This window comes from Roseococcus sp. SDR, assembly GCF_019083995.1.
Classification (GTDB): Bacteria; Pseudomonadota; Alphaproteobacteria; order Acetobacterales; family Acetobacteraceae; genus Roseococcus.
In genome coordinates this window covers 109,689-155,512 of record NZ_JAHRCU010000012.1, presented here as the reverse complement: position 1 = coordinate 155,512, position 45,824 = coordinate 109,689, and the positions used below count along the sequence as shown (strand labels likewise).

The window sequence follows — 45,824 nt, the reverse complement described above, 5'->3', positions numbered from 1 at the left end:
GGCGGCGCGGGCGGGGGCGCCTCGGCGACCGGCGGCGCCACGGGTTCCGGCGGCGCGCCGGGGGGCACCGGCGCCTCGGCCTCGCTCACCGCCTCGGAGGCCTCCTGATCCCAGACGATCTCGACGCCGCGCTCGGGCTCCGGCTCGGTCCGGGGTTCGCGGTTGAACAGGCCGATCAGCCCGGCCAGCGCCGCGCCATGCAGCAGCAGCGAAAGAAGCGCGGCCGCGGAGATGTTCCCGCCGCGCTCAGGCGGCGCCCAGCGTCCGCCCGGAATCACAGGACGAGCACCCCGCTGTGCTTCGCCTTGGTGTCCGGCTCCACATGGATGGTGATGATGGCGCTGCCCAGCTCGGCCTTGAGTGCCGCCTCCACCCGGTCGCAGATGGCATGCGCCTCGACCACGCGCATGTCGCCCGGCACCACGAGGTGGAACTCGATGAAGGTGGAGCGACCCGCCTGGCGGGAGCGGATGTCATGCGCCTCGATCGCGCCCTCGGCCTCAGCGGCCACGGTGGCGCGGATGCGGGCCAGCATCTGGGGCGAGACCGCCTCATCCATCAGCCCGCCGACGCTTTCGCGCACCAGCCGCGCGCCGCTGAACAGGATGTTCACGGCCGTCAACGCCGCCAGCAGCGGGTCGAGCCAGAGCAGGCCGGAAGCCAAGGCCAGCGCCACGCCCAGCAGCACGCCGATGGAGGTGACGACGTCGGCCAGAAGATGCCGCGCATCGGCCAGCAGCGCAGGCGAGCGCAGGCGCTTGCCCTGCTTGAACAGCACCGCGCACCACGCGCCGTTCACCGCGGTGGCGGTCAGCGCCACGCCGAAGGCGATCAGGCTCAGCTCCGGCTCGCGCGGCGCCTGCCAGACCTGCCAGCATTCGTGCAGGATGATGAAGGCCGCGACGAGGATCAGCGCGCCTTCCAGCACGGCCGAGAAATACTCCGCCTTGTCATGGCCGTAGGGGTGGTTCGCATCCGCTGGCTGGGCGGCGTAATGCACCGCCACCAGCGCGGCGGCGGCGGCGGCCACGTTCACCACGCTCTCCAGCGCATCGGCGAACAGCGCCACGCTGCCGGTCAGCCACCAGGCAACCAGCTTCATCGCCAGCACGGCAAGGGCCACGGCAACACTGCCGGCCGCGAGGGAAACGGCGCGGGTCAAGCTCTACCTCTTCGCAGCGGCGGAAGCCACTCGTCTAGCCCATTCGCACGGGGGCGCGAAGCATCCTGGCTCGCATGGAAGCCCACCGGAATCCTGGTCCCTCAGCGGGCGCGGAGCGGGGTGGGGCGGCGGGTGACCTCCTCCAGCAATTGCCGGAGGTCCCGGCTCATCAGCGCGATACGCGCCTCGGTCAGGTCCAGCATGGCGTCGCGGCGCTCCAACTGCTCGATGGACAGGCGCGCCTCGGGCTGGAACAGGGGATCCTCCTCGCCCGCGCCTTCCAGCAGGCCCGCCGCGCGCCACTCCGCCACGATCTCCTCCGCGATATTCGCCTCGCCCGGGGCGTCCCGCCGGGTGAGGTAGCGCCAGACGGTGGGCGGGAAGAGGTCGGATTGTGCGGGCTGGCGATGGATCTCGGCCAGCAGGTTGGCGCGCGTGCGCAAGAGGCCGTCGCCGCCGCCGAAGAGCAGCATGCTGGCCACCGCCGCCTCGGTCGAGCCGCCGATGATGCCCACCGTGTCGCCCGCCGCGGTGGAGCCCGCAAGCGAGAGCCCACCGGTCAGGGCCGCCGTGCTGGCGCCGATGAGGATGCCGGCGAGGCCCAGGTTGCGCGCGCGTCGCGCCTCGTTGCGCTGGAGCTGGCCGCGCAGCTGATCCGCGCGCTCGCCCTCGCAGTCGATGGTGGCCAGCGTCGCCTGCACGTCGAGCAGCGCCAACAGAACGCGATCCGTCACGCCCTGGCGCGCCAGGATGACGGGCACGCCATTGCCGGGCCGGCGCTCGGCCTCGATCAGCACCTGCATGCGGTCCAGCACACCGATGGCCTCCGCCGTCTCGATCGCCTCGGCGCTGAAGCCGGCGGCCAGCAGCCGCTCGGCCTGGCCCGGTGCAGGCGGAGGCAGATGCGCCACCGCGGTGCGCAGCCGGTTCGCGCAGAAGGTGTCGCCGATATCGGTGACGCGCCGCTCGCCCAGGCCACAACCCGCGAGCAGCAGGGCCGAGGCGAGGAGGAGCGCGGCCCGCACGCTCACACCGTGAAGTACTTGGCGCGCGGGTGGTGCAGCACGATGGCGCTGGTGCTCTGCTCCGGATGCAGCTGCCATTCATCGCTGATGTCCACGCCGATGCGCTTCGCATCCAGCAGTTCCAGCAGCGGCGCCTGGTCCTCCAGCTTCGGGCAGGCCGGGTAGCCGAAGCTGTAGCGGCCGCCGCGATAGCCCTGGCTCAGCATCTTCTCGATGTCGCGGTCATCCTCGCCGGCGAAGCCGAGTTCCGCGCGGATGCGCTTGTGGGTGACTTCCGCCAGCGCCTCCGCCATCTCGACCGAGAGGCCGTGCAGGTAGAGGTAATCCTGGTAGCGGTTGTCCTCGAACCACTCGCGCGCCATGTCGGAGGCCTTCTGGCCCACGGTGACGACCTGCAGGCCGATCACATCGCGTTCCGCGTCATCCACGTCGCGCACGAAGTCCGCGATGCAGTCGCCATCCTCCTTGGGCTGGCGCGGCATGTTGAAGCGCGCGACCTCGGTCGTGCCGTCCTCGGCGAAGAGGATCAGGTCGTTCCCCTGGCCCGCGCATTTCCAGTAGCCGTAGATGGATTGCGGCTTGAGGATTTTTTGTTCCTCGGTCAGCGCGAGCATGCGCTTGAGCACGGGGCGCAGCTCCTGCTTTGCCCAGCCGAGGAAGTCTTCCAGCGAACGACCCGCTTTCCGGAAGCCCCACTGGAACTGGTAGAGGCTGCGCTCGTTGATGAAAGGCACCAGCGCCTTGGGGTCGGTCTCGATCACCTTGGAACCCCAGAAGGGCGGCACGGGCGCGGGCAGGTTCGCCGTCTCGCGCCGGCGCCGCTGCTGCGCATAGGCCACGTCCACCGGCGCGAAGCCGCGCGGATCAGCCTGGCCCAGCACGCGCTTCTCATTGCGCGACTTGCCGGCGCGCTTGGCCTGGATGGCGCCGAGATAGCCCTCGAAATCATTGCCCATCACCTTGTCCATCAGGTGCAGGCCATCGAAGGCGTCGCGCGCATAGACCACCTTGCCGCAGGCATAGGCCTGGACGCAGTCCTCCTCGACATAGTTGCGCGTGAGCGCGGCGCCGCCCAGCAGCACCGGGATATCGATGCCCATGCGGGACATCTCCTCCAGATTCTCGCGCATCACGACGGTGGATTTCACCAGGAGGCCGGACATGCCGATGGCATTGGCCTTGTGCTCGCGGGCCGCGGCGACGATGTCGTTCAGCGGCACCTTGATGCCGAGGTTGACGACCTTGTAGCCATTGTTGGTGAGGATGATGTCCACCAGGTTCTTGCCGATGTCGTGCACGTCGCCGCGCACGGTGCCGAGCACGATGGTGCCCTTCTCCTGGCCTTCCACGCGCTCCATGAAGGGCTCGAGATAGGCGACGGCGGCCTTCATCGTCTCCGCGCTCTGCAGCACGAAGGGGAGCTGCATCTTGCCGGCGCCGAAGAGGTCACCCACCACCTTCATGCCGTCCAGCAGCACGTCGTTGATGATGTCGAGCGGCTTCATGCCCTCGGCCATGGCGGCGGCGAGCTCGTCATCCAGGCCCTTGCGATCGCCATCCACGATGCGGTCCTTCAGGCGGCCCTGCACCGTCGCGGCCTTGACCTTCGCGACGTTATCGGCGGCCTTCCGGCCGGAGAACATCTCCAGCACCTTCTGCAGCGGGTCATAGCCTTCCTCGCGGCGGTCGTAGATGAGGTCCTCCATGACCTTCACCTCCTCGGCCGGGATCTTGTGCAGCGGCTTGATCTTGGAGACGTGGACGATGGCGCCCGTCATGCCCGCGCGCACGGCGTGATCCAGGAAGACGCTGTTCAGCACATGGCGCGCGGCCGGATTGAGGCCGAAGGAGATGTTGGAGAGGCCGAGGATGATCTGGATGTCCGGGAATTTCTCGCGGATCATCCGGATGCCGTCGAGCGTCCAGACGCCGAGCTTGCGGTCATCCTCATTGCCGGTGGCGATGGTGAAGGTCAGCGGATCGATCATCAGATCCGACTGCGGCAGGCCGTATGTGTTGCAGGCGAAATCCACCAGGCGCTCGGCGATGCGCAGCTTGTCCTCCGCCGTCTTCGCCATGCCGACTTCATCAATGGTGAGCGCGATGACGGCGGCGCCGAACTTCTTGGCGAGCTTCATGCGGTCATGCGCCGCGCCCTCGCCTTCCTCGAAATTGATCGAGTTGATGATGGCCTTGCCGCCATGCAGCTTCAGCGAGGCCTCGATGACGTTCGTCTCGGTGCTGTCGATGACGAGCGGGCTGTTCACGCTGGCGGTGAAGCGCGTGATCACCTCGCTCATCTCGCGCATTTCGTCGCGGCCGACGAAGGCGGTGCAGACATCGAGGCTGTTGGAGCCTTCCGCCACCTGCTCGCGCCCGATGGCGAGGCAGCTGTCCCAGTCATTGGCTTCCTGCGCGGTGCGCCAGGCCTTGGAGCCGTTCGCGTTGCAGCGCTCGCCGATGGAGAAATAGGAATTCTCCTGCCGCAGCGCGACGGCCGAGTAGAGCGAAGCCACGCTCGGCACCCAGTGATAGCGGCGAGGCACCGGCGCGGGCCGGTGCTTGTCGCCGCCCAGGCGGCGCAGCATGGCGTCCTGTGCGGCGATATGCGGCGTGGAGGTGCCGCAGCAGCCACCGATCAGGTTGAAGCCATCCTCGACCACGAAGCGCTCCATCCAGACCGCCATTTCCTCCGCACCCAGCGGGTAATGCGTCTTGCCATCCACCAGCTCCGGCAGGCCGGCATTGGGCTGCACGCTGAGCAGGCCAGGCCAGTTTTGCGACAGCCAGCGCAGATGTTCCGCCATCTCCTGCGGGCCGGAGGCGCAGTTCAGGCCGAGGAGCGGGATATCCAGCGAATGGACGACGGCGGCGGCGGCGGCGATGTCGGGGCCGACCAGCAGCGTGCCCGTGGTTTCCACCGTCACCTGCACGAAGATGGGGATGTCGCTCTTGGTCTTCGCCTTGGCGATCTTCGCGGCGTTGACCGCGGCCTTGATGTAGAGCGTGTCCTGGTTGGTCTCGGTCAGGATGGCGTCGCAGCCGCCGGCGATGAGGCCGAGGCACTGCTCGGTCAGCGCCTCCTCCAGCGCGTCATAGGTGACATGGCCGAGGCTCGGCAGCTTGGTGCCCGGGCCGATATCGCCCACCACCCAGCGGTGGCGGCCATCGGCGAAGCTCTCCGCCGCCTCGCGCGCCAATTCCACGCCGAGCTTGTTGATCTCGAAGGCGCGGGAGCCGAGCTCGAATTCCTCCAGCGTGATCGGGCTGCCGCCGAAGGTGTTGGTCAGCACCATGTCGGCGCCGGCCTCGTAATAGCCGCGATGGATCTCGCGGATCAGTTCGGGGCGGGAGAGGCTCAGCACCTCCGTGCAGTTCTCCTTGTCCCAGAAGTCCTTGACGATATCGAGCGTCAGCGCCTGGACGCGGCTGCCCATGCCGCCATCACAGAGCAGGACGCGGTCGCGCAGGGCATCGAGGAGGTGCGGGCGAGAGGCCATGGGTATTACTCTTCAGGTCAGGCGTGAGAGAGGGCGTCGGCGGGCAGCTTTTCAGCGCGCCAGACGCGAACGGGGAGGCGACCCGGGATGTCGGCCCGCGCCGCGAGGGCGCAACCGGCCTGGCCGAGCCAGCCGGCGAGTTCGGAATCATCGAAGCCGGGCCAGCGATGCGCGAAGCGGGTCAGCACATCGGCCGAGCCGTGCGGGGCGAGGTCCGCCAGCAGCAGGATGCCGCCCGGGCGCAGCACGCGCGCCGCCTCGGCCAGCGCGGCGGCCGGGTCCTCGGCGTAGTGCAGCACCATCTGGAGCGTGACGGCATCGAAGCTGCGGTCGGCCAGCGGCAGGCGGTACATGTCGGCCTGGCGCACGGTGCAGGATTCCGCCAGGCCGCGCTCGGAGAGGCGGGCGCGGGCGAGGGCCAGCATCTCGCGGCTGGCGTCCACGCCCAGCGCGCGGCGGGTGCGGGGTGCGAGCACCTCCAGCAGGCGGCCCGTGCCGGTGCCGATGTCGAGCAGCGCCTCGATCCGCTCAGGCAGCGCGCTCAGCAGCGCGGCCTCGATCGCGGCGGCGTCGAGGTCGAGCGCGCGCAGCTCGTCCCAATCCATCCCCTCGCGCTGGAAGGCGTCGGAGGCGGCGCGGGCGCGCTCGGCGGCGATGCGCGCGGCCTGGCGGCGATCGGCCTGGAGCACCGGCTCCTCCTCCGGCAGGCGGGCGAGGATGACGCGGACCAGCTCGGCCTGGGCGGGCACCTGGAAATAGACGTTGGAGCCCTCGGGCAGGCGCTCCAGCAGCCCGGCCTCGGTCAGCAGCTTCAGGTGGCGGGAGAGGCGCGGCTGGGACTGGCCCAGCACGGCGCAAAGCTCCGTCACGCAGAAGGCGCCGCGGGCGCAGAGCGCCAGCAGCCGGAGCCGTGTGGGCTCGGCCGTCGCGCGCAGCTGGGAGAGGAGGGCGTCCATGGGCTTGCAAATGGCATAAAGATATCCTTATGTCTACCCTATGGCTTGGTCTTTGGACGCCCGCATCCCTGTTTCCATCCTTCCGGAGCCCGGCGCACTGGCGGCGGCGCTCGCGGCCGGCAAGCCGGCGGCCGTGGTGACGCTCGCCCCGCCCGGCCCCATGCCCGAGGGCGCGGCCTGCGCCGTCACCTTCGAGGCGGGGGTCACCGCACACGCGGTGGCCTGCGCCTGCTGCCAGGGCCGCAGCCCCGCCGCCCAGGCGCTGGACCGGCTGTTCCAGGCCCGGGTGCGCGGCCAGGCCCGCTGGTTCGACCGCGTCCTCGTGCTCGACGAGGAGGGCGCGGGTGAGGCCGTGCGCGCGGCGCTCACCGAGGATTCGCTGGCCGCCGCGCGTTTTCGCCTGGCCTGAGGGGCGGGACAGCACCGGGAATGGGGTTATAGTGCGGCCCAACGCCAAAGCGAGAAGGGCCGCCATTCCATGAGCTTCGCCTCCACCCAGGACCTGGCCGAGAAGCACGTCTCCTTCGACGAGCTCGGCCCCGGCCTCTATGCCTATACCGCCGAGGGCGACCCCAATTCCGGCGTCATCGTGGGCCCCGATGGCGTGGTGGTGGTGGATGCGCAGGCCACGCCCATCATGGCGGCCGATGTGCAGGCGCGGATCGCGACCGTCACACCCCTGCCGGTGAAGCAGGTGGTGCTCTCGCATTACCATGCGGTGCGCGTCCTGGGCGCCTCCGGCTATCCGGCGCATGCCATCATCTGCTCCGACGCGACGCGGGACCTCATCGTGGAGCGCGGCGCGCAGGACATGGACAGCGAGATCGGCCGCTTCCCGCGCCTCTTCCGCGGGCGGGAGAGCATCCCGGGCCTGACCTGGCCCACGCATTCCTTCCACAAGAAAATGTCGCTCTGGCTCGGCGAGCGCGAGGCGCGGATCATCCATATCGGCCGCAGCCACACGGCGGGCGATACGGTGGTCTGGATGCCGAAGGAGCGCGTCCTCTTCGCCGGTGACACGGTGGAATTCGGCGCGACCCCCTATTGCGGTGATGCGCATTTCGCCGACTGGCCCGCCACCATCGCCGCCATCCGCGAATTGGGGCCGGAGAAGCTGGTCCCCGGCCGGGGTGCGGCGCTGCTGACCAAGGCCGATGTGGCCCAGGCGCTGCACGAGACGGAGAGCTTCACGAGCGACCTCTTCGGCCTGGCGCAGAAGGCCGTGGCCAAGGGCTGGAACCTGACGCAGCTCTACGGTGAGGCGATGGGCGTGATGCGGCCGAAATACGGGCATTGGGTGATCTTCGAACACTGCATGCCCTTCAACGTGAGCCGCGCCTTCGACGAGGCGTCCGGCATCACCCACCCGCGCATCTGGACGGCCGAGCGCGACCTCGAGATGTGGCGCGCCGTCGAGGGTGCGACGCCCATGAAGCCCGCCGAAGCGCACTGACTTGCCGACCACCTATACCCAGCCGCGCTACGCCTTCCGCCCGCATCCGGGGGGTGAGGAGCATGCGCCGCTCGTCATCGTGGGCGCTGGTCTCGTCGGGCTGACCGCGGCGCTGGACCTCGCGCGGCGCGGGCAGCGCGTGGTGGTGCTGGACGAGGATGACACGGTGAGCTTCGGCAGCCGCGCCATCTGCTTCGCCAAGCGCACGCTGGAGATCTTCGCCCGCCTCGGGCTCGGCGATCGTTTCCTCGCCAAGGGCATCACCTGGAACCAGGGCCGCGTCTTCTTCCAGTCGCGCGAGGCCTACAGCTTCAACCTGCTGCCGGAGGATGGCCATGAATTCCCGGCCTTCGTGAACCTGCAGCAGTATTACGCCGAGCAATGGCTGGTGGAGGCCTGCGAGGCGACCGGCCTGGTGGATCTGCGCTGGAAATCCCGCGTGACGGGCGTGGAGAATCACGCGGATGGCGCAAGGCTTTCCGTCGAGACGCCCGCCGGCTCATACAGCCTTCACGCCGACTGGCTGCTGGCCGCCGATGGCGCGCGCAGCCTGATCCGCGAGACGCTGGGCCTCGCCTTCACCGGGCAGGTGTTTCGTGACCGCTTCCTCATCGCCGATGTGGTGATGACCGCGCCCTTCCCGACGGAGCGCTGGTTCTGGTTCGACCCGCCCTTCCACCCGGGCCAGTCGGTGCTGCTGCACAAGCAGCCGGACGATGTCTGGCGGATTGATTTCCAGCTCGGCTGGGATGCAGATCCCGAGCGCGAAAAGGATCCCGAGCGGGTTCGCCAGCGGGTGAAGGCGATGCTGGGCCCGGATGTGCCCTTCGACCTCGAATGGGTCAGCGTCTACACCTTCCGCTGCCGCCGGATGGAGCGCTTCCGCCATGGTCGCGTCTTCTTCCTGGGCGATGCCGCGCATCAGGTGAGCCCCTTCGGCGCGCGCGGCGGCAATGGCGGCGTGCAGGATGCCGACAATCTCTGCTGGAAACTCGCCGCCGTGCTGCGCGGCGAGGCGGGCGAGGCGCTGCTGGACAGCTACGACGCCGAGCGCATTCCGGCGGCGGATGAGAACATCCTGAACTCCACCCGCAGCACCGATTTCATCACGCCGAAGAACGCCGCCGCGCGCGCCTGGCGCGATGCCGTGCTGGAACTGGCCGAGGATTGGCCGCTGGCGCGGCCTTTGGTGAATTCCGGCCGGCTCTCCCGCCCTTCGACCTTGTGGAACAGCCCGCTGAACGGCCCGGATGAGATGCCCGGCCTCGCGCCCCCCGGCACGCCGGCGCCCGATGCGCCCGTGATGCGCGGCGAAAGGCGGGACTGGCTGCTGCGGCACATCGGCGCGGATGGCGGCTTCACCCTGCTCGCGCGGGAGGTGACGCCCGTGCCGCTGCCCGGCATCACCACGCTCGTGCTCACCGACACGCCGCGCCCAGGCACGCTGCTCGATCATTCGGGCCTGGCCGCCGCGCGCTATGGCCTCTCACCCGGCGAATGCGTGCTGCTTCGGCCCGACCAGCATGTGGCGGCGCGCTTCACCACGGCGGCGCCGGCGCCCATCCTCGCCGCGCGCGACAAGGCACTCGGACATGGACCCTTGGGACGATGACACAGCTCCGTACTGCGCCGCGCCTGGCGGAACCGGATGAATTCTATGCGGCCCTGATGGAGGCACATCGCGCACTCGATGACGCGGCGTCGCGCAAGCTCGACGCCAAGCTCATCCTGCTGCTGGCAAACCATATCGGTGACATGACGGTGCTGCGCCAGGCGCTGGCGATTGCCCAGGGCGGCAAGCCGGAGGAATAATGCGGCCATGAGCAATCCCACCGAAACCATCGCCCAGTGGCAGGATGAGTTCACCGCCATCCGCCGCGACATTCACGCCCATCCCGAGCTGGGGCTGGAGGAGCATCGCACCGCCGATCTCGTGGCCGCCAAACTCACGGAAATGGGCATCGAGGTGCATCGCGGCGTGGGCGTCACCGGCGTGGTGGGCGTGATCCGGAACGGCAATGGGCAGGGGCGGATCGGCCTGCGCGCGGATATGGACGCGCTGGCGATGAGCGAGGCGAATGGTTTCGCCCATGCCAGCACCATCCCCGGCAAGATGCATGCCTGCGGGCATGACGGGCACACCACCATGCTGCTCGCCGCCGCGAAATACCTGCAGACGACGAAGCGCTTCGACGGCACGGTGCATCTGATCTTCCAGCCGGGCGAGGAAGGCGCGGGCGGCGCTCTCGCCATGCTGGAGGATGGGCTCTTCGAGCGCTTCCCCTGCGACGCGGTCTTCGGCCTGCATAACCGCCCGGGCATGCCGGTGGGCCATTACGGCATCCGCCCCGGCCCGATGATGGCGGGCGTCGCCTTCTACGACATCCATGTCACCGGCAAGGGCGGCCATGGCGCGCGGCCGGAGACGACGAACGATCCTGTGGTGATGGGCGCCGCCATCGTCCAGGCGCTGCAATCCGTGGTCGCGCGCAATGTGCCCGCCGCTGAGCGCGCGGTGCTCAGCATCACGCGCTTCGATGCCGGCAACGCCTATAACGTGATCCCCAACGAGGTGCGCCTCGGCGGCACGGTGCGCGCCTTCAGCAACGAGATCATGAAGCTGGTCGAGGACCGGATGCGCGCCATCAGCGAGGGCGTGGCCGCGGGGCTCGGCGGCTCCGCCGTGCTGGATTTCCGCGTGATCACGACGCCCTTGGTGAATGACGCGATGGAAGCCGTCGCCCTCGGCGATGCCGCCGCGTCCCTGGTGGGCGAGGGGCATGTGAAGCGCGAATTCCCCGCCGTCATGGGCGGCGAGGATTTCGCCTACATGCTGGAAAAATGCCCCGGCGCCTATATCGTCACCGGCAATGGCGACAGCGCCGAGGTGCACAATCCGCGCTTCGATTTCAACGATGCCGCCATCCCGCATGGCGCGGGCGTCCTGGCGGCGGTCGTCGAAGCGAAGCTGAAGCGGGTCGAATAGACCCGCCCCGGCGGAAGGCCCAAGGGACGGCCCGGATCAGCTCTTCACCAGGCTCTTCACCTCTTCCAGCGCCTCGGCGAAGCGGCGGTTCAGCACGCCCACGGCCTCGCCATTCGACTTCTGGATGAGCTCGGCGATTTCCTGCATGTTCGCCACCGCGCGCTCATAGGCGGCCTTCATCATCTCGGCCTGATGCGCGGCCTTGGCATTGGGCGAGCCCTCGACGGCGCTCAGGTTCTGCAGGGCCTGCGTCATCTCGGCCATCACCTGCTGGATGATCTCCATGTTGCGGCGGCCCACGGCCTGGGCGCCTTCCATGGCGAGCTTGTTGGCGGTGGTCAGCGCCTCGAGGTTGCGCTTCTGCGCGTCGGCAAAGGCCTGGAAATCGGGCAGGCCGGGCATCTTCATCGAGGTGAAGGCGCGCATCATCTCTTCGGGATTGAAGCTGTTCGTCATGGCGTGAGTCTCCGCGTCCCTGCCACCCAACGGACCCCAGCGATCCATTGTTCCGGCCGGGAACCGCCTTTCCGAGTCGTAACCGCCGGACGCCTGAGCGGTCAAATGACTTCGTCGGGCGATTCGTCGGGCGCGGCCTCAAGCTCAGGCTCGGCCTCGACCCCCGCCTCGCGGGGCGCCATGCCGAACCAGCGCGCCACGCGGTCGGCCTGGTCCAGCGCGCGGTCGAGGGCGGCCATGGTGGCCGAGAGGTCCTCGCTCTCATCCTTTTCCCAGGCGCGCAGCGCCGCGAGCCAGACGCCGACCAGCCCCTGCACCCGCAGCAGGCCTTTCGGGCCCGCCGCGTCGAGCCCGGCGGCTTCCAGCATCCAGGCCATGGAGGCGGCGTTGCGCGGCGCGAACCACAGCGCCAGCAGCGGCGCGCGCGGCAGGTCCCGCAGCAGGCGCACCACGCCGGCGCGGTCGGGCTGGAGCGCATCGAGGCGGCGCATCAGCACGTCAAAGAGGCGGTCGCGCGGGGTGCTGCCCAGGTCATCCACCGTGCCCTCCAGCACCGCCGCATCCACGGCGCGCTGATGCGCGGTGAGGATGTGCAGCGGCGTCGCGAAATGGCGGCGCAGCTCGGCAAGCGGCAGCCCGGCCTCGGCCGCGACGGCGCGCAGCGTCAGCCCATGCCAGCCGCTGCCGGCCAGGACGCGCCAGAAGGCGCTGAGGATCGCGGCGTGGTCGGGGACGGGATTGCTCATGCCCGCAAGATTGGCCCGCGGGCGGCCGCGCGCAAGTCGCCCGTCAGTCGGGCGTGATGTTCCCCGCGGCGATCACCGCCCGCCAGCGCTCCAGCTCGCTGCGGATCAGCGCGGTATAGCCGGCCGGCCCCTCCGCGCCCGGCCGCACGCCGATGGGCGTGAAGCGCTCCACCACCGCGGGGTCGGCCAGGGCATGGGCGATCTCGGCATCCCAGCGGGCGATGATCTCGGGCGGCAGGCCGGCAGGCGCCGAGAAGCCGAACCAGTTGCTCGCCACCACCTGGGGGAAGCCCTGTTCGGCGAAGCTGGGCACATCGGGCAGCGAGGCGGGGCGCGTCTGCTCGCTGGTGGCGAGTGCCCTGAGCCGCCCGCCGCGCAGATGCGGCAGGGCGATGGGCAGGCTTTCCATGATGGCGGGGATCTGGCCGCTGATCGTATCCGTCAGCGCGGGGGCCGAGCCGCGATAGGGCACATGCGTGAGGTCCACCCCCGCCGCGCGCGCCAGCAATTGCCCGATCAGGTGGTTCAGGGTGCCATTTCCGCCGGAGCCGTAGGAGACCGGCCGCTGCCGCGCCACCGCCAGGAATTCCGCGAGATTGCGCGCGGGGAAATCGAGGTTCACCGCCAGCACCGAGGGGAAGGTGCCGATCAGCCGGATGTTGGAAAAATCGCGCAGCGCGTCATAGGGCGGGTTGCGATAGAGCACCGGCCCGATGCCGTGCGAGGCGGCGGAGGAGATCATCACCAGGAAGCGGTCGCCCGGCGCCTTGGCGACGAGATCCGCGCCCAAGGCGCCCCCCGCGCCCGGCCGGTTCTCCACCACCACCGGCTGGCCGAGCCGCGCGCTCACCACCGGGGCGAGGATGCGCGAGAGCGTGTCCGCGGCACCCCCCGGCGGGAAATTCACGATCCAGCGGATGGGGCGGTCGGGCCAGGGCGCCTGGGCCAGCGCCGGCGTGGCCAGGACACCCGCGCCGATCAGCGCGGCGCGGCGGGAGAGTGCTTGCATGGGGGCCTCCTGTGCCCCCGGAGCGTCACCGGGATCAGGCCGCCATGCAAGCGAAGGCGCTATCCGCGCGCGACGAAACGCTCCAGCCAATGGATCGTGTAGTCGCCCGACTGGAACTCGGCATCGGCCATGATCCGCCGGTGCAGCGGCAGCGTCGTCTTGATGCCATCCACCACCATCTCATCCAGTGCGCGCTGCATGCGCGCGATGGCCTGCGGGCGCGAGGGCGCATGCACGATGAGCTTCGCCACCAGGCTGTCGTAATGCGGCGGCACCGCGTAGCCGGAGTAGAGCGCGCTATCCACGCGCACGCCGAGGCCGCCCGGCGCGTGATAGGTGTTCACCCGGCCGGGCGAGGGCGCGAAGCTCTCGGGATCCTCGGCCGTCACGCGGCATTCGATGGCGTGGCCGTTGAACTGCACATCCTCCTGGCCGTAGCCGAGCTTCTCGCCGGCCGCGATGCGGATCTGCTCCCGGACGAGGTCCACGCCGCAGACCATCTCCGTCACCGGATGCTCCACCTGGAGGCGGGTGTTCATCTCGATGAAGGCGAATTGGCCGTCCTGATACAGGAACTCGAGCGTGCCGGCATTGCGGTAGCCGAGCTGGCGCAGCCCCGCCGTCACCTGCGCGCCCAGCGCATTGCGCTCGGCGGCGGTCAGCGCGGGCGAACCCGCCTCCTCCACCAGCTTCTGGTGGCGGCGCTGGAGCGAGCAGTCGCGCTCGCCGAAATGCACGACATTGCCGTGGGTGTCGGCCAGGATCTGCAGCTCGATATGGCGCGGCCGGTCGAGATATTTCTCCATATAGACCGCGTCATTGCCGAAGGCGGCCTTGGCCTCGGTGCGGGCGACCTGCCAGGCCTCCTCCAGCTCCTCCGCCGAGCGCGCCACCTTCATGCCGCGCCCGCCACCGCCCGCCGCCGCCTTGATCAGCACGGGATACTTGATCCGCTCGGCGATCTCGCGCGCTTCCTCGAAGCTCTCCAGCGCGCCGGGCGAGCCGGGCACGAGCGGCACGTTGAGCTTCCGCATCGCGTCCTTGGCCGCGATCTTGTCGCCCATCATGTGGATGTGATCGGCGGTCGGGCCGATGAAGGTGAGGCCATGCGCCTCCACCATCTCGGCGAAGCGCGCATTCTCGGAGAGGAAGCCATAGCCGGGGTGGATCGCATCCGCGCCGGTGATGGCCGCGGCCGAAAGGATGGCCGCGACGTTCAGGTAGCTGTCCCGCGCCAGGGGCGGGCCGATGCAGACGCTCTCATCGGCCAGGCGCACATGCATGGCCGAGGCATCGGCGGTGCTGTGCACGGCGACGGTGCGGATGCCCATCTCCTGGCAGGCGCGGTGCACGCGCAGCGCGATTTCGCCGCGATTGGCGATCAGAATTTTTTTTAACATTTTATGCCCTCAAACGGCGGGCGCGCGCTCCGCGCGCTTGCCTTCGCCGCGCCATGGTCGTGCCAGGCCGTGAAGTCGGTTGGGCGGCGCCGGCCGCTTTGCGGCCGGATGATTCTTCAAACGCCCTCAGGCGCCGGGCGCCGGCTCCGCCGGCTTGGCTTCGCCGCGCGATGGGCGCGCTGGGCCAAGCATCCGGTTGGGCGGCGCCGGCCGCTGTGCGGCCGGATCCTCGCGGGGCGGCGGCGCGTGCCATGCCGGTGCTACTCAACGAGCACCAGCGGCTCGCCGTATTCCACGGGCATGCCGGATTCCACCAGGATGCGCGTGACCGTGCCGGAGCGGCTGGCCTTGATCTGGTTGAAGGTCTTCATCGCCTCGATCAGCAGCACCGTCTGCCCGGCGCTCACCTTGGCGCCGACCGTGATGAAGGGCGCGGCCCCCGGCTCGGGCGAGAGATAGGCCACACCCACCATGGGCGAGGTGATCAGGCCCGGATGCTTCGGGTCGATCGCGTCCGAATCCCCCGCGGGCGCGGCAGCGGGTGCCGCGGCCGGAGCCGCTGAGGCGGGCGCACCCATCGCCATCGGCATCTGCATGGGCATCGGCATGGACGGCGCCGCGAAATACTGCGGCGCCGCCACGGGCGCCTGCGGAATGATCCGCGCCACGCGGATGCGCGATTCCTTCTCCGAGAGCTCGATCTCGGTCAGGTCCGTCTCACGGAGGATTTCCGCGAGCTTGCGGATCGCGTCCGCGTCGAACTGAATGCCGCTGGTCATGCGTCGTCATCCTCGTTTCCGCCGACAAGGTTCGCCATGGCCTGCAGCGCCAGGGCATAGCCCGCAACGCCCAGGCCGGCGATCACGCCGGTGGCGGCCTTGGAGACCAGGCTGTGCTGCCGGAACTCCTCGCGCCGATGAATATTGGTGATATGGACCTCGATCACCGGGAGGCCTGCGGCGAGCAGCGCGTCCAGGATGGCGACCGAGGTGGTGGTGTAGCCGGCCGGGTTGATCACGATGCCCGCGGCGCGGCCGCGGCATTCCTGGATCCAGGAGACCAGCTCCCCTTCCGTGTTGGACTGCCGGAAATCGATCGCGAGCCCAAGCTCCTCCGCCGCCTCGGCGCAGAGATTCTCCACATCATCGAGCGTCGCCGTGCCGTATTTCTCCGGCTCGCGCGTGCCCAGCATGTTGAGGTTGGGGCCGTTGAGGACGGCGATCAGGTTCATGGCGTTTCGGTCAAACAGGAAAGGGATTGGCCGGGCTAGCATGGGGCATGCGCCAGCGGCAAGCGCGCCCCCGGCTTGCGCAGCGGCCCCGGCCGACCCAGATTGCCCCGAACCAAGGGGAGCCCCCCACCCAGGGGCTGAGAGTCCGCGATGGCGCGGTGACCCTACGAACCTGATCCGGGTCATGCCGGCGAAGGGATGGAAGAACCACTTCCCCCCGTCGCTGCCGTGGCCCCGTTTGCGGGAGTGCGCGTGCGATGTCCGAGCTGGCTGAACGCCTGAAGCTCACCGTGAATGGCGAGGCGCGGCGCGTGCCGGCCGGCCTGACCGTGGCCGGGCTGCTGGCCGAGATCGGCCTGGCCGAGCGCAAGGTGGCCGTGGAGCGCAACCTCGAGATCGTGCCGCGTTCCCAATACGCGACGACGGCGCTGGCCGAGGGCGACGCCATCGAGATCGTTCATTTCATCGGGGGTGGCTGAGACGTGACCGAAGACAGCTGGGAAGTCGCCGGGCGCCGCTTCACCTCGCGCCTCATCGTCGGCACGGGGCGCTACAAATCGCTGGAGGAAACGCGCGACAGCATCGCGGCGAGCGGCGCCGAGATCGTCACGGTGGCCGTGCGCCGGGTGAACCTGAGCGACCCCTCGGCGCCCATGCTGCAGGATTTCGTGCCGCCGGACCGTTACACTTACTTACCCAACACCGCCGGCTGCTTCACCGCGCAGGATGCGGTGCGCACGCTGCGCTTGGCGCGCGAGGCGGGTGGCTGGAACCTGGTGAAGCTGGAGGTGCTGGGCCCGCCGCCCTTCCTCTACCCCGACATGGCCGCGACCTTCGAGGCCGCCGCCGCGCTGATCGCCGATGGCTTCGAGGTGATGGTCTATTGCGCGGATGACCCGGTGGCCGCGAAGCGCCTGGAAGAGATGGGCTGTGTCGCCATCATGCCGCTGGGCGCGCCCATCGGCTCGGGCATGGGGGTCGTGAACCCCTACATGATCCGCGCCATCAAGGCGGCGGCCAAGGTGCCGGTTCTGGTGGATGCCGGCATCGGCACGGCGAGCGAGGCCGCCTTCGCCATGGAACTGGGCTGCGACGCGGTGCTGCTGAACAGCGCCATCGCGCATGCGCAGAACCCCGTGAAGATGGCGGAGGCCATGAAGCACGCCGTCATCGCCGGGCGCGCCGCCCACCTCGCGGGCCGCATGCCGCGCGACTACAAGGCCGATGCCTCCAGCCCCATGACGGGGCTGATCCGCTGAGATAGCCTTCCCCCAACCAGATCAGGGGGAAACATCATGGATCTCGGCATCAAGGGCCGCACCGCCATCGTCTGCGCGGCCTCCAAGGGCCTGGGGCGCGGCTGCGCCTTCGCGCTCGCCCGCGAGGGCGTCTCGCTCGTCATTTCCGCGCGCGGGGGCGAGGCGCTGGAGGCCACCGCGACTGCCATCCGCGCCGAGACCGGCGTCCCGGTCACCACCGTGCAGGGCGATGTGACCACCGAGGCCGGGCGCGCCGCGCTGCTGGCCGCCTGCCCGGAGCCGGACATCCTGATCACCAATGCCGGCGGGCCGCCGCAGGGCGAGTTTTCCCAGTTCGAGCTGGACGATTGGCGCCGGGCGGTGGAGGCGAACATGCTCACCCCCATCGCGCTGATCCGTGCCGTGCTGCCGGCCATGCAGGCGCGCCGCTTCGGGCGAATCCTGAACATCACCAGCTATTCCGTGAAGATGCCGATCGGCCGGCTGGAGCTGTCCAACGGCGCCCGCGCGGGCCTGACCGGAGCGCTGGCCTCGCTGGCGCGGCGCGTGGCACCCCACAACGTGACGATCAACCACCTGCTGCCCGGGCCCTTCGACACGGACCGCGTGCGGGGGAACTGGGAGGTGGTGGCCAAGGGCGGCGGCGCCGATGTGGCGGAGCTGGAGCGCCGCGCCGTGGCCGGCATCCCGGCCGGGCGGCTCGGCACGGCCGAGGAATTCGGCGCCTTCGCGGCCTTCTTCTGCTCGGTGCATGCGGGTTTCACCACCGGCCAGAGCATCCTGCTCGACGGCGGCTCGTATCCGGGAACCTTGTAACGGCCCTCAGACGCCGGGCGCCGCCGGCCGAAGGCCGGCTGATTTATTGATGCCCTCAAACGCCGGGCGCGCGCTCCGCGCGCTTGGCTTCGGATCGCTGAAGCGATCCGGCTCGGCTATTCGCCTCGCATACTCGGTTGGCGTGCCCTCAGGCGCCGGGCGCCGCCTCCGGCGGCTTGGCTTCGCCGCGCGACGGGTGCGCCGGGCCATGAAGTCAGTTGGGCGGCGCCGGCCGCGTTGCGGCCGGATTCTTGGAGGTCAGCTCTCGACCGGAGTGGGGTGACGCTCACCGAATCGGCCCCCGCCCCGATGCGCCTTGCGCAATCCTGACACGCGCCGGAAACACTCCTGCCGCCCCCGGGGCGATTCCGGCATTTTCCCGTGACCCCCCGGGGGGCTTTCGGCGGGGTTTCCGGCGCCCCCGGGGGGAGACGCGAAAAAACTTCGCCCATCCGGGATTTCCCGCTTGCATGCTGGTGCGGGGGGTTCTACATCGCGCCTCACAAGACGCAGTACGCACGTGCCTCTGGCCCCAGGCCCACGGAGCTGAGCCCCGAATAAGGCTTGCCACCGCGGCGCAAGGTTTACGCAACGACGTCAAGCGTTCTGGCAACCCCGTGGCTCACCCCACGGTCTTCTTCTGGTCGCTGGTTCGTTCGACCGTTTCGTCAATCTGGGGCCACCCCTGACGGGGTCGGTTCCACTTGTTTGTGGAGTATCGTGCGATGACCCCCAAGGTCGCTCGCTACCTGGCGGACACCCAGCCGGCCACGCCCTGCCTCGTGCTGGATGTGGACCGCGTCGCGCACAACTTCGCCCGCCTCCAGCAGGCGATGCCCCTGGCGCGCATCTATTACGCCGTGAAGGCCAATCCGGCCGCCCCGATCCTCGATCGGCTGGTGGAGCTCGGCTCCTTCTTCGACGCCGCCTCCTTCCAGGAGGTCGAGATGTGCCTGGCCTCGGGCGCCGCGCCGGATTCCATCTCCTACGGCAACACCATCAAGCGCGAGCGCGACATCGCCGCCGCCTATGCGGCCGGTGTGCGCATGTTCGCCTTCGACAGCGAGATGGAGCTGGAGAAGCTCGCGCGTTCCGCGCCGGGCAGCCGCGTCTATTGCCGCATCCTGGTGGGCAATGACGGCGCCGAATGGCCGCTCAGCCGCAAGTTCGGCTGCGAGGTCGAGATGGCGCGCAAGCTCATGATCCGCGCGGGTGAGCTCGGGCTCGATGCCTTCGGCCTCTCCTTCCATGTCGGCAGCCAGCAGACCAAGACCGTCGCCTATGAGGCGGCGATCGCCAAGGTCGCCATGCTCTTCACCGACCTCGCCGAGGCCGGCGTGAAGATCCGCATGGTGAATCTCGGTGGCGGCTATCCGGTGCGCTACAAGGCGGAAGTGCCCGAGATCGACGATTTCGGCTCCGCCATCATGGGCGCCATGGCCGAGCATTTCGGCAATGCCATCCCCGAGATCGTGATCGAGCCGGGCCGCTTCCTGGTGGCCGATGCGGGCGTGGTCTCGTCCGAGGTCGTGCTGGTCAGCCGCAAGGCCGAGAATGATCCGGTGCGCTGGGTCTATCTCGACATCGGCCGCTTCGGCGGCCTGGCGGAGACCGAGGGCGAGGCGATCAAATACGCCTTCCGCACGCCGCATGACGGCGCGGCCGAGGGTCCCGTGACCATCGCGGGCCCGACCTGCGACAGCACGGACACGCTCTATGAGAAGAGCAACTACCGTCTGCCGCTGGCGCTGACCGCCGGGGACCGCGTGGAGCTGCTGGCCACCGGCGCCTATGTGACGACCTATGCGAGCCAGAAGTTCAACGGCTTCGAGCCGCTGGCCGAACACTACATCTGAAGGCAGGTCAGGCTTTCGGCGGCTGGGGCTCCAGCCGCCTTTTTCCGTTGCCTTTCTGGGCAAAAATTCCTACAGTCTGCCGGCTGTTTGGCAGTCGCATCCGTCACATTCCGCATGCCCCGCGGGCCGGAGCATTTGTCCGAAAGGCCCCGTCTCACGGCGGTAAGATCGTAAGATAGTAAGGAATCGGGGTCTGGGGCCAATGGCCCCAGCCGCCGGAGGCCCTTTTACTTACCCCGCCGCTCGCGCCACCGGCGCCCAGCGCGCCGTCTCTTCCACCACGAAGGCCAGCATCTGCGCCCCGCTCAATTGGCCCAGCGAGGCGAGCCCCAGCGCGTCCATGCGTTCGCGCACCACGGCTTCCTGCATCGCGGCCTGGCACACTTCGTTGATGCGCGCCGCGATGGCGGGCGGGATGCCGGCCGGGCCCGCCAGCAGGAACCAGTTGTTCGCGACCACCGAGGGGAAGCCCGATTCCCGCACCGTCGGCACATTCGGGAAGATGCTGATGCGCTCGGCGCTGGTGAAGGCCAGCGCGCGCAAGGCGCCCTGCCGCACCGAGCCGGCATGGGCGCCGATTGTGTCCCACAGCGAGGTGACATCGCCGGAGAGCACCGCCGCCTGTGCCTCGGGCGCGCCACGGAAGGGCACGTGCAGCAGCTTCACGCCCACCGCCTGCTCGAAGAGCATGCCGGCGAGATGCCCGATGGAGCCCGCGCCGGAATTGCCGAAGCTGATCCCCTCCGGCCGGGCGCGGGCCGCGGCGGCGTAGTCCTGGATCGTCTGGTAGGGGCTTTGCGCGCGCACCGCGCAGACGATGGGCGCGCCGCCGAACATGGTGATGTAGGTGAAGCTCTCCGGCCGATAGGTGATATTGGCCATGAGCGTGGGCGCGACGGTGAGCGGCCCGGTGTTGGTGATGAGCAGCGTGTGGCCGTCGGGGGCCGATTGCGCCGCCTGGGCCGTGCCGACCGAGCCGCCGGCGCCGGGCCTGGCCTCCACCACGAAGGGCTGGCCGAAGGCGCGCTCCAGCCGCTCGCTCATCAGGCGCATCACCACATCGGTGGTGCCGCCGGGCGAATAGGGGTTGATGACGCGCACCGGGCGGCTGGGCCAGGCCGGTTGCGCGCTGACCGTCACCGGCGCGGCGAGAGCCGTGCCCAGGATCAGGCGGCGGGACAGGCGCATGGGCTCACTCCTGCTGAAAGGCGCGGCAGAAACCGGGGAAATCCGGCGCCGCGCCCCCAACGGAGCGAAATTCATGCCAGGGCGTTCAGCCCTTCCCGGCCACCACGACCATGGCGGGCTTCAGCAAGCGGCCATTCAGCGTCCAGGCGCTGGTCCAGGCTTGCAGCACGGTGCCGGGCTCCACGCCTTCCGGCGCGGGGGCTTCGCTCATCGCCTGGTGCAGCTCGGGGTCGAAGGGCTGGCCCTCGGCCGGCTTGCGATGCACGCCATGGGTTTCCAGGCGCTGCAGCAGGAAGCGCTCCACGCCCTCGAAGCCGCCGCGCATCTTGCCGATGATCTCGGCCTCGCCCTCTTCGGCCTTGGGGAGGAGGTCCAGGCCACGCCGCAGGTTTTCCGCCACTTCCGTCATGTCGGTGGCGAATTTCTGCACGGCGTAGTTGCGCGCCTTCTCCACCTCATCCTTGCCGCGGTTGCGGACGTTCTGGACCTCGGCCTCGGCGCGCAGCCAGCGGTCCTTCATCTCGGCCAGCTCGGCCTCGAGGGCGGCGATGCGCTCCTCGGGGGTGGGGGCGGGCGGGGGCGCGTCAGGGGTCTCCGGCGCGGCTTCGGCCGGGGTTGGGTTGGGTTGTTCGCTCATGGCAAAGAGGTAGGCGCGTGGCGGCGCGGGATCAACCCAGCAGCCGGCCAATGACCCGCGCGGTGTAGTCCACCACCGGGATCACGCGGCCATAGTTGATGCGCGAGGGGCCGATCACGCCGATGGCACCCACGATCTTCTCCTGCCCATTGCGGAAGGGGGCCACCACCACCGAAAGCCCGGCCGTGGAGAAGATGCCGCTTTCGGCGCCGATGAAGATCTGCACGCCCTCGCCGCGCTGGGCGAGTTCCAGCAGCTTGAGCGTGGTTTCCTGTGCCTCCAGCCGCTCGAACAGCGCCTGGATTTCCTGCACGCGGGCCAGGTTCTCCATGTTCTCCAGCAGCCGCGCCTGACCGCGCAGGATCAGGGAACCACTTCCTCCGCCCGCCCAGGTCGCCATCCCGGCCTCCACCACCTGGGTGGTCAGCGCGTCCAGCGCGGTACGGTTGGCCGCGATCTCGGCCATCACATTGGCGCGCGTCTCATCCAGCGTGCGCTCGGAGAGGCGGGCGTTCAGGTAGTTGCCGGCCTGCACCAGCGCCGAGGGCGGCAGGCCGGGCGGCACCTCGATGACGCGGTTCTCGACGCGGCCATCGCCCTGCACCAGCACCACCAGCGCGCGGCCGGGGCCCAAGGGCACGAATTCGATATGGCGCAGCGGCGCCTCGCCCTTGGGCGCCACGACGAGGCCGGCCGCACCCGCGAGGCCCGAGAGCATCTGCCCGGCTTCCGCCAGCGTGTCCTGGAGCGAGCGTCCATGCGCGGCGCAGCGGGCGGCGATCTCGGCGCGCTCCTCCTCGGCCAGGTCGCCGAATTCGAGCAAGCCATCCACGAAAAGGCGCAGGCCCTGCTGCGTCGGCAGGCGGCCGGCGCTGGTGTGCGGCGCGTAGAGCAGACCGGCCTCTTCCAGATCCGCCATCACATTGCGGATGGAGGCGGGCGAGAGGTTCAGCGGCAGGCGGCGCGAGAGGGTGCGGCTGCCCACGGGCTCGCCGGTCGCGACATAGACCTCCACCAGCTCGCGCAGCACTGCCGTCGAGCGGGGGTCCAGGGCGCTGGTGGCGATACTCGGCACCGCGACGAGGGGTGTCTTCAAGGGGGTGTGCATCGCTGGGACTAAGCTTGGTTATCCGGGGCCCTTTGGTCAACCTTCCCAGCTCCGCCCCTGGTCATGCGGGCCCGCTTGTGCTGAGTGCCGCGGCAGAACGCCAAAAGGAATGCCCACCATGCGCCCATCCGGCCGCGCCCCCGACGCCCTGCGCCCGATCTCCATCGAAACCGGCATCGCCAAGCATGCGGAGGGCTCCTGCCTCATCCGCATGGGCAACACCGAGGTCCTGTGCGCCGCCAGCCTGGAGGCGCGCGTGCCGCCCTTCCTGCGCAACCAGGGCCTGGGCTGGGTGACGGCCGAATACGGCATGCTGCCGCGCGCCACCCACACGCGCGGCGACCGTGAGGCGGCGCGCGGCAAGCAGTCCGGCCGCACGCAGGAAATCCAGCGCCTGATCGGCCGTTCGCTCCGCGCCGTGACCGACCGCAAGGCGATGGGCGAGATGACCGTGACGCTGGATTGCGACGTGATCAACGCCGATGCCGGCACGCGCTGCGCCGCCATCACCGGCGCCTGGGTCGCGCTGCACCTGGCCTTCCAGCACGCCAGGCGCAACAACATCCTGAGCGCGATTCCGCTGACGGATCATGTCGCCGCGATTTCCTGCGGGATTGCGAATGGCGAGGCGATCATTGACCTCGACTATGCCGAGGACAGCACGGCGGATGCCGACGCCAACTTCGTGCTCGCCGGCAATGGCAACCTGATCGAGGTGCAGGCCACGGCGGAGGGCGCGCCTTTCAGCGAGGCGCAGTTCCTGGCGATGCTCGACATGGCCCGCGACGGCGTGGCGCAGCTGGTGGCGGCGCAGAAGGCCGCCGTGGGGCTGTGAGGAAACTCGCGCCGGGCCGGCTGGTTCTCGCCAGCCACAATGCGGGCAAGCTGCGCGAATTCTCCGCGCTGCTGGCGCCGCATGGCCTGGAGCTGACCTCCGCCGGCGCGCTCGGCCTGCCCGAGCCGGCGGAGACGGGCACGACCTTCATCGAGAACGCCACGATCAAAGCGCTGGCCGCGACGCGCGCCACCGGCCTGCCGGCGCTGGCGGATGACAGCGGCGTGGCGGTCGCCGCGCTGGGCGGCGCGCCCGGCGTCTACACCGCCGATTGGGCGATGCGGCCGGATGGCACGCGCGACTATGCCGCCGCCATGGCGCGCATCGCCGCCGAGGATCGCAGCGCGCGGCGGCGCTGCGCCTTTGTCGCCGTGCTGGTGCTGGCCTGGCCGGATGGCCATACCGAAGCCTTCGAAGGCATCTGCGCCGGGCATTGGGTGGCGCCGCCGCGCGGCGCGCAGGGCTTCGGCTATGATCCGATGTTCGTGCCGGATGGCGCGGTGCTGACCTTCGGCGAGATGACGCCGGAGGAGAAAGCGCGGCACAGCCACCGGGCGCGGGCCTTCGCCGCGCTGGCCAGAGGTTGCTTGGCGTAAGCGAGGGGCTCTGCCCCTCGACCCCGGCAGGGAACTCGTTCCCTGCACCCATCTTTGATGAAGGTCCAGGAAACTTGTTTCCTGGTGGGTGAGCGCGAGAGGGCAAAGCCCTCTCGCAGGGCGTTCAGCCCGCCTTTTTCAGAAATCCAGCAAAGGCCGCCTGCGCCTCCGGGCTACGCAGCCTTTCGCCGAAGCTCACGCGCTCCGCCGCCATCGCGGCCTTCACGGCGTCCAGATGCGGCGCGCGGATCAGGCGCTTGGATTCCTGCACCGAGCCGGGCGGGAGCGCGGCCAGCGTGGCCGCCATCTGCGCCGCCGTCGCCTCCACCTCGTCATCGGCCACGGCGCGCGTGGCGAGGCCGGCGGCGGCGGCATCGGCGCCGCTGAAGCCGGCGCTGGCCAGCAGCCACCAATTGGCGATGGCAGGACCGACGCGGGCCGGCATGAGCAGCGAGGAGCCGGCCTCGGGGCAGAGGGCGAGGCGCGTGAAGGGCATCATCAGCCGCGCCGTCTCGCTGGCCACCACCACGTCGCAATGCAGCAGCATGGTGGTGCCGATGCCCACCGCATTGCCGCGCACGGCGGCGACGACGGGCTTCTGGAAGGCGAGGATGGCCTCGAGGAAATCGAAGGCCGCGCCGGGGTCCTTCGGGTCGCGCTCGCCGGCCTTGGCGAAGTCGCCGATGTCGTTGCCCGCGGTGAAATCAGCACCGCCGGCCAGCAGCACGACATGCACGGCATCCTCGGCGGCGGCGGCGTGCAGCCCGGCGGCCATGCCGCGATACATGTCGCGCGTCAGGGCGTTCTTCTTCTCCGGCCGGTTGAGGCGGATGGTCATGACGGCGCCGTGGCGCTCGGTCAGCACATGTTCGGTCACTGCGTTTCCCCCATTGTTGGGAGGATGATTCACCGCTTCGGTGTTCCACCTCAGCGGATCATGCTCCTTCGAAGGGAGTAGATCAGAAGATCGCGGCGAAGGGGAGGATGCGGATGGCTTCGCCCGGCGCCAGTTCCGTGACGCTCTCGGGCAGCTCCGCGAAACCGTCGGATTGCGTCAGCGAGGTGAGCAGGCCAGCCCCCTCGCGCGGGAATTTCTGGGCGACGAGGCCGGATTCGGTCTCAGCCAGCGTCACGCGCACATATTCGCGCCGGCCCTGCTTCTTGCGGTAGGCGAAGCCGCTGATGGCGGGGACGCGCAGCAGCGCCTCGGGCGCGGCGCCGGCGAGGCGCAGGGCGAGTGGCCGCACCAGATGCAGGAAGGTGACGACGGCGGCCACCGGATTGCCGGGCAGCCCCACCATGGGCACGCCATTCACCACGCCCATCGCGGCCGGGCGCCCCGGCTTCACGGCGAGGCGCCAGAAGACGAGCTTGCCCGCGCCCTCGATGGCAGCGCGGACGTGATCCTCCTCGCCGGTCGAGACACCGCCGGAGGTGACCAGCAAGTCCTGTGTCGCGGCGGCCTCTTCCAGCGCGCGCGCGGTGGCGTCGGCGCGGTCGGGCAGGATGCCGAGGTCGGTCACCTGCACGGGCAGGCGCGCCAGCATGGCCATCAGCGTGAAGCGGTTGCTGTCGAAGGTCTGCGCCGGGCCGAGGGCAGCGCCGGGTGAGGCGAGTTCATCGCCCGTGGAAAACACGCCCACGCGCAGCAAGGGGCGCACCGGCAGCGCGGCGAAGCCCAGCGCGGCGGCGAGGCCGAGTTCGGGCGCGCGCAGGCGGCGGCCCTCGGGCAGGGCCTCGCTGCCAGCAGCGACATCCTCGCCGGCGGGGCGGGCATTGGCGCCGCGCTTCAGGCCGGGCGGGAGCAGCAACGCGTCGCCCTCGAGCCGCGCATCCTCCTGCATCATCACCGTGTCCGCGCCCTCGGGCATGGGGGCACCGGTGAAGATGCGCGCGGCGGTGCCGGGCGTGACGGCCTGGCCCGCATGCCCGGCGGCGATGCGCCCGGCGAGCGTGAGGCGCGTCTCGCCCTGGGGCGCGAGGTCGGCATGGCGGAAGGCATAGCCATCCACCGCCGAGTTGAAGAAGGGCGGCAGCGGCGTTTGCGCCACCAGCGGCGCGGCCAGGACGCGGCCGAGTGCCGCGCGCAGCGGCACGGGCTCCACGCCCGGCAGCGGCGCCACGCGCTCCAGGATCAGCGCTTGCGCCTGCTCCACCGTGAGCAGCGGGCCGCCGAAGGCAAAGCAGTCATCGGAGAGCTGCGCCATGGGTCAGGGCCAGTCGATGGCGAGGCGCAGCGCGGCATCCGCGATGCTGGGAATGTCATCCAGATGCACCCAGCCAGGCGCGCCGGGCGGCGGCGCCACATCGCTCGCCACCAGGCCGATGCAGGGATCGCCCGGATGCAGCCAGGGCTTGCCGTTGGCGGCGCGATGGATCTCGATCTTCGGATGCGCCTCGCGCTTGAAACCCTCGACGAGGACAAGGTCCACCGGGGAGAGATGCGTCAGCAGTTCCGCCAGCCCCGGTTCCGGCGCGTCGCGATGCTCGGTCATCAGCGCCCAGCGTTTCGCGGAGGCCACCAGCACCTGCGCTGCGCCGGCCGCGCGATGCTCGAAGGAATCCTTGCCCGGCTTGTCCACGTCGAATTCATGATGCGCGTGCTTGAGGGTGGAGACGCGAAGCCCCCGCCCCCGCAATTCCGGAATGAGCCGGGTGAGCAGCGTGGTCTTGCCCGCGCCGCTCCATCCCGCAAGGCCGATGATGCGCATGGGGGCCTTTCAACCCCCCAGGCGCGGCGCGTCAAGCATGCGCGTCAGAAGCGATAGGCCACACCCGCCGTGATGGTCTGGAAGGTGGCGAAGTTGTAGGTCGTGTCATTGTCCACACCGCCGGTCAGCATGCGCCAGCCCAGCGTCGCCTGCCATTGCGGCGTCAGGTCGAAACCCGCGCGCAGGCCGAGATCCACCGCGCTGCCCTGGGAGGCGGCGAGGCCATCCACCTCGCCCATCAGGCTGAGGCGCGGGGCCACGCGCCAGTCGAAGCTCGCATGCAGCAGCGGCACGAAGCCCACATTGGAATCAGCGCGGGTGATGCCGTTCTGGCTGAGGCGGATTTCGGCATCGCGGATCAGGCCGGTGAGGCCGACGCGCAGGCGGAAATCGGGCGTCTGCACCAGCGTGTAGCGATAGGTCGCGTGCCAGGTGTCGAAGCGGTAATCGCCCGTGGTGCGGACACCCGGGGCGAAGGTGGTGTTGGCGAAGTTGGTGGGGCCCAGCAGCGTGCCCGAGCCCTCATTGCGCAGATACTGGTAGGCCACCAGGAAGCCATGCCGCTCCCACGGATCCCAGGCCAGCGTGGCGCGGAAGAAGGGCGAGACCGGGTCGCCCTGCAGCGCGTTCAGGTTGAATTGCGTGCCGGTGTTACCGGGGTTGCGGACCTGGTTCTTGGTCTGGAAGGTCGCGCCGGATTCGAGGTCGAGCCGCCAGGCCGAACGGTCCTGTGCGGCGGCGCCGAAGGAAACGAAAACGGCCATCGCCGGGGCGATGGCCGCGAGAATGCGAAAGCGCATGAGAACCCCCTAAGAAAGATGGAGGTCCTGTAACCCAGAACCTCCCTCCCGCGAAAGGGGTGCCGGCCTTACTCGGCCGGCTTCACGCAAGCCTTACTCCGCGGGCTTCACGCCCGACGGCGCCACGACCTGGCGGGCCTTGGCCATCTCTTCCTCGACCCAGAGGCCGTGGTGCTCCTTGGCCCAGTTCAGGTCCACCTCGCCCGAGCCCATCGCGTCGAAGGCGCCTTCCATGCCGACCGAGCCGATGTAGATGTGCGCGATCATCGCCGCCACCATCAGCACGGAGAGGATGGAGTGGATGATGTGCGCCAGCTGCATGTCGGCCACGCCGAACTCGCCCCAGAAGGGGAAGATCAGGAAGTAGCCCGAGGCGGCGACGATGCCGCCGCCCAGCACGGTGATCCAGAACACCATCTTCTGGCCGCCATTGAAGCGGCCCGCCTTGGGGTGCCCCTTGCCGATCAGGCCGCCGCCCATCTTGAACCACTCGATATCACGGCCGTTCGGGATGTTGTCCTTCACCCAGAGCAGCAGCATGACGACGATGCCGAGCGTGAAGGGGAAGGCCACGAAATTATGCGCGATCTTGCCCCAGAGCGAGACATTGGCGAAGGCATAGGGCCCGATGATCGGCAGCAGGATATGCCGGCCGAAGGTCAGGTTCAGGCCCGTCAGACCCAGCACGATGAAGGAGGAGGCGACCATCCAGTGGTTCGCGCGCTCCAGCAGGTTGAAGCGGCTGATGGTGCGGCCGGCCGGCCCGCCCTCGATCGTGATGCGGCCGCGCGTGGCGTAGAAGGCGATGAGGATCAGCGCCATGCCGCCCACCGCGATGCCGCCGACCCAGGCCAGCGTCACATTGTGGAAGTCGCGCCAGGCCTTGCCCTGCGGCTGGATCAGCACCTCGGAGCGCGGATCGGGGATCGAGGTGCGGCCCTCGACGCGGCCGCCCTGCAACAGGCGCTGCATCTCCATCTCTTCCGCACTCACCTGGCCGCGCGCCTGGCCGCCGGGGGCGGGCTGCGCGAAGACAGGGGCCGAAAGGGCCAGCAGAAGCACCAGGAAGGGTGCGAGAATGAGCCGTTTCATGTGCATTCCTCCGGGAGGTTGCGCCTCCCTTGAAAGACTTGGCCCCGGCTTTCGCCGGGGCCGTATTTGATCAGGTGGTGATGTTCTCGCGATAGGCGGTGCGCCAGCCCCAGGCGCCCGAGCCATAGCCGCGGCGCTGCACGCGCTCACGGTAGATGGTCGCGATCATCTCGCCATCGCCGGCCAGCAGCGCCTTGGTGGAGCACATCTCGGCGCAGAGCGGCAGCTTGCCCTCGGCCAGGCGGTTGCTGCCGTACTGCGTGTACTCCACGCGCGTGTTGTCCTGCTGCGGACCACCGGCGCAATAGGTGCACTTGTCCATCTTGCCGCGGCCGCCGAAGTTGCCGACGCGCGGATATTGCGGCGCGCCGAAGGGGCAGGCGTAGAAGCAATAGCCGCAGCCGATGCAGGTGTCCTTGTCGTGCAGCACCACGGCATCCGCCGTGGTGTAGAAGCACGAGGTCGGGCAGACGGCGGCGCAGGGCGCATCCGTGCAGTGCATGCAGGCCATGGAGATCGAGCGCTCGCCGGGCTTGCCGTCATTGATGGTGACGACGCGGCGGCGATTGATGCCCCAGGGCACCTCGTGCTCGTTCTTGCAGGCGGTGACGCAGGCGTTGCACTCGATGCAGCGATCCGCGTCGCACAGGAACTTCATGCGGGCCATGTCGTTTCTCCCTTAAGCCGCACGGATCTGGCAGATGGTGACCTTGGTTTCCTGCATGAAGGTCACCGGGTCATAGCCGTAGCTGGTCACGGCGTTCACCGACTCGCCGAGCACGATCGGGTCCGTGCCCTGCGGGTACTTGGAACGCTGGTCGGTGCCCTGGAACCAGCCGGCGAAGTGGAAGGGCATGAAGGCCACGCCCGGGCCCACGCGCTCCGTCACCAGCGCCTTCACGCGGGCACGGCTGTTGCTCTCGGGGCCCATGACCCAGACCCAGCTGCCGTCGCGGATGTTGCGGGCCGCGGCGTCGCGCGGGTTGATCTCCACGAACATGTCCTGCTGCAGCTCGGCCAGCCACTTGTTCGAGCGGGTCTCCTCGCCGCCGCCCTCATACTCCACCAGTCGGCCGGAGGTGAGGATGATCGGGAATTCCGCCGCCAGCTGCGGGCTGCGCGCCTGCACCGACTGGCCCAGATGCGGCAGGCGGAAGCCACGCCGGTCGGGGAGCGTCGGGAACTGGGCGATCAGGTCGTTGCGGGTGGTGTAGATCGGCTCACGGTGCACGGGGATCGGGTCGGGCAGGTTCCACGCATTGGCGCGGGCCTTGCCGTTGCCGAAGGGCGAGCAGCCATGCGCGATGGCGACGCGCTGGATGCCGCCCGAGAGGTCGGTCATCCAGGAGACGGCATCCTGGTTGGCGCCGCCCACCTGGGCGATGCTCGCCTTCTCGGCCGCCGTCAGCTCATCGAACCAGCCGAGGCGCTTCAGCACCGCCACGGTGAATTCGGGGTAGCCGTCCTGGATGTCGGAATCCTTGGACCAGCTGCCCTCGGCCAGCAGCGTCTGGCCGTTGCGCTCCAGGCCGAAGCGCGGGCGGAAGCTGCCGCCGCCATCCTTCACGGCGATGTTCGTGTTGTAGAGGATGTGGCTGCCCGGGTGGCGCATCTCCGGCGTGCCCCAGCAGGGCCAGGGCAGGCCGTAATAGTCGCCACGGATCTCGGCGGGCGCGTTCGCACCGGCGCGCAGCGTCACCAGGTCGAACTTGTCCTGGTGCTGCTGGTGCAGCTTGAGGCGCGCGGCGGAGATGCCCGAATAGCCCGTGCCCCAGGCGCCGCGGTTGATCTCGCCCAGGATGCTCTCGGCCGTGGGTTCGCCGTTCACGATCTCGTAGGGGCGGAACATTTCCTCCGCGATGCGGTAGGTCATGTTGCGCTTCGTCGCCGCGGCATCGAGCGACTTCGCGAGATCATAGATCACGCGGTAGTCGGTGCGGCTCTCGAAGATCGGGTCCACCACCTTCGAGCACCACTGCACCGAGCGGTTGGAGCTGGTGCGGCTGCCATTGCACTCGAACTGGGTCGCGATGGGCAGCAGGTAGGTGTTCTCGCGGCGGCCGGAGAGCACGGCGAAGGTCGTGGGATGCGGGTCGGCGACGACCAGCAGCTCCAGCGCCTCCAGGCCCTTCACCGCCTCGGGCATGCGGGTGACGGTGTTGCCGCCATGGCCGAAGACGATCATGCCCTTGGTGTTGTCGCGCTGCTGCACCTGATCCTTGGGCAGCAGGATCGCGTCGAAGTAGCGCGTGGTCGGGATGCCCGGGGTGTGCATCATCTGCGGCGTGTCGAAGCGCGCGCGCATGCTCTCGAAGGAGACGCCCCAGACGCGCGACCAGTGGCGCCAGGCATTCTCATCGATGCCGTAATAGGCCGGCAGCGTCGCCACATCGAGGCCGAAGTCCGACGCGCCCTGCACGTTGCAGTGGCCGCGGAAGATGTTGGCGCCCGTGCCTTCCTTGCCGACATTGCCGGTGGCCAGCAGCAGGATGGAGTAGGCGCGGACATTGGCCGTGCCGACCGTCTTCTGCGTGGCGCCCATGCACCAGATCAGCGTGGACGGCTTCTGCGTCGCGAACTTCTCGGCGACCGCGCGCAGCTGCGCACCCGGCACGCCGGTGACGCGCTCGACTTCCTGCGGCGTCCACTTCGCGACTTCCGCACGCACGTCTTCCATGCCGTGCACGCGCTGGCGGATGAACTCCTTGTCCTCCCAGCCATTCTGGAAGATGTGCCAGAGCATGCCCCAGATGATGGGGATGTCGGTGCCCGGGCGGATGCGGACATAGTCCGTCGCGTGGGCGGCCGTGCGGGTGTAGCGCGGATCGATGACGATCAGGTTGGCGCGGTTCGTCTCCTTGCCGGACAGCACGTGCTGCAGCGAGACGGGGTGCGCTTCCGCCGGGTTCCCGCCCATGATGATCATGGTCTTGGAATTGCGGATGTCGTTGTAGGAGTTGGTCTGCGCGCCGTAGCCCCAGGTGTTGGCCACACCCGCCACCGTGGTCGAGTGGCAGATGCGGGCCTGGTGGTCCACGCTGTTCGTGCCCCAGAAGGCGGCGAACTTGCGGTACAGATAGGCGCCCTCATTGGAGAACTTGGCGCTGCCGAGCAGGAAGACGGAGTCGGGGCCGGACTTCTGCCGGATCTCCATCATCTTCTCGCCGATCTCGGACATCGCGGCGTCCCAGCTCATGCGCTGCCACTGGCCGCCCACGAGCTTCATCGGGAACTTGATGCGGCGGTCGCCATGCACGAGCTCACGCACCGAGGCGCCCTTGGCGCAATGCGTGCCGCGGTTGATCGGCGATTCCCAGGCCGGCTCCTGGCCGACCCAGACGCCGTTCTGCACTTCGGCGACGACCGTGCAGCCGACGGAGCAATGCGTGCAGATGTTCTTGACGCGGGTGACCGGCTGTTCGTGGTTGATCACGCCGGTGGCGGCACCGGCCGCCTCGGCCATGCGGGGCGCGATGCCGGCGAGCGCGGCCACACCGGCACCGGCGAGGCCGGCCTGCTTGAGGAAGCCGCGGCGGTCGAGGCCGCCGGCGGAAAGGCCCTGATAGGCGGAGGCGAGGCGCTGCTTGGCGCGGACCCCGTCGGAGCGCTTGATGAGCATGGTGAACGTCTCTCCCGGGCTCAGGTTTCGTAACGGTTGGTGCGGTAGAAGGCCTGCACCGAAGGCGAGTTCGGCTGGTAGCGCGCGGCGGTGCGGGTCGCGGCGTTTTCCTTGCGGGCGTCGCGCGCCGGCACGGAATCGGCGCGCTGCGCGAGCGCCGGCGTCACGGCCGCCGCCGCGGCGGCGGTGCCGAAGCCCAAGGTCTTGAGGAACCCACGGCGCTTGCCGGCCGTCTCCTGATCATTCGCCATGGCGATTTCCCTCTCCCTTCGAAGAAACGTCAGGCCGGCAGCTCGGCCGCGGCCAATTCCACATCCATCAGCGCGCGCCCCAGTTCGCCGACGGGCCGGTAGAACACCGCCGCCTGGGCCGCGCAGAGATCGCTGAAGCAGCGCATCGCCCAGGGGCGGATATGCCGCTGGAACATCGCATCGGCCTCCTCCGGGACGCCGCCACGGAGCAGGCCCGCCATCACCTCGCAGAGGAAGGCGATGTGGTCCTCGGGCTCATGCACCCCGGCGGAGCGGGCGATGCCCAGCCGCTTGAGGTCCGAGCGCAGCTCGGCGAGCGGGCGCTCATGCAGGAAGCCCGTCAGGTAGTAGGAGGCATAGGGCAGCAGCTCGCCGCGCCCGAGGCCGATGAAGAGGTCGTGATACTCGCGCTCCAGCGCCTCGGGCTTCGCCACGCGGGCGGCGGCGGCAAGCTGGCCCAGCGCGCGGCCGATCGGCGAATCATCCGCCGGGATGGCGGTGAGGCGGGCGAGCAAGGCGGGGTCGGGCACGTCGCTCAGCAGGTGGCCGAGCAGGGCGTAAAGATTGGCGCGCCCCTCGCGCAGCGGATCGGCCGCCTGGGTGGGGGTGGGCCAGAGATCCGGGCGCAGGGCGTGACGGGAGATGCCGGTGGCGGCCTCGATCTCGGGCACGCGCTCGGCGGGCACACCCTGTTGTTTCCACAGGAAAACCGTGCGGCGGGCGACGTTGAGGGCCGCCTGGAAGGCTTCCATGCCTCCAGCCGCGGTGATGGCGGCGTCAAGCCCGCCTGTCTGCGTTCCCCGGTCCATTGACATGACAGTGCAGAAATCTTGCACCGGCGTCAACCGGGACGGGGAAAAGGTGGCGCAATTTCAAGGACTTATTTGAGAATGAGAAGCATTCGCAAATTTGTCGCCCGCAAAGCTGGGCTTTCAGGCCGGCAAGGCGCCGCCATGGCGCCGCCGGGGCGGCGGCGGCGGCTCCTCCAGGACCGGTGCGGGGGCCGGAAGGGGCGTGTCGCTGAGCCGGATGGGGCTCGGAATCGACATGTCGTCCGTGTCATCCGGAGCGGACGGCGCTTCCACGAGGTGAGAATCCTCGTCCGGCACGGGATCACCTTCCGACGGCGGCAACCCGGCCTCAGCCAGCGCCACGGGGTCCGGCACCTTCTCCTCCTCCGGCTCCATCTCGCCGATGGCCTGGTTCACCAGCTTGCGCAGCGCCTCGCCGGTTTCGGCCAGCACATTGCTGAAGCCATGCGGCAGCCCGCCGGGCGTGTTGAAATCCCAGGCATAGTCGAGCGGACTCATGTAGTCGCGGATCAAGGGGTCCGCGAGCCAGGCCTTGCGCAGCGCCGCCGTGCGCAGCGCCTGCGGCACGCCGGGCTTGAGAAAGACGGTGAAATCGCTGCTCGCGTCCAGGCTTTCGATGGGCGGCAGGGTCGAGATGTCGAATTCCGGCTCGGGTGGCGGGGCTTCGGCCACCGGCTCGGGCTTGGGTTCGGGCTGGGGTTCCGGCTTGGCCTCGACCACCGGCTCCGGCGGCGGCTCCGGCACCTCCTCGCCGCGCTTGCGGCGGGACCAGCGGCTGAGGAAGCCGAGCTTCTCCGCCTCCTCCGCCATCACACGCGCCCCTTCCGGCCCAGCGAATCGATATCCTGCCGGTCCCGCTTGCGCTTGTGGAATTCGCGCTCGACGTGATGGGTGGCGACGAAGATGGCCAGCAGCACGGCGAGGCCGGGCGGCAGGGGCAGGGCCTCGATCAGGTCCGAGGGGCCTTCGGTGTAGATCTCGGCCTCGCCGGGATCCACCGTCACGGCCTGGATGGACATGCCCTCGGGCGTGTCGCGCAGCACCACCCAGATGCGCGGCTCGGCGGCTTCCAGATTGTCCTTGTAGTTGGGCGTGTCGGTGCGATGGAGATGGACCTCGGCCGTGCCGGCGAAGAAGACCTCGCGGCCGTTCTCCTCACGCAGCTTGGTCCAGGCGGGGACGGGCGGCGCCTCCTCCAGCACGGCCAGCGCGCGCCAGACATGGGACTGCCAGATGGTCACGCCCGGCCGTCGTTCGGCCAGGATGGCGACGGGGATCGTCAGTTCGGGGGGCAAGGTTTCGGCCGAATCGCTCATGCCGCCCTCTCCGCTTCCACGAGCGGCAGGCCGCTCACCAGGTTCTGCGGCTTCATCCGCACGCGCTGCGCCGCGTCCATGGCGAGCGCCAGATAGACCGGCCTTCCCTGCGCGCGCTTCACCACCCGCGTCGGATCCTCGAATTCCAGCACGCCAAGCCAGAGGATGCGCGCCAGGTCCGCCTGCTTCACCTTCTTGCCGTCCCAGAGCGCATTGGCGATGCGCGTCGCCTCCGCATCCAGGCCCACATGCCAGGTCCAGTTGCGGTCCTCGATGACGGGCACGGGCTTGATGCGCACCGTCTCGCCGAACATGTGGCGGGTGAAGCGCTCCAGCGCGCGGGCCAGGCCGAACTGGCCCTGGCGGGATTCGGCGATGTCCAGCGCCATGTCATGCGCGTCGGAGCGCGCCTTGTAGCCCGGCGCATTCTCCTCGCTCAGCACGTCCAGCTCCACCTCGCGCGGCGGTGCGCCGGCCTCGGTCAGCAGGCGGCCCAGCGCGCCGAGGTCGCCATCGGCGTGGCGCGCATCCACCACCTCCTCATCGGCGAGCAGCGTCGCACCCTGCGTGATGGCGGCGCGCTGGGTGCGGAAGAGGCATTCGGCGGCGCGGAGCGTGAAGGCGTCGCCCTCGCCCTCCATCGCCGCGCGGGCGACAAGGTGGGTGAGCATCTGCAGGAACAGCGGCGGGATGCCACCGACATTGCCCCGGAAGAGCTTGAGCCAGGCGGCCTCCAGCGTGGGCTCGGCCGCCACCTTGTCGCGGAAGCCGAGAAAGACCTCCCAGTTCTCGGCGGCGTCCGGGTCGGCCAGGCCGGCCACCTCCACCGCCGCCAGCGGGTTGTCCATGAGGCGCGCATGCAGGGCGCGCTCGGCGTCACAGGCCTCTTCCGGGGGCACCAGTTCGGGCCGGGCCAGGAAGGCGCGCCAGAGGTCGGGCGTGGCGCGCATGCGCCCCTCCGCGTCCAGGTCGCAGAGGTGGTGGCCGGAGGCGACCCAGAAATCACCGGGGGAGAGCAGGGTCATGGCCCATCCTTGAAAGAACCCGCCTTGATGAGGGCGGTGAGGTCGGGGGAATCGGGCGGCGTCTCCTCCTCGACCTGGGAGATGGCGAAGACAGGCAGGGCGCCGAAATCATGGTGCGGCGTCTCGCGCCGATGGAGCGTGCGGAAGGCCTCGCGCACCTCGCCGCCCGCGTCATGGCTGCGATGGAGCGCGAAGACGGTGCCGGGCGGCTGGTCGCAGAGGGATTCGGCGAAGGCCAGCTCCTCGGCCGCCGCCGCGCGGGCGGCGTCGCGGTCGGGCGCGCCATGCTCGGCCTGGATATGCGCGGCGAGGGCTTCCAGCACCTCGGCCCGGGCCTCGGGCGTGATCTCGGCCACCTCCACCAGGGTGGACCAGCCGAAGCTGGAAAGGCCCAGGAAGCCGCTGCGAAAGGCCTGCTGCCGCTTGCCGGCGAGGCTGTCCGGCGCGTCATCCCAAAACTGGAAGCCGCCGGGGACGGCCCATTCGCCGGGTTCGGCCGCCACAGGGAAGATCAGCGTGTCGGAGGGGTCGAGGCGGATCGTCCTCAAGAGAGTGGCCATGTCTCGCGCCCTTCGTCTTCTCCCTTGGCGCGGTGGATCACCAGCGCGCCCGTATTGGGGTCGATGCCGCGCTTCACGCCCTTCTGGCCGGCCGCTTCCTCCAGCCGGGCCAGGTATTTCTCGGCCACGCGGCGCGGGCCGCGGGCGTTCCACTCATCCATGTTCGCCATGAGGTGGCGCGCCCAGGCCTCGGTCACGCCGGCCGGCGTCAGATCCTCGAAACCTTCCTCGACCAGCGAGGTCTCGCCCGGCCGGTCACCGGGGGTGACGGAATCCGGCCAGGCGAGGCGGAGTTCGAAGCCCACCACCATCCATTCGGGGATTTCGTCCTCGGTCGCGCCCTCGGGCAGGGCAAGCCGCATCTCGCCCACCACGCCGCCATTCACGGCCAGCGTCCCCGGCCAGCGCCAGGTGACCGGCAGTTCGGGCGGGGCGATGGCGGAAAGCGTGTCGGCCAGGGCATTGGCGGCGGCCAGATAGGCGAGGCGCGCCTGGCCCAGAGGGCGGTCGGGCTCCAGCACCACCGCGGCCTCGGCGCGGTTCAGCGCCCGCACCCAGACCAGCGTGCCCGCCCCGCTGGCGATGGGCGAGGCGCCCTCGGGCGCCAGCTCCACCGCGCGGGCCATGGCATCCCCGCCCTCGCGCAGCATCACCGGCGCGAAAAGGCTGGGCAGAGGCGGCAAGGTGTCGCCGGTGTGCACGCTGGGAGTCCCCTCTCTTTCCTGACTGGCGTGTAAGGATATAAGCGCGCGCAACGCCGCCGGGAAGGAAGCCCACCCCCATGACTGCATCGCGCATCGCCTTCGTCTGCTCCTGCGAGGACACGATGGCGCTGGATGGCAAGGCCCTGGCCAAGGGTTGCGCCGCCCAGGGCGCGGAACTGCGGACGGCGGAGCATCTCTGCCGCAGCCAGATGGACCGCTTCCTCAAGGCCCTGGGCGAGAACCGCCCCGTCACCGTGGCCTGCACGCAGGAGGCGCCGCTCTTCACCCAGGAGGCGGAGGAGGTCGGCTTCGACGCCCCGCTGGATTTCGTGAATCTCCGCGAGCATGCGGGCTGGAGCAGCGAGGGCGAGCAGGCCGGGCCGAAGATGGCGGGGCTCCTGGCCGCCGCCGCGCAGCCGCTGCCGGGCATCTCGCTCGTCTCCATGACCAGCCAGGGCATCGCGCTCATCCTGGGGCGGGACGCCGTGGCGCTGGAGGCGGCGCGCGCGCTCTCCGACAAGCTCGACATCACCGTGCTGCTGACCGGCGAGGAGCCGGTGACGCCCGCCCGCCGCGTGGAATTCCCCGTCCTGCGCGGGCGTGCGCGCTCGGCCACCGGGCATCTGGGCGATTTCACCGTGGTGGTGGATGACACTTCGGCCGCATCGCCCGCCTCGCGCGCCACCTATCTCTGGGGCGAGGGGAAGAACGGCACGCAAAGCCGCTGCGACGTGATCCTGGACCTCTCGGGCCGCCCCGCGCTGTTCCATGAAACGCGGCAGGGCTATCTGCGCGCCGACCCGGCCGACCCTGTCGCTGTCGCCAAGGCCATGGCGGCGGCGGGCGAGCTGGTCGGCACCTTCGACAAGCCGCGCTTCGTGAATTTCGAGCAGGGGCTCTGCGCCCATAACCGCAACAAGAAGACCGGCTGCACGCGCTGCCTCGATCTCTGCCCGACCGGCGCCATCACGCCGTCCGGGAAGGATTGGGTGAATGTCTCCAACGAGATCTGCGCGGGTTGCGGCGCCTGCGCGGCCGTCTGCCCGACCGGCGCGATCCAATACGCGCTGCCGCCGGCCGATGCGCTGGCGCGGCGCATCCGCGCCATGCTGCTGGGCTTCGCCGAGGCGGGCGGGCGCGACCCCATCCTGCTGATCCATGACGACGCGCATGGCGAGGCGCTGATTGATGCCCTCGCCCGCCATGGCGACGGGTTGCCTGCCCGCGTGCTGCCCATCCGCGTGAATGAGGTGAGCCAGCTCGATCTCTCGCTGCTGGCCGGCGCCTTTGCCTGGGGCGCGGCCGGCCTGCGCCTGCTGATGCCCGCCCGGCGCGGCCACGGCACCGAGGGCGTGTTCCGCAACCTCGACTACCTGAACGCGGCCCTCGAAGGCCTGGGCCTGGGCGCCCGCGCCGCCGCGATCGAGACGGATGATCCCTTCACCCTGGGCGAGGCGCTCTCCGCGCTCAAGCCGCTGCGCACCAGCTGGACGCCGGAGAGCTTCCTGCCCATGGGCGCCCCGCGCGAGGTGATGCGCCAGGCCTTCCGCGCCCTGCATGGCGCGAGTGGCGCCACCGCCACGCAGGTCGCGATGCCGGAGAAGGCGCCCTTCGGCCTGGCCCGCGTGGATACCGAGGGCTGCACCCTCTGCCTCTCCTGCACCATGGTCTGCCCGACCTCGGCGCTCACCGCCAATCCGGACACGCCGCAGCTCCGCTTCCTGGAGGATGCCTGCGTGCAATGCGGCCTCTGCGCTGTGACCTGCCCGGAGAAGGTGATCACGCTGGAGCCGCGCCTCAACTTCGCGCCCGAGGCCGCGCGGCCGGTGGTGGTGAAGGAAGAGCCGCCGGCGGAATGCCCCTCCTGTGGCAAGCTGTTCGGCATGAAGTCGAGCGTCGAGCGGGTGAAGGCGAAGCTCGTCGCCTCCGGCCATTGGATGTTCCAGGACCCCGCGCGCCTCGCCATGCTCGACCTCTGCGAGGATTGCCGCGTGACCGCGGCGACCAATGCCGCGCTCGACCCCTATGCCACCACCGAGCGGCCCAAGACCAAGACGACCGAGGATTACTTGCGCGAGGCGGAGCGGGCGAAGAAGCTGAACTGATCGGCCACACGGGAGGAAACCTGATGACGCTGCGCCGCCGCCCCTTGCTCGCCGCGCCCGCCCTGCTGGCGGCGACACCTGCTTTGGCCCAGGCCCCCGCGCCCGCCGCCGTGCCGCAGGCGCCGGGCTGGTTCCGCTTCCGCGTCGGCGGCTTCACCGTCACCACCATCTCGGACGGCTTCGCCCGCCGCAACATCGAGGGGCTGGTGCTGAACGCGCCGGCTGACGCGGTGCGCGCCGTGCTCGCGGAATCCTTCCTGCCGACGGACCACTATATCGGCCCCTACAACGTGACCTTCGTGGACACCGGCCGGCTGCTCATCGCCTTCGATGCCGGCACGGGCGGGCAGCTCACCCCCACCGCCGGACGGCTTTCCGCCAACATGGCGGCGGCGGGGCTCGATCCGGCGCGCGTCGGCCTCGTCATCGTCACCCATTGCCACCAGGACCACATCCATGGCCTGACCACGGCCGAGGGCGCGGCCGCCTTCCCCAATGCCGAAATCGCCGTCGCCGCCGAGGAATTCGGCTGGTGGAGCGATGCGGGGAATGAGAGCCGCAGCCCGCAGGGGCAGCGGGTGAACTTTGCCAATGTCGCGCGGCGCTTCGCCCCCTATCAGGGCCGCATCCGCCGCTTCGCGCCCGGCTCCGAGGTGACGCCCGGCATCACCAGCGTGCCGGCCTTCGGCCATTCGCCGGGGCACACCGTGTTCCGCGTCAGCGACAACAACGAGCAGTTCCTGGTGCTGGCCGACATCACCCACCGGCCGGAGCTGTTCGCCCGCCGCCCGGATTACATCTCGCTCTTCGATTTCGACGGTGCGGCGGCCGGGGCCAGCCGGCGGCGCATCCTGGACATGGCGGCGACGGACCGCATCCGCGTCACCGGCTACCACTTCCCCTTCCCGGCCACCGGGCATCTGGCGCGCGAGGGCGACGGGTATCGGTTCTACCGCGACGCCTGGGGCTGAGACCTCTCAGTCGAAGGCCAAGGTGAGCCGGTTGAGCCCGCCTTCCGAGCGATACTCCCGCGCGGTGGTATAGGCCGTGACCAACCCCAGGCCGAGGCCGCCGGCTTCCGCCGCCTCCAGCGAGGAGGCCGGCGCGGCGGGCGCCAGCGCCGTCAGGTCGAAGGGCTCGGCGTCATCCTCCACCGTCACCCGCAGCGGCGCATCCTCGATGCGGACCGTGACGGCGATGCCCGCGCCCGCAGCCGGGCGCGCATGCATCACGAGGTTGGCCACCACCTCCTCCAGGCAGAGCTGGATGGCGTAGGTCTGGCGATCGCTCAGCCCGAGGCCGGGCGCCTCAGCCTCCACCCAGGCGGCGAGGCGCGGCATCTCCGCGACCTCCGCACTGAGCTGGACCTCGCGTATCATCATGCCGCCTGGGCCTGGGCCTCCGCCTCGGCCAGATCATGCACGACCGGGATCAAGGTGGTTGTGCCGCTGGTCACCAGCACTTCCTCGACGAGCGGGATGGGCCGGTACAGCACCATGCGGCCAGCTTTGCTGCGCATGGACTTGGCCCCCATGATGAGCGTCCGCAGACCCATGGAGGCGAGGAACTCCACCTCGCCCAGATCCACCACCACGGCCCGGTTGGCGGCGGCGACGGCGGCGAACTGCACGTCGATCTTCATCGCGCCGGTGATGTCCAGCCGGCCCTTGAGCCGGATCACCGCGACGCCGGAGGACAATTGCTCGAAACGGATATCCACGCCAAATCCCCATGCTGGTCCATCACGCCCATAGAAGCAGGCCGGCCGCTTGGGGAGTGACAGTTTTGTGGCAGGCGGCTCAGCCGAGACTGAGCAGCACCAGCATCACCGTGCCGATGGCGATGCGGTACCAGCCGAAGGGCGTGAAGCCGATGCGGCCGATCACCGCCAGCACGGCACGCACCGTGATCAAGGCCACGACGAAGGCGGTGACGAAGCCGATGCCGATCTGGCCGAGGCCTTCCAGCGAGAGCTCGTTGCGCGCCTTCAGCAGCGAATAGGCGGCGGCCGCGAGCATGGTCGGGATCGCCAGGATGAAGCTGAACTCGGCCGCCGTCTTGCGGTCCACGCCACACAGCAGCGCGGTGATGATGGTGGCGCCCGAGCGCGAGGTGCCCGGGATCATCGCCAGCGCCTGGCCGAAACCGATGAGGATGGCGGCGAGCGGCCCGATTTCCGGCACGGAGCGGATGGTGGGCACGCGGATGGTGCGTTCGATCAGGATGATCGCGATGCCGCCGAGGATGAGCGCGACACTCACCACCCAGGGGTTGAAGAGCAGCGCCGTGATGGTGCCGTGCAGCGTCGCGCCGATCACCATGGCGGGCAGGAAGGCCAGCGCGATGTTGACCGCGAAATAGCGCTCGGGCGTGCGCGGCTTCCACATGCCGAGCGCCACACCGAGCAGCTTGCGCCAGAAGACGACGATGACGGCAAGGATGGCGCCGAGCTGGATCGAGATCTCGAAGACCTTGCCGGGCGGCCCCTGGAAGTTCAGCAGCTCCCCCAGCAGGATCAGGTGGCCGGTGGAGGAGATGGGGAGGAACTCGGTCAGCCCCTCCACCACGCCCATCAGGAAGGCGTCGAACATCAGCGGGTCTCCTGCTCGGCCAGCACCATGTCGTCGCGGTGGATCAGCTCGTCGCGGCCGCGCCAGCCGAGGATGTCCTCGATCTCGGCGCTGCGATGGCCGGCGATGCGCACCGCATCCGCCGCGTCATAGGCGGAGAGGCCGCGCGCCAGTTCGCGCCCCGTCTCGTCCTGCACGCTGAGCGGATCGCCGCGCGAGAAATCGCCCGTCACCGCGCGCACACCGGCCGGCAGGAGCGAGCCGCCGCGCTTCAATGCGCGCGCGGCACCCGCATCCACCACGAGCACGCCCTGCGGCTGCAGGCTGCCACCGATCCAGCGCTTGCGCGCCGTGCGCCCCTCCGGCGAGGCGAGGAACCAGGTGCAGCGCTCGCCTTCCGAAAGCCGCTTCAGCGGGTGCGGCGCATGGCCCATCGCAATCGCCATCGCGCACCCGGCGCCGGTCGCGATGCGGGCCGCGATCAGCTTGGTGCGCATGCCGCCGGAGGAATAGCCGGGCGGCGGCTCGCCCCCCATGGCCATGATCTCATCCGTCAGGCGCTCCACCACGGGCAGGTGCTGGGCGGCGGGGTCGCGGCGAGGGTCGGCGGTGTAGAGGCCGTCAATGTCGGAAAACAGGATCAGCGCATCGGCCGAGATCATCTCGGCCACGCGGGCGGCCAGGCGGTCATTGTCGCCAAAGCGGATCTCGGCGGTCGCCACCGTGTCATTCTCGTTGATCACCGGCACGCAGCCGAGTTCGGCCAGCGTGGCCAGCGTGGCGCGGGCATTGAGGTAGCGGCGCCGGTCCTCGCTATCCTCCAGCGTCAGCAGCAATTGCGCGGCGCGCAGCCCCTGGCCGGCCAGCGCCTGCTCCCAGGCGCCGGCGAGGCGGATCTGGCCCACGGCGGCGGCGGCCTGCTTCTCCTCGAGCTTCAGCGTCTTGCGCGTCAGGCCCAGCGTGCCCCGCGCCAGCGCCACGGCGCCGGAGGAGACGACCACCACCTCCGTGCCCCGCGCGCGGAAGGCGGCGATGTCGGCGGCCACCGATTCGAGCCAGGCGCGGCGCGGCTCCGCCTGCTCGACGAGGAGGGCGGAGCCGATCTTCACGACGATGCGTCGGGCGGTGAGCAAGGGCGACATGGCGCGTTTCTCTGCGGCTTTTGCGGCGGTGCGTCCAGCCTCCCCGGCCTGCGGGTCTGCCCAGCGAAATCCACTCGACACAACCGGGGCGTGTTCGCATCATCGGGCATGCGCGCCGTCCTGCCCATCCTGCTCCTCGCCCTGGTGGGCTGTGGCAGCAATTCCCCCTTCGCCGGCTTCCTGCCCAGCGGCGAGCCCGACCGCATGGCCATCGCCGAGATCGAAAGCGCCGAGGCGCAGGAAACCGGGGAGGTACTGCGCATGGCGCTGGGCCGGCGGCAGGCCAGCGCGGTGCTCATCCAGCAACAGGGCACGCGGCGGATGTGGCGCGCCCCGGGTGGCGTGGTGGTGGCGACGGATGGGGCGCGGGTGGTCGGCACCGCCGGGCTGCCGCAAATGGTCATGGCCACGCGCTTCGACGGACCGGACCCGCTGAGCGATCCGCGCGCCCTGCTGACCCGCACCGCCGAGACGCGGCGCCTGGTGGATGTCTCCGGCGCCTCGCGCGACCCCTCCACCATGCGCTTCGGCCTCGCCTTCGATTGCCGCCTGCGCGCGGCCGAGACGGAGGATGGCTACATCCTGATCGAGGAGCGCTGCCGCGTGCCCGGCCTCTCCCCTGTGGTGAACCGCTTCTGGGCGGAGCGCGAAAGCGGCGCGGTGGGCTATGCCGAGCAGTGGATCGGCCCCGGGATCGGCCCGCTCGCGCTCGATTTCCAGCCGGCCGAATGATCGTGCTTTTTTCGCCGCCCGCCTTGCGGTAAAATCGGCCCGTCGCCTCGGGGGAGGCGGCTTTGGGGGTTTTCATCGTGTCGAGCGTCTTCCAGGCCAGCGGTCGGCGCTGGTTGGGGTTGGTCGCGCTGTCCGCGCTCGCGGGCTGCGGCACCTCGCGCGCGCCCAGGCCCTCCGGCGTGCCGGGCTTCGGACCGGATGTGCAGCTCTCCTGCGTGCCCTATGCGCGCGCGCGCTCGGGCATCGAGCTGCGCGGCGATGCCTGGCAATGGTGGGATGCGGCGGCCGGGCGCTATACCCGCGCAAGGCGCCCCGCGCCGGGCAGCGTGCTGGTCATGGCCCGCACGCGGCGGCTGCCCACGGGGCATGTGGCCGTGGTGTCGCGCGTCGTCTCCGCCCGCGAAATCCGGGTGGACCATGCGAATTGGGCGAGCGGTTCGGCGCGCGGCCGCGTCGCGCAGGACCAGCCGGTGATCGACGTTTCAGCGAACAATGACTGGACGCAGATCCGCGTCTGGTATCCGAACATCAACGACTACGGAAACACCGTCTTCGCCGCGCACGGCTTCATCCTGCCCAGGATGCAGATGGCCGGGCGCTGAGCGGGATCACCAAACGGGGGAAGGTCCAGGAAACCGGGTTTCCTGGTGGGTGAGTGCGAGAGGGCAAAGCCCTCTCGCACCCATCAGCCAAGGCCTCAGGCGGCCTTCGCCATCTCGCGCAGCACGTAGTTCAGGATGCCGCCATTGCGGTAGTATTCCACCTCGTCGGCGGTATCCACGCGGCACAGCACCTGCGTCTTCACCACGCTGCCATCGGCGCGGGTGATCACCACGTCCAGCATCATCCGCGGCTTCAGGTTCTCGATGCCGAGGATGTCCACCTTCTCATCGCCCTTGAGGCCGAGGGTCTGGCGGTTCTCGCCCTCCTTGAAGACCAGCGGCAGCACGCCCATGCCCACCAGGTTGGAGCGGTGGATGCGCTCGAAGCTCTCGGCGATCACGGCCTTCACGCCCAGCAGGAAGGTGCCCTTGGCCGCCCAGTCGCGGGAGGAGCCGGTGCCGTATTCCTTGCCGCCGAAGACCACCAGCGGCACGCCCTCCGCCTTGTAGCGCATGGCCACGTCATAGATCGGCGCAACATCACCCGAGGGGTAGTGCTTGCTGATGCCGCCCTCGATGCCGGGCACCATCTCGTTCTTGATGCGGATATTGGCGAAGGTGCCGCGCATCATGACCTGGTGGTTGCCGCGGCGGGCGCCGTAGCTGTTGAAGTCGGCCGGGCGGACCTGATGCTCCAGCAGGTATTCACCGGCCGGGCTGGTCTTGCGGATATTGCCGGCGGGCGAGATGTGGTCGGTCGTGATGCTGTCACCCAGCAGGCCCAGCACGCGCGCGCCCTGCACGGAGGCGAGCGGCTTCACCTCCATCGTCATGCCCTCGAAATAGGGCGGGTTCTGCACATAGGTGGAGCCGGCATTCCAGCGATAGGTGTCGCTGCCCGCATCCACCTTGATGGCCTGCCACTGCTTCGGACCCTTGAAGACGTCCGAGTAGCGGGACATGAACATCTTGCGCGTCAGCACGTCATGGACGGTGGCGTTCACCTCTTCCTGCGTCGGCCAGATATCGGCCAGCATGACGGGCTTGCCGTCGCTGCCGATGCCGATCGCATCCTTGCCCATGTCGAGCTTCACCGTGCCGGCCAGCGCGTAAGCCACGACGAGCGGCGGCGAGGCGAGGTAGTTCGCGCGCACATTGGCGTGCACGCGGCCCTCGAAGTTGCGGTTGCCCGAGAGCACGCCGGCGACCACCAGCTTGTTCTCCTCGATGGCGTCCACCATGGCGTCCGGCAGCGGGCCGGAATTGCCGATGCAGGTGGTGCAGCCATAGCCCACCGTCTGGAAGCCGATGGCGTCGAGGTCGGCGGTCAGGCCCGAGGCATCCAGGTAATCCGTCACGACCTGCGAGCCAGGGGCGAGCGAGGTCTTCACCCAGGGCTTCGGCTTCAGCCCCTTGGCGCGCGCCTTGCGGGCCACGAGGCCGGCGGCCACCAGCACATAGGGGTTGGAGGTGTTGGTGCAGGAGGTGATGGCGGCGATCACCACATCGCCATGGCCGAGATCGAAATTGGCGTCCGCCACCTTCACGCGCTTGTTCGCCTCAT

46 protein-coding genes, 1 pseudogene and 1 riboswitch (1 of these 48 only partly in view) are annotated in these 45,824 nt (G+C 69.7%); of the genes and pseudogenes, 14 read left to right on the top strand and 33 right to left on the bottom strand.

Going from position 1 to position 45,824, the window contains the following annotated elements; all coding sequences use genetic code 11:
• From KTR66_RS15030 to KTR66_RS15010, 5 genes are all read right to left on the bottom strand, one after another.
• On the bottom strand, positions 1–278 hold a 278-nt coding region (locus KTR66_RS15030), incomplete at its 3' end, for a hypothetical protein (protein WP_213613788.1).
• A complete protein-coding gene (locus KTR66_RS15025) occupies positions 275–1,162 on the bottom strand; it encodes a cation diffusion facilitator family transporter (protein WP_213613786.1) in 888 nt (295 codons plus the stop codon). The genes KTR66_RS15025 and KTR66_RS15030, both read right to left, overlap by 4 nt.
• 101 nt (positions 1,163–1,263) lie before the next feature.
• Positions 1,264–2,187 carry a hypothetical protein gene (locus KTR66_RS15020; RefSeq protein ID WP_213613784.1) on the bottom strand — a complete coding sequence of 308 codons (924 nt, stop codon included), beginning with the start codon at positions 2,185–2,187 and terminating at the stop codon, positions 1,264–1,266.
• A 2-nt stretch (positions 2,188–2,189) separates the two neighbouring features.
• On the bottom strand, positions 2,190–5,687 hold the full coding sequence (metH, locus tag KTR66_RS15015; RefSeq protein WP_213613782.1) for a methionine synthase: 3,498 nt from the start codon (positions 5,685–5,687) through the stop codon (positions 2,190–2,192).
• A 17-nt stretch (positions 5,688–5,704) separates the two neighbouring features.
• On the bottom strand, positions 5,705–6,643 hold the full coding sequence (locus KTR66_RS15010; protein ID WP_213613780.1) for a metalloregulator ArsR/SmtB family transcription factor: 939 nt from the start codon (positions 6,641–6,643) through the stop codon (positions 5,705–5,707).
• Positions 6,644–6,695: 52 nt separating this feature from the next.
• Between KTR66_RS15010 and KTR66_RS15005 the strand changes: the two genes are divergently transcribed.
• From KTR66_RS15005 to KTR66_RS14985, 5 genes are all read left to right on the top strand, one after another.
• Positions 6,696–7,052: a hypothetical protein gene (locus KTR66_RS15005; RefSeq protein ID WP_249732147.1), complete on the top strand. Its 357-nt coding sequence runs from the start codon at positions 6,696–6,698 to the stop codon at positions 7,050–7,052.
• 69 nt (positions 7,053–7,121) lie between these two features.
• A complete protein-coding gene (locus KTR66_RS15000) occupies positions 7,122–8,096 on the top strand; it encodes an MBL fold metallo-hydrolase (protein ID WP_213613776.1) in 975 nt (324 codons plus the stop codon).
• A gap of 1 nt (position 8,097) precedes the next feature.
• Complete coding sequence (locus KTR66_RS14995; protein ID WP_213613775.1) at positions 8,098–9,708, top strand: FAD-dependent oxidoreductase; 1,611 nt, start codon at positions 8,098–8,100, stop codon at positions 9,706–9,708.
• Positions 9,705–9,908 (top strand): DUF2783 domain-containing protein, encoded by a 204-nt coding sequence (locus KTR66_RS14990; RefSeq protein WP_213613773.1) that lies wholly within the window; start codon positions 9,705–9,707, stop codon positions 9,906–9,908. The genes KTR66_RS14995 and KTR66_RS14990 overlap by 4 nt, the downstream gene beginning before the upstream one ends.
• Positions 9,909–9,915: 7 nt before the next feature.
• On the top strand, positions 9,916–11,082 hold the full coding sequence (locus KTR66_RS14985; RefSeq protein WP_213613771.1) for a M20 aminoacylase family protein: 1,167 nt from the start codon (positions 9,916–9,918) through the stop codon (positions 11,080–11,082).
• Positions 11,083–11,118: 36 nt separating this feature from the next.
• On the opposite strand, the gene KTR66_RS14980 is transcribed toward KTR66_RS14985, so the two are convergent.
• The 6 genes from KTR66_RS14980 to aroQ all read right to left on the bottom strand — a co-directional run bounded on the left by KTR66_RS14980 (position 11,119) and on the right by aroQ (position 15,924).
• A complete protein-coding gene (locus tag KTR66_RS14980; RefSeq protein WP_213613769.1) occupies positions 11,119–11,538 on the bottom strand; it encodes a phasin family protein in 420 nt (139 codons plus the stop codon).
• A gap of 101 nt (positions 11,539–11,639) precedes the next feature.
• Positions 11,640–12,284 (bottom strand): TetR family transcriptional regulator, encoded by a 645-nt coding sequence (locus KTR66_RS14975; RefSeq protein WP_213613767.1) that lies wholly within the window; start codon positions 12,282–12,284, stop codon positions 11,640–11,642.
• Positions 12,285–12,327: 43 nt separating this feature from the next.
• Positions 12,328–13,293, bottom strand: a complete 966-nt coding sequence (locus KTR66_RS14970; RefSeq protein WP_213613765.1) for a tripartite tricarboxylate transporter substrate binding protein — start codon at positions 13,291–13,293, stop codon at positions 12,328–12,330.
• Positions 13,294–13,352: 59 nt separating this feature from the next.
• Positions 13,353–14,693: an acetyl-CoA carboxylase biotin carboxylase subunit gene (gene accC, locus KTR66_RS14965; RefSeq protein ID WP_213613763.1), complete on the bottom strand. Its 1,341-nt coding sequence runs from the start codon at positions 14,691–14,693 to the stop codon at positions 13,353–13,355.
• Between the two features lie 260 nt (positions 14,694–14,953).
• Complete coding sequence (gene accB / locus KTR66_RS14960; RefSeq protein ID WP_213613762.1) at positions 14,954–15,472, bottom strand: acetyl-CoA carboxylase biotin carboxyl carrier protein; 519 nt, start codon at positions 15,470–15,472, stop codon at positions 14,954–14,956.
• The gene (gene aroQ, locus KTR66_RS14955; protein ID WP_213613760.1) at positions 15,469–15,924 is read right to left on the bottom strand and encodes a type II 3-dehydroquinate dehydratase; all 456 of its coding nucleotides are present in this window, start codon (positions 15,922–15,924) and stop codon (positions 15,469–15,471) included. The genes accB and aroQ overlap by 4 nt, the downstream gene beginning before the upstream one ends.
• Positions 15,925–16,029: 105 nt before the next feature.
• Positions 16,030–16,140, top strand: a riboswitch (TPP riboswitch).
• Positions 16,141–16,202: 62 nt separating this feature from the next.
• On the opposite strand from aroQ, the pseudogene thiS reads away from it, so the two are divergent.
• The 3 genes and pseudogenes from thiS to KTR66_RS14940 all read left to right on the top strand — a co-directional run bounded on the left by thiS (position 16,203) and on the right by KTR66_RS14940 (position 19,855).
• A pseudogene (gene thiS, locus KTR66_RS14950) lies at positions 16,203–17,183 on the top strand (sulfur carrier protein ThiS).
• 36 nt (positions 17,184–17,219) lie between these two features.
• Positions 17,220–17,999, top strand: a complete 780-nt coding sequence (locus KTR66_RS14945; RefSeq protein ID WP_213613758.1) for an SDR family oxidoreductase — start codon at positions 17,220–17,222, stop codon at positions 17,997–17,999.
• Between the two features lie 725 nt (positions 18,000–18,724).
• On the top strand, positions 18,725–19,855 hold the full coding sequence (locus KTR66_RS14940; RefSeq protein WP_213613756.1) for a type III PLP-dependent enzyme: 1,131 nt from the start codon (positions 18,725–18,727) through the stop codon (positions 19,853–19,855).
• Positions 19,856–20,086: 231 nt separating this feature from the next.
• Here the strand turns inward: KTR66_RS14940 and KTR66_RS14935 are convergent, their stop codons facing one another.
• From KTR66_RS14935 to hrcA, 3 genes are all read right to left on the bottom strand, one after another.
• Positions 20,087–21,043, bottom strand: coding sequence for a tripartite tricarboxylate transporter substrate binding protein (locus KTR66_RS14935; protein WP_213613754.1), 957 nt, complete (start codon positions 21,041–21,043; stop codon positions 20,087–20,089).
• A gap of 85 nt (positions 21,044–21,128) precedes the next feature.
• Positions 21,129–21,680, bottom strand: a complete 552-nt coding sequence (locus KTR66_RS14930; protein ID WP_213613752.1) for a nucleotide exchange factor GrpE — start codon at positions 21,678–21,680, stop codon at positions 21,129–21,131.
• Between the two features lie 31 nt (positions 21,681–21,711).
• Positions 21,712–22,776: a heat-inducible transcriptional repressor HrcA gene (gene hrcA / locus KTR66_RS14925; RefSeq protein ID WP_371819139.1), complete on the bottom strand. Its 1,065-nt coding sequence runs from the start codon at positions 22,774–22,776 to the stop codon at positions 21,712–21,714.
• A gap of 130 nt (positions 22,777–22,906) precedes the next feature.
• Here hrcA and rph point away from each other — a divergent pair, with 130 nt between their 5' ends.
• The gene (gene rph / locus KTR66_RS14920; RefSeq protein ID WP_213613748.1) at positions 22,907–23,623 is read left to right on the top strand and encodes a ribonuclease PH; all 717 of its coding nucleotides are present in this window, start codon (positions 22,907–22,909) and stop codon (positions 23,621–23,623) included.
• The gene (locus KTR66_RS14915; RefSeq protein ID WP_213613746.1) at positions 23,620–24,219 is read left to right on the top strand and encodes a non-canonical purine NTP pyrophosphatase; all 600 of its coding nucleotides are present in this window, start codon (positions 23,620–23,622) and stop codon (positions 24,217–24,219) included. The genes rph and KTR66_RS14915 overlap by 4 nt, the downstream gene beginning before the upstream one ends.
• Before the next feature lie 124 nt (positions 24,220–24,343).
• Here the strand turns inward: KTR66_RS14915 and KTR66_RS14910 are convergent, their stop codons facing one another.
• The 14 genes from KTR66_RS14910 to KTR66_RS14845 form a co-directional block, all read right to left on the bottom strand.
• Entirely contained in the window at positions 24,344–25,096 is a 753-nt protein-coding gene (locus KTR66_RS14910; RefSeq protein WP_371819138.1) for an enoyl-CoA hydratase-related protein, read from the bottom strand.
• A gap of 82 nt (positions 25,097–25,178) precedes the next feature.
• Positions 25,179–26,426, bottom strand: coding sequence for a gephyrin-like molybdotransferase Glp (glp, locus tag KTR66_RS14905; protein WP_213613744.1), 1,248 nt, complete (start codon positions 26,424–26,426; stop codon positions 25,179–25,181).
• 3 nt (positions 26,427–26,429) lie between these two features.
• Entirely contained in the window at positions 26,430–26,930 is a 501-nt protein-coding gene (mobB, locus tag KTR66_RS14900; protein ID WP_213613742.1) for a molybdopterin-guanine dinucleotide biosynthesis protein B, read from the bottom strand.
• A 44-nt stretch (positions 26,931–26,974) separates the two neighbouring features.
• Positions 26,975–27,730 carry a hypothetical protein gene (locus KTR66_RS14895; protein ID WP_213613740.1) on the bottom strand — a complete coding sequence of 252 codons (756 nt, stop codon included), beginning with the start codon at positions 27,728–27,730 and terminating at the stop codon, positions 26,975–26,977.
• Between the two features lie 93 nt (positions 27,731–27,823).
• Complete coding sequence (locus KTR66_RS14890) at positions 27,824–28,822, bottom strand: formate dehydrogenase subunit gamma (protein ID WP_249732146.1); 999 nt, start codon at positions 28,820–28,822, stop codon at positions 27,824–27,826.
• A gap of 70 nt (positions 28,823–28,892) precedes the next feature.
• The gene (fdh3B, locus tag KTR66_RS14885) at positions 28,893–29,489 is read right to left on the bottom strand and encodes a formate dehydrogenase FDH3 subunit beta (RefSeq protein ID WP_213613736.1); all 597 of its coding nucleotides are present in this window, start codon (positions 29,487–29,489) and stop codon (positions 28,893–28,895) included.
• A gap of 12 nt (positions 29,490–29,501) precedes the next feature.
• A complete protein-coding gene (locus KTR66_RS14880) occupies positions 29,502–32,441 on the bottom strand; it encodes a formate dehydrogenase subunit alpha (RefSeq protein WP_213613734.1) in 2,940 nt (979 codons plus the stop codon).
• A gap of 20 nt (positions 32,442–32,461) precedes the next feature.
• Entirely contained in the window at positions 32,462–32,692 is a 231-nt protein-coding gene (locus KTR66_RS14875; RefSeq protein ID WP_213613732.1) for a twin-arginine translocation signal domain-containing protein, read from the bottom strand.
• Between the two features lie 29 nt (positions 32,693–32,721).
• The gene (locus tag KTR66_RS14870; protein ID WP_256437594.1) at positions 32,722–33,501 is read right to left on the bottom strand and encodes a molecular chaperone TorD family protein; all 780 of its coding nucleotides are present in this window, start codon (positions 33,499–33,501) and stop codon (positions 32,722–32,724) included.
• A 123-nt stretch (positions 33,502–33,624) separates the two neighbouring features.
• The gene (locus KTR66_RS14865) at positions 33,625–34,314 is read right to left on the bottom strand and encodes a DUF3306 domain-containing protein (RefSeq protein WP_213613728.1); all 690 of its coding nucleotides are present in this window, start codon (positions 34,312–34,314) and stop codon (positions 33,625–33,627) included.
• Positions 34,314–34,820, bottom strand: coding sequence for a DUF3305 domain-containing protein (locus KTR66_RS14860; protein WP_213613726.1), 507 nt, complete (start codon positions 34,818–34,820; stop codon positions 34,314–34,316). The genes KTR66_RS14865 and KTR66_RS14860 overlap by 1 nt, the downstream gene beginning before the upstream one ends.
• Positions 34,817–35,845, bottom strand: coding sequence for a DUF6352 family protein (locus KTR66_RS14855; protein ID WP_213613724.1), 1,029 nt, complete (start codon positions 35,843–35,845; stop codon positions 34,817–34,819). The genes KTR66_RS14860 and KTR66_RS14855 overlap by 4 nt, the downstream gene beginning before the upstream one ends.
• Entirely contained in the window at positions 35,842–36,405 is a 564-nt protein-coding gene (locus tag KTR66_RS14850) for a DUF6505 family protein (RefSeq protein WP_213613722.1), read from the bottom strand. The genes KTR66_RS14855 and KTR66_RS14850 overlap by 4 nt, the downstream gene beginning before the upstream one ends.
• Positions 36,390–37,106, bottom strand: coding sequence for a biotin/lipoate--protein ligase family protein (locus KTR66_RS14845; protein WP_371819137.1), 717 nt, complete (start codon positions 37,104–37,106; stop codon positions 36,390–36,392). The genes KTR66_RS14850 and KTR66_RS14845 overlap by 16 nt, the downstream gene beginning before the upstream one ends.
• A gap of 80 nt (positions 37,107–37,186) precedes the next feature.
• On the opposite strand from KTR66_RS14845, the gene KTR66_RS14840 reads away from it, so the two are divergent.
• Together KTR66_RS14840 and KTR66_RS14835 are read left to right on the top strand one after the other, a co-directional pair.
• Positions 37,187–39,214: a 4Fe-4S binding protein gene (locus KTR66_RS14840; protein ID WP_213613718.1), complete on the top strand. Its 2,028-nt coding sequence runs from the start codon at positions 37,187–37,189 to the stop codon at positions 39,212–39,214.
• 23 nt (positions 39,215–39,237) lie between these two features.
• The gene (locus KTR66_RS14835; protein WP_213613716.1) at positions 39,238–40,185 is read left to right on the top strand and encodes an MBL fold metallo-hydrolase; all 948 of its coding nucleotides are present in this window, start codon (positions 39,238–39,240) and stop codon (positions 40,183–40,185) included.
• Positions 40,186–40,191: 6 nt separating this feature from the next.
• Here the strand turns inward: KTR66_RS14835 and KTR66_RS14830 are convergent, their stop codons facing one another.
• The 4 genes from KTR66_RS14830 to proB form a co-directional block, all read right to left on the bottom strand.
• Positions 40,192–40,596, bottom strand: a complete 405-nt coding sequence (locus KTR66_RS14830) for an ATP-binding protein (RefSeq protein WP_213613714.1) — start codon at positions 40,594–40,596, stop codon at positions 40,192–40,194.
• The gene (locus tag KTR66_RS14825; protein ID WP_213613712.1) at positions 40,593–40,934 is read right to left on the bottom strand and encodes an STAS domain-containing protein; all 342 of its coding nucleotides are present in this window, start codon (positions 40,932–40,934) and stop codon (positions 40,593–40,595) included. The genes KTR66_RS14830 and KTR66_RS14825 overlap by 4 nt, the downstream gene beginning before the upstream one ends.
• Before the next feature lie 79 nt (positions 40,935–41,013).
• Positions 41,014–41,805, bottom strand: a complete 792-nt coding sequence (locus KTR66_RS14820) for an undecaprenyl-diphosphate phosphatase (RefSeq protein WP_213613710.1) — start codon at positions 41,803–41,805, stop codon at positions 41,014–41,016.
• Positions 41,805–42,926 carry a glutamate 5-kinase gene (gene proB, locus KTR66_RS14815; RefSeq protein ID WP_213613708.1) on the bottom strand — a complete coding sequence of 374 codons (1,122 nt, stop codon included), beginning with the start codon at positions 42,924–42,926 and terminating at the stop codon, positions 41,805–41,807. The genes KTR66_RS14820 and proB overlap by 1 nt, the downstream gene beginning before the upstream one ends.
• A gap of 108 nt (positions 42,927–43,034) precedes the next feature.
• Between proB and KTR66_RS14810 the strand changes: the two genes are divergently transcribed.
• The gene (locus KTR66_RS14810; RefSeq protein WP_213613706.1) at positions 43,035–43,658 is read left to right on the top strand and encodes a YjbF family lipoprotein; all 624 of its coding nucleotides are present in this window, start codon (positions 43,035–43,037) and stop codon (positions 43,656–43,658) included.
• Between the two features lie 62 nt (positions 43,659–43,720).
• The gene (locus tag KTR66_RS14805; protein WP_249732145.1) at positions 43,721–44,260 is read left to right on the top strand and encodes a CHAP domain-containing protein; all 540 of its coding nucleotides are present in this window, start codon (positions 43,721–43,723) and stop codon (positions 44,258–44,260) included.
• Positions 44,261–44,355: 95 nt separating this feature from the next.
• Here the strand turns inward: KTR66_RS14805 and acnA are convergent, their stop codons facing one another.
• Positions 44,356–45,824, bottom strand: the 3' portion of a protein-coding gene (gene acnA, locus KTR66_RS14800) for an aconitate hydratase AcnA (RefSeq protein ID WP_213613704.1). The gene runs 1,222 nt beyond the window's last position; the window shows 1,469 of its 2,691 coding nt (coding positions 1,223–2,691); its start codon lies off the right edge, out of view; its stop codon occupies positions 44,356–44,358.

Excerpts from the sequence above, each read along its gene's own strand:
- metH (WP_213613782.1), bottom strand. The coding sequence starts at position 5,687 with ATGGCCTCTCGCCCGCACCTCCTCGATGCCCTGCGCGACCGCGTCCTG.
- KTR66_RS15010 (WP_213613780.1), bottom strand. The coding sequence starts at position 6,643 with ATGGACGCCCTCCTCTCCCAGCTGCGCGCGACGGCCGAGCCCACACGG.
- KTR66_RS15000 (WP_213613776.1), top strand. The coding sequence starts at position 7,122 with ATGAGCTTCGCCTCCACCCAGGACCTGGCCGAGAAGCACGTCTCCTTC.
- KTR66_RS14990 (WP_213613773.1), top strand. The coding sequence starts at position 9,705 with ATGACACAGCTCCGTACTGCGCCGCGCCTGGCGGAACCGGATGAATTC.
- KTR66_RS14985 (WP_213613771.1), top strand. The coding sequence starts at position 9,916 with ATGAGCAATCCCACCGAAACCATCGCCCAGTGGCAGGATGAGTTCACC.
- KTR66_RS14980 (WP_213613769.1), bottom strand. The coding sequence starts at position 11,538 with ATGACGAACAGCTTCAATCCCGAAGAGATGATGCGCGCCTTCACCTCG.
- KTR66_RS14975 (WP_213613767.1), bottom strand. The coding sequence starts at position 12,284 with ATGAGCAATCCCGTCCCCGACCACGCCGCGATCCTCAGCGCCTTCTGG.
- KTR66_RS14970 (WP_213613765.1), bottom strand. The coding sequence starts at position 13,293 with ATGCAAGCACTCTCCCGCCGCGCCGCGCTGATCGGCGCGGGTGTCCTG.
- accC (WP_213613763.1), bottom strand. The coding sequence starts at position 14,693 with ATGTTAAAAAAAATTCTGATCGCCAATCGCGGCGAAATCGCGCTGCGC.
- accB (WP_213613762.1), bottom strand. The coding sequence starts at position 15,472 with ATGACCAGCGGCATTCAGTTCGACGCGGACGCGATCCGCAAGCTCGCG.
- aroQ (WP_213613760.1), bottom strand. The coding sequence starts at position 15,924 with ATGAACCTGATCGCCGTCCTCAACGGCCCCAACCTCAACATGCTGGGC.
- KTR66_RS14945 (WP_213613758.1), top strand. The coding sequence starts at position 17,220 with ATGGATCTCGGCATCAAGGGCCGCACCGCCATCGTCTGCGCGGCCTCC.
- KTR66_RS14940 (WP_213613756.1), top strand. The coding sequence starts at position 18,725 with ATGACCCCCAAGGTCGCTCGCTACCTGGCGGACACCCAGCCGGCCACG.
- KTR66_RS14935 (WP_213613754.1), bottom strand. The coding sequence starts at position 21,043 with ATGCGCCTGTCCCGCCGCCTGATCCTGGGCACGGCTCTCGCCGCGCCG.
- KTR66_RS14930 (WP_213613752.1), bottom strand. The coding sequence starts at position 21,680 with ATGAGCGAACAACCCAACCCAACCCCGGCCGAAGCCGCGCCGGAGACC.
- rph (WP_213613748.1), top strand. The coding sequence starts at position 22,907 with ATGCGCCCATCCGGCCGCGCCCCCGACGCCCTGCGCCCGATCTCCATC.
- glp (WP_213613744.1), bottom strand. The coding sequence starts at position 26,426 with ATGGCGCAGCTCTCCGATGACTGCTTTGCCTTCGGCGGCCCGCTGCTC.
- mobB (WP_213613742.1), bottom strand. The coding sequence starts at position 26,930 with ATGCGCATCATCGGCCTTGCGGGATGGAGCGGCGCGGGCAAGACCACG.
- KTR66_RS14895 (WP_213613740.1), bottom strand. The coding sequence starts at position 27,730 with ATGCGCTTTCGCATTCTCGCGGCCATCGCCCCGGCGATGGCCGTTTTC.
- KTR66_RS14890 (WP_249732146.1), bottom strand. The coding sequence starts at position 28,822 with ATGAAACGGCTCATTCTCGCACCCTTCCTGGTGCTTCTGCTGGCCCTT.
- fdh3B (WP_213613736.1), bottom strand. The coding sequence starts at position 29,489 with ATGGCCCGCATGAAGTTCCTGTGCGACGCGGATCGCTGCATCGAGTGC.
- KTR66_RS14880 (WP_213613734.1), bottom strand. The coding sequence starts at position 32,441 with ATGCTCATCAAGCGCTCCGACGGGGTCCGCGCCAAGCAGCGCCTCGCC.
- KTR66_RS14875 (WP_213613732.1), bottom strand. The coding sequence starts at position 32,692 with ATGGCGAATGATCAGGAGACGGCCGGCAAGCGCCGTGGGTTCCTCAAG.
- KTR66_RS14870 (WP_256437594.1), bottom strand. The coding sequence starts at position 33,501 with ATGGACCGGGGAACGCAGACAGGCGGGCTTGACGCCGCCATCACCGCG.
- KTR66_RS14865 (WP_213613728.1), bottom strand. The coding sequence starts at position 34,314 with ATGGCGGAGGAGGCGGAGAAGCTCGGCTTCCTCAGCCGCTGGTCCCGC.
- KTR66_RS14860 (WP_213613726.1), bottom strand. The coding sequence starts at position 34,820 with ATGAGCGATTCGGCCGAAACCTTGCCCCCCGAACTGACGATCCCCGTC.
- KTR66_RS14855 (WP_213613724.1), bottom strand. The coding sequence starts at position 35,845 with ATGACCCTGCTCTCCCCCGGTGATTTCTGGGTCGCCTCCGGCCACCAC.
- KTR66_RS14850 (WP_213613722.1), bottom strand. The coding sequence starts at position 36,405 with ATGGCCACTCTCTTGAGGACGATCCGCCTCGACCCCTCCGACACGCTG.
- KTR66_RS14840 (WP_213613718.1), top strand. The coding sequence starts at position 37,187 with ATGACTGCATCGCGCATCGCCTTCGTCTGCTCCTGCGAGGACACGATG.
- KTR66_RS14835 (WP_213613716.1), top strand. The coding sequence starts at position 39,238 with ATGACGCTGCGCCGCCGCCCCTTGCTCGCCGCGCCCGCCCTGCTGGCG.
- KTR66_RS14830 (WP_213613714.1), bottom strand. The coding sequence starts at position 40,596 with ATGATGATACGCGAGGTCCAGCTCAGTGCGGAGGTCGCGGAGATGCCG.
- KTR66_RS14820 (WP_213613710.1), bottom strand. The coding sequence starts at position 41,805 with ATGTTCGACGCCTTCCTGATGGGCGTGGTGGAGGGGCTGACCGAGTTC.
- proB (WP_213613708.1), bottom strand. The coding sequence starts at position 42,926 with ATGTCGCCCTTGCTCACCGCCCGACGCATCGTCGTGAAGATCGGCTCC.
- KTR66_RS14810 (WP_213613706.1), top strand. The coding sequence starts at position 43,035 with ATGCGCGCCGTCCTGCCCATCCTGCTCCTCGCCCTGGTGGGCTGTGGC.